This is a genomic window from Nonomuraea sp. NPDC049709 (assembly GCF_040674815.1).
Classification (GTDB): Bacteria; Actinomycetota; Actinomycetes; order Streptosporangiales; family Streptosporangiaceae; genus Nonomuraea.
In genome coordinates, this window is the sequence record NZ_JBFANM010000040.1 from 58640 (window position 1) to 113806 (window position 55167).

The 55167-nt window shown below is 70.4% G+C and carries 58 protein-coding genes and 1 pseudogene; 43 read left to right on the top strand and 16 right to left on the bottom strand.

Annotated features, from left to right (window positions below; translation table 11 throughout):
- Window positions 1-2604, bottom strand: a 2604-nt coding sequence (locus tag AB0J69_RS34750; RefSeq protein ID WP_364126200.1) for a PQQ-dependent sugar dehydrogenase, incomplete at its 3' end; no start/stop codon positions are given.
- A 116-nt stretch (window positions 2605-2720) separates the two neighbouring features.
- Entirely contained in the window at window positions 2721-3167 is a 447-nt protein-coding gene (locus AB0J69_RS34755) for a hypothetical protein (RefSeq protein WP_364126203.1), read from the bottom strand.
- 97 nt (window positions 3168-3264) lie between these two features.
- Here AB0J69_RS34755 and AB0J69_RS34760 point away from each other — a divergent pair, with 97 nt between their 5' ends.
- From AB0J69_RS34760 to AB0J69_RS34780, 5 genes are all read left to right on the top strand, one after another.
- Window positions 3265-4146, top strand: coding sequence for a proline dehydrogenase family protein (locus AB0J69_RS34760; RefSeq protein WP_364126206.1), 882 nt, complete (start codon window positions 3265-3267; stop codon window positions 4144-4146).
- Window positions 4147-4191: 45 nt separating this feature from the next.
- Complete coding sequence (gene proC / locus AB0J69_RS34765; RefSeq protein WP_364126209.1) at window positions 4192-4986, top strand: pyrroline-5-carboxylate reductase; 795 nt, start codon at window positions 4192-4194, stop codon at window positions 4984-4986.
- A gap of 157 nt (window positions 4987-5143) precedes the next feature.
- Window positions 5144-6493 carry an efflux RND transporter periplasmic adaptor subunit gene (locus AB0J69_RS34770; protein ID WP_364126212.1) on the top strand — a complete coding sequence of 450 codons (1350 nt, stop codon included), beginning with the start codon at window positions 5144-5146 and terminating at the stop codon, window positions 6491-6493.
- The gene (locus AB0J69_RS34775) at window positions 6490-7212 is read left to right on the top strand and encodes an ABC transporter ATP-binding protein (RefSeq protein WP_364126215.1); all 723 of its coding nucleotides are present in this window, start codon (window positions 6490-6492) and stop codon (window positions 7210-7212) included. The genes AB0J69_RS34770 and AB0J69_RS34775 overlap by 4 nt, the downstream gene beginning before the upstream one ends.
- The gene (locus AB0J69_RS34780; RefSeq protein WP_364126217.1) at window positions 7209-8393 is read left to right on the top strand and encodes an ABC transporter permease; all 1185 of its coding nucleotides are present in this window, start codon (window positions 7209-7211) and stop codon (window positions 8391-8393) included. The genes AB0J69_RS34775 and AB0J69_RS34780 overlap by 4 nt, the downstream gene beginning before the upstream one ends.
- Window positions 8394-8409: 16 nt before the next feature.
- On the opposite strand, the gene AB0J69_RS34785 is transcribed toward AB0J69_RS34780, so the two are convergent.
- The 4 genes from AB0J69_RS34785 to AB0J69_RS34800 all read right to left on the bottom strand — a co-directional run bounded on the left by AB0J69_RS34785 (window position 8410) and on the right by AB0J69_RS34800 (window position 11911).
- Window positions 8410-9150: a hypothetical protein gene (locus AB0J69_RS34785; RefSeq protein ID WP_364126220.1), complete on the bottom strand. Its 741-nt coding sequence runs from the start codon at window positions 9148-9150 to the stop codon at window positions 8410-8412.
- Complete coding sequence (locus AB0J69_RS34790) at window positions 9147-10037, bottom strand: ABC transporter ATP-binding protein (protein ID WP_364126223.1); 891 nt, start codon at window positions 10035-10037, stop codon at window positions 9147-9149. Before AB0J69_RS34790 ends, AB0J69_RS34785 begins: the two co-directional genes overlap by 4 nt.
- Window positions 10038-10118: 81 nt before the next feature.
- Window positions 10119-10787, bottom strand: a complete 669-nt coding sequence (locus tag AB0J69_RS34795) for a response regulator transcription factor (protein ID WP_364126226.1) — start codon at window positions 10785-10787, stop codon at window positions 10119-10121.
- A complete protein-coding gene (locus AB0J69_RS34800; RefSeq protein WP_364126229.1) occupies window positions 10784-11911 on the bottom strand; it encodes a histidine kinase in 1128 nt (375 codons plus the stop codon). The genes AB0J69_RS34795 and AB0J69_RS34800 overlap by 4 nt, the downstream gene beginning before the upstream one ends.
- Window positions 11912-12038: 127 nt before the next feature.
- Between AB0J69_RS34800 and AB0J69_RS34805 the strand changes: the two genes are divergently transcribed.
- The 9 genes from AB0J69_RS34805 (at window position 12039) to AB0J69_RS34845 (ending at window position 19207) form a co-directional block, all read left to right on the top strand.
- Complete coding sequence (locus AB0J69_RS34805) at window positions 12039-13202, top strand: acetoin utilization protein AcuC (RefSeq protein ID WP_364126232.1); 1164 nt, start codon at window positions 12039-12041, stop codon at window positions 13200-13202.
- 14 nt (window positions 13203-13216) lie between these two features.
- The gene (locus AB0J69_RS34810; protein WP_364126235.1) at window positions 13217-13999 is read left to right on the top strand and encodes a phosphatase; all 783 of its coding nucleotides are present in this window, start codon (window positions 13217-13219) and stop codon (window positions 13997-13999) included.
- A 312-nt stretch (window positions 14000-14311) separates the two neighbouring features.
- A complete protein-coding gene (locus tag AB0J69_RS34815; RefSeq protein ID WP_026214222.1) occupies window positions 14312-14515 on the top strand; it encodes a helix-turn-helix domain-containing protein in 204 nt (67 codons plus the stop codon).
- A 174-nt stretch (window positions 14516-14689) separates the two neighbouring features.
- Window positions 14690-14788, top strand: a complete 99-nt coding sequence (locus tag AB0J69_RS34820; RefSeq protein ID WP_018654693.1) for an AURKAIP1/COX24 domain-containing protein — start codon at window positions 14690-14692, stop codon at window positions 14786-14788.
- Window positions 14789-14810: 22 nt separating this feature from the next.
- Window positions 14811-15806: an NAD-dependent epimerase/dehydratase family protein gene (locus tag AB0J69_RS34825; protein ID WP_364126238.1), complete on the top strand. Its 996-nt coding sequence runs from the start codon at window positions 14811-14813 to the stop codon at window positions 15804-15806.
- Window positions 15803-16702: a lysophospholipid acyltransferase family protein gene (locus tag AB0J69_RS34830; RefSeq protein ID WP_364126241.1), complete on the top strand. Its 900-nt coding sequence runs from the start codon at window positions 15803-15805 to the stop codon at window positions 16700-16702. The genes AB0J69_RS34825 and AB0J69_RS34830 overlap by 4 nt, the downstream gene beginning before the upstream one ends.
- Before the next feature lie 69 nt (window positions 16703-16771).
- Window positions 16772-17563, top strand: a complete 792-nt coding sequence (locus AB0J69_RS34835) for an SDR family NAD(P)-dependent oxidoreductase (RefSeq protein ID WP_364126244.1) — start codon at window positions 16772-16774, stop codon at window positions 17561-17563.
- 58 nt (window positions 17564-17621) lie between these two features.
- Window positions 17622-18200 (top strand): RNA polymerase sigma factor, encoded by a 579-nt coding sequence (locus tag AB0J69_RS34840; RefSeq protein WP_364126247.1) that lies wholly within the window; start codon window positions 17622-17624, stop codon window positions 18198-18200.
- A gap of 2 nt (window positions 18201-18202) precedes the next feature.
- Complete coding sequence (locus AB0J69_RS34845) at window positions 18203-19207, top strand: LCP family protein (protein WP_364126250.1); 1005 nt, start codon at window positions 18203-18205, stop codon at window positions 19205-19207.
- A 1-nt stretch (window position 19208) separates the two neighbouring features.
- Here AB0J69_RS34845 and AB0J69_RS34850 read toward each other — a convergent pair whose 3' ends face one another.
- The 3 genes from AB0J69_RS34850 to AB0J69_RS34860 are packed head-to-tail and all read right to left on the bottom strand — an operon-like array spanning window position 19209 to window position 21493.
- Window positions 19209-20078: an HAD-IB family hydrolase gene (locus AB0J69_RS34850; protein ID WP_364126252.1), complete on the bottom strand. Its 870-nt coding sequence runs from the start codon at window positions 20076-20078 to the stop codon at window positions 19209-19211.
- A gap of 30 nt (window positions 20079-20108) precedes the next feature.
- On the bottom strand, window positions 20109-20747 hold the full coding sequence (locus tag AB0J69_RS34855) for a DUF5667 domain-containing protein (RefSeq protein ID WP_364126254.1): 639 nt from the start codon (window positions 20745-20747) through the stop codon (window positions 20109-20111).
- Window positions 20748-20806: 59 nt separating this feature from the next.
- Entirely contained in the window at window positions 20807-21493 is a 687-nt protein-coding gene (locus tag AB0J69_RS34860; protein WP_364126257.1) for a sigma-70 family RNA polymerase sigma factor, read from the bottom strand.
- A 179-nt stretch (window positions 21494-21672) separates the two neighbouring features.
- Between AB0J69_RS34860 and AB0J69_RS34865 the strand changes: the two genes are divergently transcribed.
- Window positions 21673-23136, top strand: coding sequence for an antibiotic biosynthesis monooxygenase (locus AB0J69_RS34865; RefSeq protein ID WP_364126260.1), 1464 nt, complete (start codon window positions 21673-21675; stop codon window positions 23134-23136).
- Between the two features lie 6 nt (window positions 23137-23142).
- On the opposite strand, the gene AB0J69_RS34870 is transcribed toward AB0J69_RS34865, so the two are convergent.
- Window positions 23143-23379, bottom strand: coding sequence for a glutaredoxin family protein (locus AB0J69_RS34870; protein WP_364126262.1), 237 nt, complete (start codon window positions 23377-23379; stop codon window positions 23143-23145).
- A gap of 115 nt (window positions 23380-23494) precedes the next feature.
- Here AB0J69_RS34870 and AB0J69_RS34875 point away from each other — a divergent pair, with 115 nt between their 5' ends.
- From AB0J69_RS34875 to hemL, 7 genes are all read left to right on the top strand, one after another.
- Window positions 23495-24172, top strand: coding sequence for a redox-sensing transcriptional repressor Rex (locus AB0J69_RS34875; protein WP_364126264.1), 678 nt, complete (start codon window positions 23495-23497; stop codon window positions 24170-24172).
- Complete coding sequence (locus AB0J69_RS34880) at window positions 24169-25425, top strand: glutamyl-tRNA reductase (RefSeq protein WP_364126267.1); 1257 nt, start codon at window positions 24169-24171, stop codon at window positions 25423-25425. Before AB0J69_RS34875 ends, AB0J69_RS34880 begins: the two co-directional genes overlap by 4 nt.
- Entirely contained in the window at window positions 25425-26342 is a 918-nt protein-coding gene (gene hemC / locus AB0J69_RS34885) for a hydroxymethylbilane synthase (protein WP_364126269.1), read from the top strand. The genes AB0J69_RS34880 and hemC overlap by 1 nt, the downstream gene beginning before the upstream one ends.
- Entirely contained in the window at window positions 26339-27883 is a 1545-nt protein-coding gene (locus tag AB0J69_RS34890; protein WP_364126272.1) for a bifunctional uroporphyrinogen-III C-methyltransferase/uroporphyrinogen-III synthase, read from the top strand. The genes hemC and AB0J69_RS34890 overlap by 4 nt, the downstream gene beginning before the upstream one ends.
- 28 nt (window positions 27884-27911) lie before the next feature.
- The gene (gene hemB, locus AB0J69_RS34895) at window positions 27912-28895 is read left to right on the top strand and encodes a porphobilinogen synthase (protein ID WP_364126275.1); all 984 of its coding nucleotides are present in this window, start codon (window positions 27912-27914) and stop codon (window positions 28893-28895) included.
- A gap of 129 nt (window positions 28896-29024) precedes the next feature.
- On the top strand, window positions 29025-29654 hold the full coding sequence (locus AB0J69_RS34900; RefSeq protein WP_364126278.1) for a bifunctional DNA primase/polymerase: 630 nt from the start codon (window positions 29025-29027) through the stop codon (window positions 29652-29654).
- Between the two features lie 703 nt (window positions 29655-30357).
- Window positions 30358-31647 carry a glutamate-1-semialdehyde 2,1-aminomutase gene (gene hemL / locus AB0J69_RS34905; RefSeq protein ID WP_364126281.1) on the top strand — a complete coding sequence of 430 codons (1290 nt, stop codon included), beginning with the start codon at window positions 30358-30360 and terminating at the stop codon, window positions 31645-31647.
- Here hemL and AB0J69_RS34910 read toward each other — a convergent pair.
- Together AB0J69_RS34910 and AB0J69_RS34915 are read right to left on the bottom strand one after the other, a co-directional pair.
- A complete protein-coding gene (locus AB0J69_RS34910) occupies window positions 31644-32942 on the bottom strand; it encodes an ATP-binding protein (RefSeq protein WP_364126283.1) in 1299 nt (432 codons plus the stop codon). The genes hemL and AB0J69_RS34910 overlap by 4 nt on opposite strands.
- Before the next feature lie 149 nt (window positions 32943-33091).
- On the bottom strand, window positions 33092-33949 hold the full coding sequence (locus AB0J69_RS34915; RefSeq protein WP_364126286.1) for an EamA family transporter: 858 nt from the start codon (window positions 33947-33949) through the stop codon (window positions 33092-33094).
- 184 nt (window positions 33950-34133) lie between these two features.
- On the opposite strand from AB0J69_RS34915, the gene AB0J69_RS34920 reads away from it, so the two are divergent.
- From AB0J69_RS34920 to ccsA, 6 genes are all read left to right on the top strand, one after another.
- Window positions 34134-35054: a LysR family transcriptional regulator gene (locus tag AB0J69_RS34920; protein ID WP_364126288.1), complete on the top strand. Its 921-nt coding sequence runs from the start codon at window positions 34134-34136 to the stop codon at window positions 35052-35054.
- Between the two features lie 57 nt (window positions 35055-35111).
- Window positions 35112-35750, top strand: a complete 639-nt coding sequence (locus AB0J69_RS34925; protein ID WP_364126290.1) for a histidine phosphatase family protein — start codon at window positions 35112-35114, stop codon at window positions 35748-35750.
- A 71-nt stretch (window positions 35751-35821) separates the two neighbouring features.
- On the top strand, window positions 35822-36388 hold the full coding sequence (locus AB0J69_RS34930; protein ID WP_364126292.1) for a TlpA disulfide reductase family protein: 567 nt from the start codon (window positions 35822-35824) through the stop codon (window positions 36386-36388).
- A complete protein-coding gene (locus AB0J69_RS34935) occupies window positions 36381-37103 on the top strand; it encodes a cytochrome c biogenesis protein CcdA (RefSeq protein WP_364126294.1) in 723 nt (240 codons plus the stop codon). The genes AB0J69_RS34930 and AB0J69_RS34935 overlap by 8 nt, the downstream gene beginning before the upstream one ends.
- Window positions 37103-38662: a cytochrome c biogenesis protein ResB gene (locus AB0J69_RS34940; RefSeq protein WP_364126298.1), complete on the top strand. Its 1560-nt coding sequence runs from the start codon at window positions 37103-37105 to the stop codon at window positions 38660-38662. The genes AB0J69_RS34935 and AB0J69_RS34940 overlap by 1 nt, the downstream gene beginning before the upstream one ends.
- Complete coding sequence (gene ccsA / locus AB0J69_RS34945) at window positions 38652-39644, top strand: cytochrome c biogenesis protein CcsA (RefSeq protein WP_364126300.1); 993 nt, start codon at window positions 38652-38654, stop codon at window positions 39642-39644. The genes AB0J69_RS34940 and ccsA overlap by 11 nt, the downstream gene beginning before the upstream one ends.
- Here the strand turns inward: ccsA and AB0J69_RS34950 are convergent.
- Complete coding sequence (locus tag AB0J69_RS34950) at window positions 39641-39943, bottom strand: PLD nuclease N-terminal domain-containing protein (protein WP_364126303.1); 303 nt, start codon at window positions 39941-39943, stop codon at window positions 39641-39643. The genes ccsA and AB0J69_RS34950 overlap by 4 nt on opposite strands.
- 138 nt (window positions 39944-40081) lie before the next feature.
- On the opposite strand from AB0J69_RS34950, the gene AB0J69_RS34955 reads away from it, so the two are divergent.
- Both AB0J69_RS34955 and AB0J69_RS34960 read left to right on the top strand, forming a co-directional pair.
- Window positions 40082-41257 (top strand): hypothetical protein, encoded by a 1176-nt coding sequence (locus AB0J69_RS34955; protein ID WP_364126306.1) that lies wholly within the window; start codon window positions 40082-40084, stop codon window positions 41255-41257.
- A gap of 10 nt (window positions 41258-41267) precedes the next feature.
- Window positions 41268-41510, top strand: coding sequence for a hypothetical protein (locus AB0J69_RS34960; RefSeq protein ID WP_364126308.1), 243 nt, complete (start codon window positions 41268-41270; stop codon window positions 41508-41510).
- A gap of 179 nt (window positions 41511-41689) precedes the next feature.
- Here the strand turns inward: AB0J69_RS34960 and AB0J69_RS34965 are convergent, their stop codons facing one another.
- A complete protein-coding gene (locus tag AB0J69_RS34965) occupies window positions 41690-41911 on the bottom strand; it encodes a BldC family transcriptional regulator (protein ID WP_026214226.1) in 222 nt (73 codons plus the stop codon).
- A gap of 257 nt (window positions 41912-42168) precedes the next feature.
- Between AB0J69_RS34965 and AB0J69_RS34970 the strand changes: the two genes are divergently transcribed.
- A complete protein-coding gene (locus AB0J69_RS34970; protein WP_364126311.1) occupies window positions 42169-42387 on the top strand; it encodes a DUF4229 domain-containing protein in 219 nt (72 codons plus the stop codon).
- Here AB0J69_RS34970 and AB0J69_RS34975 read toward each other — a convergent pair.
- Entirely contained in the window at window positions 42384-43589 is a 1206-nt protein-coding gene (locus AB0J69_RS34975; RefSeq protein ID WP_364126314.1) for a hypothetical protein, read from the bottom strand. The genes AB0J69_RS34970 and AB0J69_RS34975 overlap by 4 nt on opposite strands.
- Before the next feature lie 106 nt (window positions 43590-43695).
- On the opposite strand from AB0J69_RS34975, the gene AB0J69_RS34980 reads away from it, so the two are divergent.
- Window positions 43696-44412 carry a demethylmenaquinone methyltransferase gene (locus tag AB0J69_RS34980; protein WP_364126316.1) on the top strand — a complete coding sequence of 239 codons (717 nt, stop codon included), beginning with the start codon at window positions 43696-43698 and terminating at the stop codon, window positions 44410-44412.
- On the opposite strand, the gene AB0J69_RS34985 is transcribed toward AB0J69_RS34980, so the two are convergent.
- Entirely contained in the window at window positions 44399-44578 is a 180-nt protein-coding gene (locus tag AB0J69_RS34985) for a hypothetical protein (RefSeq protein WP_364126319.1), read from the bottom strand. The genes AB0J69_RS34980 and AB0J69_RS34985 overlap by 14 nt on opposite strands.
- Before the next feature lie 406 nt (window positions 44579-44984).
- Here AB0J69_RS34985 and AB0J69_RS34990 point away from each other — a divergent pair.
- From AB0J69_RS34990 to AB0J69_RS35040, 11 genes and pseudogenes are all read left to right on the top strand, one after another.
- Window positions 44985-45197: pseudogene (locus AB0J69_RS34990) on the top strand (helix-turn-helix transcriptional regulator); the annotation flags it as partial.
- Between the two features lie 83 nt (window positions 45198-45280).
- Window positions 45281-45868 carry a DUF5753 domain-containing protein gene (locus AB0J69_RS34995; protein ID WP_364126322.1) on the top strand — a complete coding sequence of 196 codons (588 nt, stop codon included), beginning with the start codon at window positions 45281-45283 and terminating at the stop codon, window positions 45866-45868.
- A gap of 209 nt (window positions 45869-46077) precedes the next feature.
- On the top strand, window positions 46078-47331 hold the full coding sequence (locus tag AB0J69_RS35000) for a geranylgeranyl reductase family protein (protein WP_364126324.1): 1254 nt from the start codon (window positions 46078-46080) through the stop codon (window positions 47329-47331).
- A 64-nt stretch (window positions 47332-47395) separates the two neighbouring features.
- Window positions 47396-47791: an NADH-quinone oxidoreductase subunit A gene (locus tag AB0J69_RS35005; protein ID WP_080043646.1), complete on the top strand. Its 396-nt coding sequence runs from the start codon at window positions 47396-47398 to the stop codon at window positions 47789-47791.
- 2 nt (window positions 47792-47793) lie between these two features.
- A complete protein-coding gene (locus AB0J69_RS35010; protein ID WP_364126328.1) occupies window positions 47794-48345 on the top strand; it encodes an NADH-quinone oxidoreductase subunit B family protein in 552 nt (183 codons plus the stop codon).
- A gap of 65 nt (window positions 48346-48410) precedes the next feature.
- Window positions 48411-49046 (top strand): NADH-quinone oxidoreductase subunit C, encoded by a 636-nt coding sequence (locus AB0J69_RS35015; RefSeq protein WP_364126350.1) that lies wholly within the window; start codon window positions 48411-48413, stop codon window positions 49044-49046.
- A 46-nt stretch (window positions 49047-49092) separates the two neighbouring features.
- Window positions 49093-50418, top strand: coding sequence for an NADH-quinone oxidoreductase subunit D (locus AB0J69_RS35020; RefSeq protein ID WP_364126331.1), 1326 nt, complete (start codon window positions 49093-49095; stop codon window positions 50416-50418).
- The gene (gene nuoE, locus AB0J69_RS35025) at window positions 50405-51139 is read left to right on the top strand and encodes an NADH-quinone oxidoreductase subunit NuoE (RefSeq protein WP_364126334.1); all 735 of its coding nucleotides are present in this window, start codon (window positions 50405-50407) and stop codon (window positions 51137-51139) included. Before AB0J69_RS35020 ends, nuoE begins: the two co-directional genes overlap by 14 nt.
- On the top strand, window positions 51136-52425 hold the full coding sequence (gene nuoF / locus AB0J69_RS35030) for an NADH-quinone oxidoreductase subunit NuoF (protein WP_364126336.1): 1290 nt from the start codon (window positions 51136-51138) through the stop codon (window positions 52423-52425). Before nuoE ends, nuoF begins: the two co-directional genes overlap by 4 nt.
- Window positions 52422-54797: an NADH-quinone oxidoreductase subunit G gene (locus tag AB0J69_RS35035; RefSeq protein ID WP_364126338.1), complete on the top strand. Its 2376-nt coding sequence runs from the start codon at window positions 52422-52424 to the stop codon at window positions 54795-54797. Before nuoF ends, AB0J69_RS35035 begins: the two co-directional genes overlap by 4 nt.
- The coding region (locus tag AB0J69_RS35040; protein WP_364126341.1) for an NADH-quinone oxidoreductase subunit H at window positions 54794-55167 on the top strand (374 nt) is incomplete at its 3' end. The genes AB0J69_RS35035 and AB0J69_RS35040, both read left to right, overlap by 4 nt.

Consider the following 55167-nt stretch of genomic DNA (forward strand, 5'->3'; position numbering starts at 1 on the left):
GGCGGTGCCGCCGGTGTCGACCTCGCCGGTGGTGTGGATGACGGTGTGGGGGCGGTCGGTGTCGCTGCCCGCGGAGAGCACGTAGGCCAGGCCGTTGGTGTGTTGTTTCATGATGACGGTGCGCCAGCTGTCGACGGTGGTGGGGCGGACCCAGGCTTCGAGGGTCATGCCGGTGGTCAGGCGCAGGGTGGGGGCGTCGTTGACGGTGACCCAGCTGGACGAGCCGTTGAACGACAGGGCCTTGCCGTACTTGCCGGTCGCCGCCCAGGTGGTGGCCGTGGCCGTGCCGGGGTTGCCCGATGGCGAGGCGTCGCCGACGGTGGTGCCGGCGCCCTCGTTCATGCCGTAGGCGGCCACCAGGCCGGCGGGGGACTGCACGACCTTGTACGCCGCCGTGTACGTGGTCGCGGTCGCCGGCGCGGCGAAGTTGTGCGTGGCGGCCCCGCCGTCGGACCAGGCGTCGAACCCGTGCTCTCCCTGGGGGGAGGGCGCCGTGATCGAGTTGCTGGAGCCCACGATCACCGTCCTGGTGAAGGGCGTGACCGTCTGCTCCTGGTTGAAGCCGAGCTGGAGGCCGGGCGGGTTCGTGTGGAACGTCAGGTTCACGGTCCTGGGTTGCAGCAGCACGCTCTTGGTGTCGGTCAGCCCGTGCTGGTCGGTGACGGTCAGCCGCAGCTCCAGATGCGACGGGTACTCGTGGTCGGGTGCCTGGAAGGACCCCGACGCGCCGGTGTACCGGGTGATCTCGTGCTCGTGGCAGGCGCCCGGGCAGTGGTGCATGATCAGGGTCCAGGTCATCCGGGATCCGGGGACGGCCCCTTCCTCCGGGTCCGTGCCGGTGCCGGAGAAGCCGATCGTGTCGCCGACCGCCCACGTCGTGGTGGACGAGGGGCTGGTGATCGCCGCTGTGGGGGCGGTGTTGCCCACGTTGACCGTGACGGTGGCGTCGGCCTGGCCGCCCTTGTCGTCGCTCACCCGCAGCCTGACCACGTACGAGCCGTTCTGCGTGTACGTGCGCGACGGCGCCACCGAGGTCGAGTCGTCGAGCTCCCCGTCGCCGTCGAGGTCCCAGGCGTACGTCATCGCGTCGCCGTCGGCGTCGCTGGATCCCGCGGCCGAGAAGGCGACGGCCAGCGGGGCGGCCCCGGCTGTCGGGACGGCGTTGATCGCCGCCGTGGGCGGCGCGTTGTCGAAGATGTAGCGGACGATCGTGCCGTTGTCGAAGTTCACCGCGAACAGGTCGCCGTTCGGGCCCGTCTCCAGCTCCACCGCGCCGATGCCCGTGTCGAACGTGGCGACCGTGGCGGGGTTGGGCAGGCCGTTCGAGCCCTTGGTCATCGCCCAGACGCATTTACGGCTGTAGTCGGAGAAGAACAGGGCCCCGTCGTAGGACGGCGGGTACGTGCCGTCCTGGTAGAAGGCGACGCCGCTGGAGGAGGACTGGCCGCCGGGCGTGCAGCTGTCGCCGGTGTGGAGGCGCTGGCCGTGGTGCCAGGCGAAGTACGGCTGGGTGTGCGCGGAGGCGCCGGCGCTGTAGAGGTTCTCGCAGAGCGTCAGGTTCAGGGCGTCGTAGCCGTCCTCCCGGTCCGCGCCCTCGTAGCAGGGCCAGCCGAAGTTGGCCACGCCGCCGGTCGGGTCGGCGACCCGGTTGATCTCCTCGTACGAGCCCCAGCCGACCTCCCCGGACCAGATCTCGTCGGTTCCGGGGCGCTGGGTGATGCGGAACGGGTTGCGCAGCCCGTGGGCGACGATCCGGCGTACGTTGGGGTCGGAGCTGGCGGCGTTCGGGTTGCCGGCGGCCGCCGCCCCCGTGTCCGGATTTATCCGGATGATGGTGCCGTCGAGCCCGGCCGGGTCGCCGTTCGTCCGCACGTCCTGGGAGCGCAGGGCGCCGCCCTCCGCGCTCGGCGGGGCCAGCGCGGTGCCGACCGCGTTCGGCGGGTCGCCGCACGGGTTGTCCGGCACGATGTCGGAGCTGGTCTGGTTGTCCTGGCCGTAGTCGGGGAACTCGAAGCTGGCGCCGTCGCCCGCCGAGGCGTAGAGCGCCCCGTCGCGGCCGAACTGCAGGTCGCCGATGGAGTGGCTGGGATACTGCTGGCACCAGTCGGTGATCAGCGGGGTCTCCGCCCCCGAGGGGGAGATGACGGACAGGCGGCCGGTGATGCGGCAGCCGTCCCCGGTGGGGCCGGGGGGCGAGGCGCACGCGTCGTAGTCCTCGTTGGGCTCGCCCCAGCGGGGTGCGGTACCGCCGGGCTCGGCGTCGTGCGAGTAGAGCACGTACACGCGGGGGTCGGTGGGGAAGTTCGGGTGCAGGGCCATGCCCAGCAGGCCGCGGTCCCAGAAGTCGTGCACCTTGGTGCGCAGGTCGGCGTACACGGTGGGGGTGGTGTCCGTCAGCGAGTCGAAGACCTTGATGTAGCCGCCCTTCTCGGCCACGAACACCCGCCCGTCGGAGGCGAACTCGATGTTGGTGGGGCTGATCAGCCCGCTGAAGACGGTTTGTTCGTGGAAGCGCTGGGGCAGTGCCGCCGCCGGGGGAGACAGAACGATCAGGCTGGTCAGGATCAGGGCAGCAGAAAACAGGCAGGATAAGAGCCGTCTCACGGGTCCCCCCATTTGGAGCGTTACATCACCACCGGCGCCCCCACGCCACGGTGTTCTGATCGATGTATCGCAACAAATCGATCATTTGTCACTGGGGTTGTCCGTAAGTGGACAGATCACGACTTGGCGCCGTCCACGACCTTGCGCTTGCCCAGGGCTTTCTTGAGTTTTACCGTCGTGGTCTTCTCGACCGCGATCATGATGCACGACATGTTCCTGGCCTTGGGAGCGGTGCCCTCGTACAGGGTGATCGTGACCTGCTTGCCGGTCTCCTTCACCTTGACGCGGTCCAGCACCGTGCACGGCGCCACGCCCGACCACCAGGTGAGCTGGATCTTCTTGCCCTTCGAGACCGGCTTGGCCTTGGTCCAGCGGATCTTGTGGACGTTGATGGCGTTGCCCGTCGGCTTGACCGGCTCGGGAGCCTTCGTGGGAGCGGTGGTGACCGGTTCCGACACGACCGGGGGCTTCTCCGGGGTGGTGGAGGCGGCCCGCTCGACCGGCGGGGCCGTGCCGCAACTCGTGGCGAGCACCAGACATCCGGCCAGGAAAGTCGCTGTCATTGTCCGCATACCCATAGGACGGATCACACCGGCCGCCGGTTCAAAGCCGGTCGTGGATCGTTCACGGGTGAGAAGCCGACTGATTAGTGTGGTTCGCGTGCTCCGTCAGGCCTTGCTCGCCATCTCGAAGAGCCGACGCGCCGAGCGGCTCGTCACCACCTCGCCGCTGACCGCCGACGTCGTCAGGCGCTATGTCGCGGACGACATCGGCGCCGTGGTCGCGGAGCTGACCCGCAGGGGGCTGCTGGTCACCGTCGACCACCTCGGTGAGGAGGTGACCGACCAGGCGCAGGCCGAGGCCGCCGTCGCGAACTACCTGTCGCTGCTCGACCTGCTGCCCGCGGGCGCCGACGTCTCGGTCAAGCTCACCGCCCTGGGGCTGCGGCTGTCACAGCGGCTCGCGATCGACAACACCGCCGCCATCTGCGCGGCCGCCGCGGGCAAGGGCATCACGGTGACGCTCGACGCCGAGGAGCACGACACGATCCCGGGGCTGCACGCCGTGCACGCCGCGCTGCGCAGGGAGCATCCCGACGTGGGGGTGGTGGTGCAGGCGTACCTGCCGGACTCGCTGGACCGCTGCGAGAAGCTCGGCGGCGCCCGCGTACGGCTGTGCAAGGGGGCCTACACCGCGCCCGGCGCCTACACCAGGACCGCCGACATCGACCGCTCGTTCGTACGGTGCCTGAAGGTCCTCATGGCCGGCACCGGCTACCCCATGGTCGCCACCCACGACCCCAGGCTGCTGCGCATCGCCTCCACGCTGGCCGTGCTGGACGGCCGCGACGTGACCGGCTTCGAATACCAGATGTTGTACGGCGTGCGCCCTGACGAGCAGGCCCGGCTGGCGGGGCTCGGCGCGCGGATGCGCGTCTACGTCCCGTACGGCTCCGACTGGTACGCCTACCTCATGCGCCGCCTGGCCGAGCGGCCCCGCAACCTGGCCTTCTTCCTGCGGTCGCTGGTGTCCCGGGGCTAGCGGATAGGCTTCCAGACCAGCGTCTATTTCCTTTGAGGGGCCGAAATGATCGCGATTCTGGGCACGGGCAAGATGGGCGAGGCCCTGCTGTCCGGGTTGTTGCGGGCCGGGTTCAAGCCGGGCGACATCATGGCGACCACCCGCAGAGCCGAACGGGCGCAGGCGCTGCGCGAGACCTATGGCGTACGCGTCGTGTCCAACCCGGAGGCGGCCAAGTCCGCCGACACCCTGATCCTGGCCGTCAAGCCGCAGGACATGGCCACGCTGCTGGCCGAGATCGCCCCCCACGTCCCCGCCGACCGCCTGGTGATCTCGGCCGCGGCGGGCATCACGACGTCCTTCGTCGAGCAGCGGCTCGGCGTCGACGTGCCGGTGGTGCGGGTGATGTCCAACACGCCGATCAAGTTCGACGAGGCGATGAGCGTGATCTCGGCGGGGGCGCACGCGGGCGAGGAGCACCTCAAGCTCACCGAGGGCCTGCTGGAGCCGGTCGGCAAGGTGCTGCGCATCCCCGAGTCGCAGCAGGACGCCGCCACCGCCCTCTCCGGCAGCGGGCCCGCCTACTTCTTCTACCTGGTCGAGGCCATGGTGGACGCCGGCATCCTGCTCGGCATGCCGCGGGCCGCCGCGCTCGACATGGTCACCCAGTCCATCGTGGGGGCCGCGGTGATGCTGCGCGACTCCGGCGAGCACCCGGTGATCCTGCGCGAGGCCGTCACCTCGCCGGGGGGCACCACGATCGCGGCCATCGCGGAGCTGGAACGGCACAGCGTGCGCGCGGCGTTCCTCGCGGCCATCGAGGCCGCCCGCGACCGCGGCCGCCAACTCGCCTCCGGCTGACCGCTCCCCGCGCCCGTCCGGTCCGCCCCGCTCCACGACCGCCGCCCGGCGTGCTCGCGGGGCGTCGGGTGGTTCTGAGCTGGATGGGTCGGCAGGGGGAAGAGAGCCCGAACGGGCGCTTGTGGGGGCGGGTGGGCGGGATCCTACGATGGGTCGGGTGACGATCCGTCGCGGGCTCGCCCCGCTGCTCGTCCTGTTAGCACTGACCGGCTGCACCTCCGAGGAACCGCCGAGCGTCCAGCTCGCCGACGTCCGGCGTGCCCCGGTCACCGAGGTCGTCGAGGCCCCCGCCACCATCGGCGCGCGGGCCTCCGCGACACTGCGCTCTCCCGCCCAGGGCACGATCGCCAAGCTGTACGTCCGCGAGGGCGACCGCGTCCGCAAGGGCGAGATCATCGCCAGGATCCGCTCGCCCCAGGCCGAGGACCAGCTGCGCCAGGCCCGCCAGGCGTCCAAGATGTCGGCCCCCGCGAGCTTCACCCCGAACGTACGCCTGCCGACCTTCGACACCAGGGCGTTCGACCGCAAGGTCGCCGCCCACTTCGCCAAGGCCCGCAAGGAGGCCAGGAAGGTCGACGACCCCCAGGCCCGCAAGCAGCTGATGAGCGCCATCGACCTGGCCCAGGCCCAGCACAAGGCGCAGGCGAAGGCCCTGTCGTCGATCACCGCCCAGCTCAACCGCTCGATCAGCGGCCTCCTGACCGGCGTGAGCAGCGGCCTGTCCAGCTCCATGGCCTCCCTCCAGGCCGCCTCGAAGTCGCAGGCCAGGGCCGCGGTCAAGGCGGCGGAGAGCACGGTGCGGTCGCTCACGGTCAAGGCGCCGTTCTCCGGCATCGTCACCCTGGGCCGGGTGTCCGGCGGCGGCGGCGCCCCGAGCGGGGTCGAGGGGCTGCTCAGCCAGCTCCCCGGCGGCGGGCAGCAGCTGCCGTCCATTCCCTCCGGCGGGTCCGCCTCGGGCACCCCGGTCGCGACGGGGGTGCCGATCTCGGCAGGTGACTCGATCGCCACCGTCACCGACGTCTCCGAGCTCACCCTGGCCGCCGACGTAGACGAGACGGACGTGCTGCTGGTGCGCAAGGGCGTCAAGGCCGACGTCGAGCTGGACGCGGTGCCCGGCGCCACGTACACGGCCGTGGTCACCGGCATCGGCGTCACGCCCATGGAGGGCACCACGGGCGGCGTCAGCTACCCCGTACGCCTCTCGCTCGGCGCCGGCGCCTTCGACGACGGCTCCAAGGCGCCCACGCCCAAGCCGGGCATGAGCGCCGTCACGCGGCTGACCGTACGGGAGTCGGCGTCGGCCGTCTCGGCCCCCGCTTCCGCCATCGTCTCCAGCGGGCGCGAGAGCGTGGTGTGGGCGGTCAGCAACGGCGTGGCGCAGCGGCGCGTGGTCAAGCTCGGGGCCCAGGGGGACGCCGTGGTGGAGGTGCTGAGCGGGCTGTCCGTGGGCGAGCGGATCGTGGTCAAGGGCGCCGACTCCGTACGGGAGGGGCAGACCCTGCCATGACGCTCCGTACGGGAGGGCCAGACCCTGTCACGACGGCCCCCGCCATCGAAGCGGTGGACCTCGCCCGCCGCTACCAGCTCGACGGCGTGGCCGTCGAGGCGTTGCGCGGCGTGTCGCTCCGGATCGACCAGGGCGAGTTCGCCGCCATCGTCGGCCCGTCCGGGTCCGGGAAGTCCACGCTCATGCACCTGCTCGGCTGCCTCGACCGGCCCTCGACGGGCGTGCTGAGGGTCAACGGGGTGGACATCTCCCGATTGTCCGACGCCGAGCTGGCCGAGCTGCGCAACAAGACGATCGGCTTCGTCTTCCAGTCCTTCCACCTGCTGGCCAGGACCTCGGCGCTGGACAACGTGGCGCTGCCGCTGGTCTACCGGGGTCTGGGGCGGGCGGAGCGGCGCGCCAGGGCCCGTGCGGCGCTGGAGTCGGTGGGGCTCGGGCACCGCATGGAGCACCGGCCCTCGCAGATGTCCGGCGGCGAGCAGCAGCGCGTGGCCATCGCCAGGGCACTGGTCGGCGAGCCGAAGGTGCTGCTGGCCGACGAGCCCACCGGCAACCTCGACACCAGCAACGGGGCCGAGGTCATGGCCATACTCGACCGGCTCAACGCCGACGGGGGCGTGGCCGTGGTGCTCGTCACGCACGAGGCGGAGATCGCGGCCCATGCCAGGAGGCAGATCCACGTGCGCGACGGACTGATCGAGCGGGACAGCGCGTCATGAGGGGCGGCGAGGCGCTGGTCATGGCGCTGGAGGCGCTGCGGGTCAACCGGCTGCGCAGCGTGCTGACCATGCTCGGGGTGATCATCGGCGTGCTGGCCGTGGTGATCCTGGTGGCCATCGGCACCGGCGCGAAGGACGAGATCGAGAAGCAGATCTCCGGGCTCGGCACGAACATCATCCTCGTCGTCCCCGGCCGCATCAGCCTGGGCGCGGCGCCCTCGCAGAGCAAGCTGGGGCTGGCCGACGTGGCGTACGTCCGGCGGGTGGTCGGCGACCCGTCGAAGGTGACGGTCTCCCTGCAGTCGGGCGAGACCGTACGCGTGGGCAGGACCGAGGTGTTCGTCACCGTGATGGGCACCGACCAGAACATGGTCAACATCTTCGAGCGGCCCGTCGGCAAGGGCCGGGCGCTCAGCGAGACCGACGTGGACACCCGGCGCAGGGTGGCCGTGCTGGGCTCGGAGGTGGCCGACCGGCTCTTCGGCGACCTGGACCCGATCGGGCGGCAGGTGACGGTGGCGGGGGCGAGGTTCCGGGTGGTCGGGGTGTACTCCGAGGTGGGGCAGACGTTCGGCCTCTCCCGGGACCAGGAGATCCACATCCCGGTGACCACGGCGCAGCGGCTGCTCGGGATCGAGCGGATCAACGGGCTGGCCGTCGGCGCGTCCGGGCCCGAGGAGATCGACCCGCTGTCGGACCGGGTGACGGCGGCGCTGCGGGACCGGTACCCGGGCGAGCAGTTCTCGGCGGTCACGCAGACGGCGCTGCTCGGCACGGTCGGCAGCGTGCTGGGCATGCTCACCGGCGTGCTGGCCGCCATCGCGGGCATCTCGCTGCTGGTCGGCGGCGTGGGGGTGTCGAACATCATGCTGGTCAGCGTGCGCGAGCGCACCCGCGAGATCGGGCTGCGCAAGGCGCTGGGGGCCAGGCAGCGCGACATCCTGGCCCAGTTCCTCATCGAGGCGGTGCTGCTGACCACGATCGGCGGGCTCATCGGGATCATGCTCGGGGTCGGCGGCTCGCTGACCATCGCGGCGCTCACCGAGGTGCCCGCGTCGATCACCTGGTGGTCGATCGTGCTGGCCTTCGGGGTGTCGGCGGCCGTCGGGGTGTTCTTCGGCGTGGCGCCGGCGCGGCGGGCGGGCCGGCTGGATCCCGTGATCGCCCTCCGCGCCGAATGAACCCGCGTGGGCCGGGTCAGGCGTCCCGGCGGAGCAGCAGTACGGCGCTCGCGACCACGGTGACGGCGATCCAGACCAGGTAGACGCCGAACCCGCTCCACGGTCCCAGCGAGGCGCTGCTCTGCCCGTTCGCGATCAGCATCCCGGCGTTGGTGGTGAAGTAGTCGGCCACGGTCCTGCCCCATTGCCCGGGCAGCTGGTTCATCAGCGGAGGGAGCACCAGCATCAGCGCGGTGGCCGCCATGATCGCGCCGGGCGTGTGCCGGACCAGCGTGCCCAGAGCCAGCCCGAACACGCCGCAGGCGGTCAGGAAGAGGGTGGCCCCGCCGACGGCCCGCGCCGCGTCGCCCAGCATGAGCGAGGGCGGCTGGGTGATCGCCAGGCCCACAGCCAGCGCGGCGGCCGACGCGACCGCGGAGGTGACCAGCGCCGTCGCGGTGAACACCACCATCTTGCCGGTGAGCAGGCTCAGCCGTTTCGGCACGGCCATGAGCGACGTGCGGATGCCGCCGGTGCGATATTCGCTGGAGATCACCAGCACGCCCAGCGTGGCCAGGGAGAGCGAGGCGAAAATGACGCCGACCAGGCTGCCCGCGATGGCCTCGTCGGCGGGGATGGGGCCGTCGGTGTTGCCCCTGTTCGCGGCGCTGATGAGCGCGCCGATGCCGACCATCAGCGCCACCGTGGCGGCCAGCGTCCACACGGTCGAGCGCACGGAACGGATCTTGGTCCATTCGGACCTGAGGATGTCGATCATGAGGAGAACTCCAGGCTGTCCTTGGTCAGCTCCATGTAGGCCGCTTCGAGCGAGGGCTGCACGAACGTCAGCTCCTCCAGGGGGAGGCCCGCCCGGGCGGTGAGGGTGCCGATCTCGAGGGTGCTCATCGCGGTGACCCGCAGGTGGTCGGGGTGCAGCTCGCCCACCTTGACCAGCTCGGCCACCTCGGCCAGCCGGGGCGAGCGGACGCGTACGTACCCCTGGGAGCTGCGCCCGATGAACTCCTGCACGCTCGTGTCGGCGATGAGCCGGCCCTTGCCGATCACGATCAGATGGTCGGCCGTCTGCGCCATCTCGCTCATCAGGTGGCTGGAGACGAACACCGTCCGCCCCTCGGCCGCCAGCTTGCGCATGAGCGTGCGGATCCACAGGATGCCGTCCGGGTCGAGGCCGTTGACCGGCTCGTCGAACAGCAGGATCTCCGGGTCCCCGAGCAGCGTCGCGGCGATGCCCAGCCGCTGCGCCATGCCCAGCGAGAACCCGCCGACCCGCCGCTTGGCGACCTCGCGCAGGCCGACGAGCTCCAGGACCTCGCTCACCCGGCCGGCCGGGATGCCGTTGCTCTGCGCGATGGCCAGCAGGTGGTTGCGGGCGCTGCGCCCGCCGTGCACGGCCTTGGCGTCCAGCAGGGCGCCCACCTTGCGCAGGGGGTGTCTCAGCTCGCCGTACGGCCTCCCGTCCACGAGCACGGAACCGCCGGAAGGCCGGTCGAGGCCGAGGATCATGCGCATGGTGGTCGACTTGCCGGCACCGTTGGGGCCGAGGAAGCCGGTCACCTGACCCGGCTCGACGTCGAACGACAGGTCCGCCACGGCGACGGTGCCGCCGTAGCGCTTGCTCAGGTTCGTAGCCCGAATCGCGGTCATGGCTCCAAGCGTGCCGATGCGCGCGCCCGGTTTCTTCCTGCCCGGGAACCGTTTCGGGGGCGGCCGTGTAGGACCCTGGTCCTACTCTCCAGGGTGGATCAGCGCCGCCTCGTATGCGACGATCACGGCCTGCGCGCGGTCCCTGACGCCGATCTTGGCGAACAGGCTCGTCACGTGGTTCTTGACGGTCGAGGGCGAGACGGACAGGCCGGCGGCGATCTCCGCGTTCGACCTGCCGCGGGCGATGAGCACGAGGATCTCCCGCTCACGTTCGGTGAGCCCGCCCAGCTCGGGAGGGGCCGGGCGCGGGGGAGACGTGCGGACGAACGTGCCGATGAGCCGGGTCAGCAGGCGCGGCGCGACGGCGGACTCGCCCCGGTGCACCACGCGTACCCCCTCGATCAGCTCCTCCGGCGAGACGTCCTTGGGCAGGAACCCGTCCGCGCCCGCCCGCAGTGCGGCGACCACGTTCTCGTCCAGGTCGAACGTGCTCAGTGCGAGCACCCGCACACCCGGCAGCTCAGCGGTGATCAGCTCGGTCGCGCGCACCCCGTCCATGCCCGGCATGTGCAGGTCCATCAGCACCACGTCCGGCCGCAGCCGCCGGCTCAGGTCGACCGCCTGCGCGCCGTCCGCCGCCTCGCCGACCACGCCCAGGTCGGGCTGCGCGTCGAGCATCAGCCTGAAGCCCTTGCGCACCAGCTCGTGGTCGTCGGCCAGCAACACCTTGATCTTTCCGTCAGGCGTCATCTCGTCTCCAGCGGGATGCGGGCGTGCACGCGGAATCCTCCGTCCGGGCGGGGGCCGGTGGAGAGCTGGCCGCCGCACAGGGCCACCCGCTCGGCCATGCCGCCGAGCCCGAAGCCCGGCGTCCCGCCGGCCTTCGCCAGGCCGTCGTCGAGCACCTCCACCTCGACCGCGGCGGGCCCGTACGCCAGCCGGACGCTGGCCCTGGCGCTGACCGCGTGCTTGCGGGTGTTGGTCAGCGCCTCCTGCACGATCCGGTAGACCGCGTGGTCCACGGCGGCGGGCAGGCCGACGGGCTCGCCCGTCACGGTCAGGCTGGCGGGCAGTCCGGCCGACGCGGCCTCCTTGATCAGCTCGGGCAGCCGCTCCGCGCCCACCCCGGTCGCGGCGTCCGGCCCCTCGTTGCCGTCGGCCCTGAGCACGTCGAGCAGGCGGCGCATCTCCGACATCGCCTGGCGGGCGGTCTGCTCGGCGCTCTCCAGGGCGCTCCTGGTGACCTCCTGCTCCGGCGGGAGCGTGGCCCGCGCGCCGCCGACCAGCGCGTTGATCACGGTGATGTGGTGCGCCACCACGTCGTGCAGCTCCCTGGCGATGCGCCGGCGCTCGGCCCGTACGGCGGCGTCGGCCACCTCGCGCCTGTTGCGGTCGTTGAGCTCCGCCCTGAGGAGTACGAGCTGCCCGACCCCCACGGACATCCCGACCGTGAACAGCGCCGCCACCCAGCCGCCCGAGCCGGGCCAGGACAGCTCCTGCGCCGTGGCGTAGACGGCGAACGCCGCCCCGGAGGCGATCGCGGTCGTGCGGCCGCTGGTGTAGCGGCCCACGCTGTAGAGGGCGATGACCGTGGGCAGGTTCGTCATCGCCACGGTCTGCGTGGCGAGGAAGACCACGTCGGTCGCGGCCACCAGCGCCGCCGTCAGGATCGGGCGGCGGCGGCGCATGAGCAGCAGCGCCAGGCCCAGCAGGTAGTGCGCGGAACCCGGGACGGTGCCCGTCTGGCCCCGGAGGACCAGGGCGATGGTCCCGATGAGCATCGGCGCGGCCAGGACGATCACCAGCGCCCGGTCGAACACCTGGGGACGCCGTAAGAACCGCACGATCTTCATGAAGGCCCGCGCCACGCGCACGCTAAAACCCTAATTCACGATTTTCCCCTATTGCCCGCAGGTTTCGCAGCCATGAACCTGGGCTACAACGAGGTGCCTGCGCTGCGGTAACGTCGGCGCAAGGCGAGGGCGCAGCAGAGGGGTTGGCATGAGCCGGTCGGCACGGGTGATCTGGGACGACGCTCTCACCTCCTACAACTTCGGCGCGAGCCATCCGCTCCATCCCGTGCGCGTGGAGCTGACCATGGCGCTGGCCCGCGAGCTGGGCGTGCTCGACAAGGTCGAGGTGGCCGGCTGCGCGCCCGCGACCGACGACGAGCTCTCCCTGGTCCACGAGCGCGGCTACATCGAGGCCGTCAAGCGCGTGTCCGCCTCCGGCCGGCCCGACCTCACCGCCGGGCTCGGCACGACCGACAACCCCGCGTTCGCGGGCGTCCACGAGGCCTCCGCGCTGATCGCCGGCGCCTCCCTGGCCGCCGCCCGCTCGGTCTGGGAGGGCTCGGCCGAGCACGCGGTCAACATCGCCGGCGGGCTGCACCACGCGATGCCCGCCGTGGCCAGCGGGTTCTGCGTCTACAACGACCCGGCGCTGGCCATCGCCTGGCTGCTGGAGCGGGGGGTGGGCCGCATCGCGTACGTGGACGTCGACGTCCACCACGGCGACGGCGTGCAGACGGTGTTCTACGACGACCCCAGGGTCCTGACGATCAGCCTGCACGAGAGCCCCCGCACGCTCTTCCCCGGCACCGGGTTCCCGGAGGAGACCGGCGTCGACGGAACGGCCGTCAACGTCGCGCTCCCGGCCGGCTGCGGCGACTCCGGCTGGCTGCGGGCCTTCCACGCGGTCGTGCCGCCGCTGCTGCACGAGTTCGGGCCGGAGATCCTGGTGACCCAGCACGGCTGCGACAGCCACGCGCTCGACCCGCTGGCCAACCTGATGCTCAGCGTGGACGGCCAGCGGGCCGCGTACGCCGCCCTGCACCGCCTGGCCCACGAGACGGCCGGCGGGCGGTGGATCGCGACCGGCGGTGGCGGCTACGAGCTGGTCCAGGTGGTGCCGCGGGCGTGGACGCACCTCATCGCCGAGATGGCGGGGCACCCGCTCGATCCGGCCACGCCGACGAGCCAGGAATGGCGCCAGTTCGTACGGGAGCGGACGGGCGAGACCCCGCCCCTTACCATGACGGACGGCCGAAACCCGGAATTTCGCGACTTCTCCGATGGTTATGATCCAGCGGACCCCATTGACCGTGCGGTCATGGCGACCCGGCACGCGGTCTTCCCCCTGCACGGCCTCGATCCGATGCCCTGACGAGGAAAGAAGCAGTGCTGAGCCGCGACGAACTCCGAGAACAACTTGTCTACAGCCGCATAGCCGGCGATGTCGCGACCTCTCGCGAGAACAACCTCGACCACTACAGCTCGCTGGCCAACGGTGATCCCTACTACGCGCTGGGCCTGACGTTCGACCAGCCGTGGTCCTACCGCGACATCCTGGCCCTGATGGCCAAGTCCGCGGGCGTGGTCTCCGACCCGGGACACCGCTGGGGCCAGGACACCATCGACCCCGAGCTGACGATCGACGCGATCGACGCCATGGCCGAGCGCATCGCCGCCGTGCTGACGCGGCCGAGCCCGCGCATCCTGTTCGCCACCGGGCACCCCACGGGCCTGCTGGCCGTGCACCTGCCGCTGGCCGCCCTCTGCGCCGCGCGCGGCGCGCGGTTGCTGTCGCCCGCCGAGGGCTGGACGTACGCGGGGTCGAGTTTCGGTCGTCCCAGAAGGATCCGTTACCTGCAGGACATCGCCATGCTCGACGACCGGGGCGCGCTGGTGCACACCCACGACTCCGCCCCGATGCGCCACATGCTCGGCGAGCTCGGCGACGACCTGCCGGATCTGGTGATCGCCGATCATGGCTGGGCGGGAGCGGCCGGAGAGGCCGGTGTGCCGACAGTGGCGTTCGCCGACAGCAACGACCCCGGGCTGTTCGTCGGGGAGGCGGAGGGCAAGATTGACGTGGTCGTGCCACTTGACGACAATGTGCTACCGCGTTATTACGCTCCGCTGACCGAGAGACTAGTCACAGAAGTCTCACGCGCCCTTTGAGTCCGATTCGGTCATCCCCATACCGTCTTTTCGCGCCTGCATTCCAAGGGGCTCGCTGTCCCTTTGCCAACTTTTGATGGGGCTCCGGCGACTCTTATGTGTGGCAGCTTGGACAGTTCCAACGTCCGAGTGAGGTGCTCGGCCCGGCTGCTGGCCAGCGATTTCGCTGGTTCGGCTGACAGGTGGCTCCGTCGGCTGAGAAAATAGGGGGTTTGCGCACTCGGAGTCCCGACTTACGCTGACGGCAGTACACGTGCGTGAGCAATGGCACCAGTGGGGATAACCCGGAAACACGTGCGGAAGAGGCGTCCGATGGGTGCAGGCGAAAGACCTCTCAGCGAGGTGAAGTTCCTGACCGTCGCAGAAGTGGCGACGGTCATGAGGGTGTCCAAGATGACGGTGTACCGGCTCGTCCACTCTGGCGAGCTGCCGGCCATCAGAGTCGGCCGATCGTTCAGGGTGCCTGAGCAGGCGGTACACGACTATCTGCGGGAGGCCTACATCGAGGCAGGTTGATGTAGCGACACGCCAGACCGTGTCGTGAATGCTGTCGCGGGAGGGGCCCGGCCGCCGCACATGCGACCGGGCTCTCACCCCCCGAGGGGCGATCTACCATGGATCGCCGGTAGTCTGTGAGCCGGTGTGCGCTCGCACTCCGTTTCAGACTTGCTATCAGTACCTGGGGGTCCCGTGGGCTCTGTCATCAAGAAGCGCCGCAAGCGGATGGCTAAGAAGAAGCACCGCAAGCTGCTCAAGAAGACGCGCATCCAGCGGCGTAACAAGAAGTAACCGACGCAGCTGCGAGGCGCTGATGACCCACACCGTGCTTGTCACCGGGGTCTCGCGCCACATAGGCGCCCGGGTGGCGAGCGTTCTGGCGGCGGACCCGGACATCAGCCGTGTCATCGGAGTGGACACCGTGCCGCCCTCCTCGCTGACGCGAGAAGGCGGCATCTCTCTCGGCCGGACGGAGTTCGTCCGGGTCGATCTGCGCAGCCCCGACATCGCTCAGGTGATCGCGGCCGCGGACATCGACACCGTTGTGCACATGAGCCTGGTCAGCGCTCCCTCGCGGAGCGGTGGCAGGGCCGCCATGAAGGAGCACAACGTCATCGGCACCATGCAACTGCTCGGTGCCTGCCAGCGGTCGGCGACCGTGCGGCGCGTGGTGGTGCGTTCCACCACCGCCGTCTACGGCTCGTCGCCCCGCGATCCGGCGGTGTTCACCGAGGACCTGGAGCCGCACGACGGCCCCGTCCACGGCTACGCCAAAGACGCGGTCGAGGTCGAGGGCTACGTGCGGGGCTTCGCCCGGCGCCGTCCCGACGTGACGGTGTCGCTGCTGCGCTTCGCCAACTTCATGGGCTCCGGCGTCGACTCGCCGCTGACGCGTTACTTCACCCAGCCGGTGCTGCCGACCGTGTTCGGCTTCGACCCGCGGCTGCAGTTCGTCCATGAGGACGACGCGGTCGAGGTGCTGCGCCGGATGGCGACCGAGGATCACCCCGGCACGTACAACGTGGCCGGGGCAGGCGTGCTGCTGCTGTCGCAGTGCGCCCGGAGGGCGGGGCGGCCGTCGCTGCCGCTGTTCTCGCCCGCCTTCAGGGCGCTGGGCAGCGCCGTACGCAAGATCGGGCTGGTCGAATACTCGCCGGAGCAGGTCAGGCTGATGAGCCACGGCCGCGCCGTCGACACCTCCAGGCTGGAGGCGGAGCTGGGCTGGAAGCCCAAGTTCACCACCGGGGCGGCCTTCGACGACTACCTGCGCTCCCGCGGCCTGCGGCCGTTCGGAGGTGTCCTCACTTGAGCGTTCCCCACGAGGAAGAGGCCCGCGTGATCCCGATCAGTGCGGCACCCTCCTTCGAGGAGCCCGACCCCATGGCCAGGATGCTGGCCTTCCTGCGCAGGCGGGTCACGGGCGACTACGAGGTCGACGAGTTCGGCTACGACGCCGAGCTGACCGACAAGGTGGTCCTCGAGCTGATCAGGCCGCTCTACAACCACTGGTTCCGGGTGGAGACGGTCGAGCTCAAGAACATCCCCGACGACAGCGGCGCCCTGATCGTCGCCAATCACTCGGGCACCCTGCCGATGGACGCGCTGATGTTGCAGGTGGCACTGCACGACGAGGCCGGCCGGCCGCTGCGGCTGCTCGGCGCCGACCTGGTCTACCAGCTCCCGCTGCTCAGCCACCTGGCGCGCAAGACCGGCCACACGCTGGCCTGCCGCGAGGACGCCGACCGGCTGCTGCGCAAGGGCGAGCTCGTCGGGGTGTTCCCCGAGGGGTTCAAGGGCGTCGGCAAGCCGTTCTCCGAGCGCTACAAGCTGCAGCGCTTCGGCCGCGGCGGCTTCGTGGCCTCGGCCATCCGGGCCGGGGTGCCGATCGTGCCCACCGCGATCGTGGGGGCCGAGGAGATCTATCCCAAGATCGGCGACCTCAAGTTCCTGGCCAGGATGCTGGGCCTGCCCTACTTGCCGATCACCCCGTTCTTCCCGCTGTTCGGCCCGCTCGGCCTGGTGCCGCTGCCGTCGAAGTGGATGATCGAGTTCGGCGAGCCGATCCGCACCGACGAGTACGACCCGTCGGCAGCCGACGACCCCATGACCGTCTTCAACATCACCGACCACGTGCGCGAGGTCATCCAGCAGCTGCTCAACGAGCTGCGCCTGCGCAGGGGCCACGCCTTCCCGCCGTTCCTCTGAGGGCTGCAACCTCCGCGGCCGCCCCGGTGTTCAGCAACCGATATCGCCGAACACCGGAGGAGAACTCCCATGGATCTGCAGCTTTCCGGCCGCGTCGCCGTCGTCACGGGCGCGTCCAAGGGCATCGGCCTGGCCGTCGCCCGCACTCTGGCCGAGGAGGGCGCCCACGTGGTCACCGCCTCGCGCACGCCCGCCCCCGTCGATGGCAAGGTGACGCACGTCGCGGTGGACCTGATGGACCCGGAGGCCCCGGCCCGGGTCGTCGCCCGTGCGGTCGAGGAGTTCGGCGGGGTGGACATCCTGGTCAACAACGCCGGCGGGCCGCCGCCGGGGGCGACCCTGCCGCGGGTGGGGTTCATGACGCCCGATGACGAGGACTGGCGGGCGATGTTCGAGTTCAACGTGTTCGCCGTCGTACGCATGATCCGGGCCGCGGTGCCCGTCATGCTGGAGCGGGGCGGCGGCTCGATCGTCAACGTGTCCTCGACGATGGGCAGGCAGCCCGGCGCCATGAACGTGGACTACAGCGCGGCCAAGGCGGCCGTGCTGGCGATCGGCAAGTCGCTGTCAGAGGAGTACGGCCCCCAGGGCATCAGGGCCAACACCGTCTCGCCCGGGCCGGTGCTGACCGACTGGTGGACCAGGCAGGGCGGCGCGGCCGAGGTCATCGCCGGGCTGGCCGGGTCGGACAAGGAGAGTGTGATCTCCGAGGTCGCCCCTGCGATGATGAAGCTGACCACCGGGCGGCTCGTGCACCCGCAGGAGATCGCCGACGCGATCGCCCTGCTCGTGTCCCCCCGATCCGGCAGCACGACCGGTGCCGAGTTCGTGATCGACGGGGGCCAGCTCAAGGAGCTGTGAACCCGAACGGCGGGTTGTGGCAAGACATCCGTGACCGATCCCCCACAGAAGGGCGGAGATGATCACGCAACCCGCCGTCAAGGGTGCGGACTCGGAGCTCGTGAGCGCCTCGTGGACCGAGCCCGAGGCGTTCGCCGAGCTCTTCGACCGCTACTCCGCCATGCTCTACAGGTACGTCTCCAAACGCCTCGGCCCCGAGCCCGCCGAGGACCTCGTCGGGGAGACCTTCCTGGTCGCCTTCTCCCGGAGGAGGAGCTACGACCTGGCGTACCCGGACGCCCGGCCCTGGCTGTTCGGCATCCTGACCAAGCTCGTCTCCCGGCACCACCGCACGGAGGCGGCCCGCTACCGGGCCCTCCTGCGCGCCCCTGTCGACTCCGAGGTGGAGTCGCCCGCCGACCGGGTGGCGGCCGGGGTGACCGCCCAGGCCGTCCGCGCGGAGCTGGCCGGCGCGCTGGCCGCGCTCCCCGCCAAGGACCGCGACGTCCTGCTGCTGATCGCCTGGGGCGATCTCACGTACGAGGAGGTCGCGCGAGCGCTCGGCATCCCCGTCGGAACCGTGCGCTCCCGCCTCAACAGGGGCAGGCGGAAGGTACGTGCCGCGCTCGGCGACGCCAACCCGATGGAGGAGGAGTGACGATGGACGACCTGAAGCTGCTCCGGGACCTCGGGGGAGAGCTGGAGCACGAACCGCCCGCGACCCTCGCCCGCCAGCGGCACCGCTTCCTGCGCGCCCGCCCCCGGCGCAGGTGGACGGGCTGGTGGACGGCCGGCCTCGTGGCCGCCGCCACGGCCACCGCCGTCGCGGTGCCCACGGTGCTCATCGGCACCCGGCACACGGCCGCGCCGCCGGCCGGGGCCGATCGGGCGGACGTGAGCGGCGCCAGGAACGTGCTGGTGATCGGCTCGGACTCGCGGCAGGGCGCGGGAAACGCCAAGTACGGCCCGCGGAGCCAGGACGCGGGCCAGCGCTCCGACACGATCATGATCGTGCACGTGCCGGCCGACCGGGGCAGGGCCACGGCGGTCAGCATCTCGCGCGACTCGATGGTGCGGATCGCGCCCTGCGGCTCGGAGCCGGCCCGGATCGACATGATCAACTCGGCGTACGCCAAGGGTGGCGCCGCGTGCCTCAGGACGACGCTGGAGAAGCTGACGGGCCTGCGCCTGGACTACACGATCGACGTGGACTTCGCCGGCTTCAAGGACATGGTGGACGCGCTCGGGGGCGTGACCGTCAAGGTGCCCGAGCCGGTGGACGACCGGGCCTCCAAGCTGCGGCTCTCCGCGGGCGAGCAGGTGCTCGACGGCGAGCGGGCCCTCGGCTACGTGCGCCTGCGCGGCTACGGGGACGGCTCCGACATCGCGCGGCTGAAGCGGCAGCAGACGGTCGTGCTGGCGATGCTGAAGAAGGCGCAGCGGGTGGTCGCCGAGCCCGGCAAGCTCAAGGACCTGCTCGCCGTGCTGCGCCAGAAGGTGAGGACCGATCTCAGCCTGGAGGAGATGTACGAGCTGGGCACGCAGCTGGCCGGCACCAAGATGACCTTCCTGGCGGTGCCCTGGAAGCCGCACGCGAAGGACAGGAACCGGATCGAGTGGGCGCAGCCGGAGGCGGACCAGCTGTTCGAGTCGCTGAAGGAGTAGCTCAGGACCGGCGGTAGTGGCGGCGCAGGGCCAGGCCCGCCGCCACGCCGCCGGCGACCGCCCCGACGCCTGCCGCGATGGGCAGGGCCGTGAGCGTGGCCTTGCGGCCCGTGCGGAAGTCCTTGATCGGCCAGTCGTGCTTCCTGGCGTGCTCGCGCAGCTCGCTGTCCGGGTTGATCGCCACCGCGTTGCCGACCAGCGACAGCATGGGCAGGTCGTTGGCCGAGTCGCTGTAGGCCGTGCACCGCGTCAGGTCCAGCCCCTCCCGGCGGGCCAGCGCGCGCACGGCCTCGGCCTTGGCGGGTCCGTGCAGCAGGTCGCCGACCAGCCGCCCGGTGTAGACGCCGTTGCTGGTCTCGGCGACCGTGCCGAGCGCGCCCGTCAGGCCGAGCCGCTGCGCGATGACCCTGGACAGCTCGATCGGCGTGGCGGTGACCAGCCAGACCCGCTGGCCGGCGTCGAGGTGGCTCTGGGCGAGGGCGCGGGTGCCGCCCCAGATGCGGTCGGCCATGACCTCGTCGTAGATCTCCTCGCCGAGGCGTACGACGTCGTCGACCTTGGCGCCGGCGACGAAGGCCAGCGCCGTCTCCCTGGCCACCGCGATGTGCTCGGGGTTCTCGTTGCCCCGCAGCCGGAACACCGCCTGCCCGATGGCGAACTTGAACAGGTCGGACGTCGTGAACAGGCCGCGGGTGGCCAGCCCGCGGGCGAAGTGGTAGATCGACGCGCCGCGCATCATCGTGTTGTCCACGTCGAAGAAGGCCGCGGCCTGCAGGTCGGGCTCGACCGGGGCGACCGGGGCGACGGTGACCGCCGCTCGCGCCGCGGCCTCACCGGCGACCTCCGGCCGGACTTCCTGTCGTCGTCGCATAAGCCGCCACATGGGCTTCAGCTTACTTTCCTACTCAGGGGCGACCAGACCCTCGATGTAGTCGAGGTACCCCTCCGCCTGGGCCAGCTGATCCTCGTTGAGCTGCTGGAGCATCGGCTTGACGGTCTCCTTCTGGTCCCGCGCGAAAGTCTTGATCTTCGGTGAGCGCGGTTCGGTCCGTTCGAGGCGGCTGATGCCCGCCCGCGTCGACTCCTCCATGTCCTCCAGCGTCTTGTCGATCAGCGGGCCGTCGGTGGACGAGCCGAGCAGGCTGGCGACCTCCTTGGCGCGGGTCTTGGCCGAGGCGAGCTCGCGCTCGCCGCGTTCGGCGTCGTCGGTGCTGAGGCGGACGAGCGTGCTCTCGGCGGCGCGCTTGAGCGGGTAGAGCGAATCACCCGGCACCGCCCGGTAGGTGGCGAAGGAGGAGACCATCATGGCCGCCGCCAGCCCCACGGCGGCGAGCTGGGACAGCAGCGGCCGGCGCCGGGCCGGGCGGCGGTGGCGCGCCGGCGCGGCCGGCGCCTCCCGCTCCTCGGCGAGCGCGCCGGACAGCAGCTCGGCGCGCAGCCGGTCCCTGAAGGCAGGCTCCGGCGCGCCGCCGAGCGGCAGCTCCCTCAGCTCCGTGAGGTGTTCGAGCACGCGCTCCCGCCGCCTGCGCGCACTACTCATGACAGCTCCCTGACCGACCAGGCCATGACACTTGCCTAACGAGGGGCCGATGGCGGAGGTTACGCCAGGTCGTGCTTGAGAGCCCTGGCCAGCGCCCGTACGGCCCGGAACTGCAGCGCTTTGATCGCTCCACTCTTCTTCCCCATGATCAGCGCGGTTTCCGCGAGCGAGAGGCCGTGCAGGAAGCGCAGGACCACGCATTCCTGTTGTTCGGGATTGAGATCGCGTACGGCACGCAGCACGCGGTCGTTGATGATGGCCGTGACCACGGCGTTCTCGGGGATGTGGGAGCCGTCGAGCGGAACGTCGATCACCTCTCCGGTCGGCACCTCCAGCCGGTAGCGCCCGGACTTGAAGTGGTCGGTCACCAGGTTCCTCGCGATGGTCACGAGCCAGGCCCCGAAGTCGCGGCCCTGCCAGGTGAAGTCGCCGATCCTGCGCAGCGCGCGCAGGAACGTCTCGCTGGTGAGGTCCTCGGCCAGCGGGTGGGAGCCCACGCGGAAGTAGATGTAGCGGTAGACGAGGTCGACGTAGCGGTCATAGAGCGTGCCAAAGGACTGCGTGCATCCGTTCTTGGCGTGCATCACCAGCGTACGCAGGTCGTCGGGCACGCCGTCCCGCGCGTCTTCGCGCACGTCTTCACGCCCGCTGTCACGGACGTCCTCGCGCACGGCGAGCTCGCCCGTCCGGGCAGGTCCAGCGACCGCTGGCGCCAGCAGCCCGGCGAACGGCGACGAGTCAGGCATCCGGTATCCCTAGGGGTAAGGGGTGCGGCGTGCTCGAACACTCTAGAAATCAACCGGAAAATTCACAATCCACATCGTCCTGGCATGACTAGGCGTAATCGGCGGATACCGTGTTGGACCGACCCGTTCCCTCTTCGGCTACCGGCTGGGAGGCATCGTCCGGCAGCATTGGAGTCACCATGGAGATCCTCGTTGCTGTCATAGCTCTTGCCGGTGCGCTCCTGGCCGCGATCGCGGCAGGTGCCCTGATCCAACGACTGCGCGACGAGCCCGAGGGGTGGTTGATCGCCTGGACCGTTGCAGTCGTGGCCCTTTGCCTCTCACTGGTCGTGATCGGCATCGGCTACCTCATGGGCTTCGGCGAGGTCACCTTCCGGATCTACCAGGTGACCGGATCGCTGCTGGCGCCGCTCTGGCTGGCCATCGGGCTCGTGCAGCTGCTGTCGGAGAAGGTGCCGCCCAGGTTCCTGGCGTGGCTGCTCGGCATCGCGCTGACCGTCGTCGCCGCCGTGATCATGGTCTTCGACCCGCTGAAGAACACGGACATGGGCAAGTCCCTGCCCTCCGCCGCGAACCACTGGAACATCCCGCCCGGCTACCTGCTGATCGGCGTGCACGCCGTCGCCGTGCTGGTCATGCTGGCGATGCTGGTCGTGGCGGGGCTCAAGTGGCGCAGCGGTGACGAATACGACACCGACAACCTGCACGCGACCGTCGTCATCGTCCCGTCGGGGCTGGCGCTCGTGGGCGCGATGAGGTTCCCGGTGCCGGCGCTGTTCACCACGGCGCTGCTGGCCGTGGCCGGGGCCGCGGTCTGGTACACCGTGCTGCGGCCGCTGGCGCCGTACGAGGACGACGACGAGGACGACTTCGGTCCTGACAGCGACGAGCGGCCCGCGCGCCGTGACGAGCGCTCTCAGCGCCGCGACGAGCGTGCCCAGCACCGCGAGGAGCGGCCCATGCCCCTGGACGAGCGCCAGATGCCGGTCGGCGACCGCCCGATGTTCCGTGACGAGAGGCCCAAGCCGATGGGCATGCCCGAGCCCGTGCCCGCCGCCGACCTGCCGCCCGCGCCGCCGCGCCGGGCGTCCGGGCTGGGGGACCTGGTGGCCGAATACCGCGCGGGCGACCAGGAGGTCGACTACGCCGCCCGCATGGCCCCGCCGCCCGACGCGGGCCCCTCGACCGGCTACATCATGAACGGCGCCCCGCCCCAGCGCCCCGACTACGCCGTGCCCGGGACGGGAGCTGTCTTCCCCGGCGCCGACGTGTTCTCGCCCGCGCCGCGGCAGCAGCCCGCCTCCGGCAAGCCCTCACCGACCATCTACGGCCTGCTCACGGTCTTCACGATCATGGACGGGGCCGGCGACGCGTTCGACCGCCTGGCCGAGGCGACCGTCGAGGCCGTGCGTCGCGGCGAGCCGGACACGCTGGTCTACGCCTGCCACGCGGTGAAGTCGGCGCCGCTGCAGCGAATCGTCTACGAGCTCTACCGCGACGAGGTCGCCTACCGCGACCACCAGCGGCAGCCGCACGTGGAGAGGTTCGTCAACGAACGGCAGGCCATGGTGCTGGCCACCAATGTGATCGAGCTCACCGTCAACGCCGCGAAGGTGGTGCCGCTGCCCACCGCGATGTACTGAGCCCGCTCAGGTGGTGAGCGCGGCGCGCAGGCGGCTCTCGTCGACGCGCCAGAAGTCGTGCTGCACGCCGTCGATCAGCGTGACCGGGATCATCTCCCAGTATTTCTCCTTGAGCTCGTCGGAGGAGTCGATGCTGACCTCCTCCCACGGCACGCCGAGCTCGCCCGCGACCCTCGCGATGATCTCTCGCGCGTCGTCACACAAGTGACAGCCGGGCTTGCCGAGCAACGTGATGCGATGCATAACGCAACCGTACCCCGCTGACTTTGTGCATCGGTTCACAAAGGGATTAACCTGAAAGACGGTTCGATTCCCGTCACGCGGTCCCCAAGCCGCCCGTCCCCTGGAGCACCGGCACGTGAAGAGCCCGTCCCAGCCCCGTGACCGCGGTATACCCGAGGCGACGGTCGCCAGGCTTCCGTTGTACCTCCGGGCGCTGCACGGGATGGCGGAGCGGGGCGTCGCGACCGTCAGCTCGGAGGACCTGGCCGTGGCGGCCGGCGTCAACTCCGCCAAATTGCGCAAGGACCTGTCGCACCTCGGCTCCTACGGCACCCGCGGCGTAGGCTATGACGTCGAATACCTCGTCTACCAGATCTCCCGCGAGCTCGGCCTGACGCAAGACTGGGCGGTCGCGATCGTCGGAGTCGGTAACCTCGGTCGCGCGCTGGCCAACTACGGCGGTTTCGTCTCCAGGGGCTTCCGGGTCGCGGCGCTCGTGGACGCCGACCCCGAAGTCGTGGGCGACACCATCGCGGGATTGAATGTGGAGCACATCGACGAACTGGAAGCCGTCATCAAGCGGCGTGGAGTCTCGATCGTGGTTCTGGCGACACCGGCGGCAGCGGCGCAGAAGGTCTGCGATCGCGTGGTCGCCGTGGGCGTAACCAGCATCCTGAACTTCGCGCCAGTCGTACTTTCCGTACCGGACAGCGTCGATGTCCGTAAAGTCGACCTATCAATCGAACTGCAGATTCTCGCGTTCCACGAGCAACGCAAGGCTGGGGGGCCACTCATGGCGGTGGACAGTCAATGAGTGTTCTGTCTATCGGACTAAGCCACCGAACCGCGCCGGTGGCTCTTCTCGAGCGCGTCTCGATGACGGGCGACGCGCTCATCAAGCTCCTGCACGACGTGCAGAGCGACCCCTGCGTCGCGGAGGCCATGGTGGTCTCGACCTGCAACCGGGTCGAGGTCTACGTCACGGTCGACCGCTTCCACGCCGCCGTGACCGCCATCAGCAACCTGCTGGGCGTGCACTCGGGCGTCCCGGTCGACGAGCTGACGCCGCACTTCTACGTGCACTACGAGGAGCGGGCGGTCGAGCACCTGTTCTCCGTCGTGTGCGGCCTCGACTCCATGGTCGTCGGCGAGGGCCAGATCCTCGGGCAGGTCCGCCAGGCGCTCAAGCTGGCCCAGCGGCAGGGCACGGTGGGCGCCACCCTCAACGACCTGGTCCAGCAGGCGCTGCGGGTCGGCAAGCGGGCGCACCACGACACCGGCATCGACAAGCACGGCGCCTCCCTCGTCTCCGCGGGCCTCGCCCTCGCGGGCGACCTGGCCGGGCGGCGCGCCCTGGTGGTCGGCGCGGGCTCCATGAGCTCCCTGGCCGCCGTCACGCTGGCGCGCGCCGGGGTCACCGACATCGTCGTGGCCAACCGTACGTACGAGCGGGGCGCCCGGCTGGCCGAGTCCGTCGGCGGGCGGGCGGTCGAGTTCGCCGCCGTGGCCGACGAGCTGGCCACGGCCGACCTGGTGATCACCTGCACCGGCGCCGGCCGCCATGTCATCACCCCCGGCATGCTGAGCCGGCCCGCGTTCCTGCTGGACCTGGCGCTGCCCCACGACATCGACCCGGCCGTGCGCGCCGTCCCCGGCGTCACGCTGGTGGACCTGGAGACGATCCAGGAGTCGGGCATCGGCTCGCGCGAGGGCGACGCCGTGCAGTCCGTACGCGCCCTCGTCGCCGAGGAGCTGCGCGCCTACCTCGACGCCGAGCGGGCGGCCAAGGTCACCCCGACCGTGGTGGCGCTGCGCAGCAAGGCGGCGAGCGTGGTCGAGTCGGAGCTGGGCCGCCTGCTGATGCGCGTGCCCGACCTCGACGAGCGGGTCAAGGACGAGGTCGCCATGACCGTTCAGCGGGTCGTCGACAAACTGCTCCACGAGCCGACTGTGCGTGTCAAGCAGCTCGCCACCTGCCCAGGAGGCGATCATTATGCGGAAGCGTTGCGTGAGTTGTTCAATTTGGATCCGAAGATGCCCGAGGCCGTGAGGGAGGTGGAGCTGTGATGTCGCGGTTGGGGACCCTGCGTCTCGGCACCCGCCGCAGCCTCATGGCGACCACGCAGTCCGGCATGGTGGCCGACGCCTACACCCAGCGCACCGGGCGCGCGGTGGAGCTGGTCGGCATCACGACCTTCGGCGACGTGACCAAGGCGCACCTCGCGCAGCTCGGCGGCACGGGCGTGTTCGTCAGCGCGCTGCGCGACAAGCTGATCGAGGACGAGGTCGACTTCGCCGTCCACTCGCTGAAGGACCTGCCGACCAAGCAGGACCCGCGCTTCACGCTGGCCGCCATCCCGGCCCGTCACGACCACCGCGACGCGCTGGTCGGCATGCACAAGTTCGCGGACCTGCCGCCCGGGGCCAGGGTCGGCACCGGCTCGCCCCGGCGCGTGGCCATGCTCAGCGCGCTGCGCCCCGACCTGGAATACGTCCCGATCCGCGGCAACGCCGACACGCGCATCGGCAAGGTCACCTCGGGCGAGCTCGACGCGGTCGTGCTGGCCTCGGCCGGCCTGACCAGGATCGGCCGCAGCGCTGACATCGCCCAGATCTTCGAGGTCGAGGAGCTGCTGCCCGCGCCCGGCCAGGGCGCGCTGGCCGTCGAGTGCCGCTCCGACCGCTCCGACCTGATCGAGTTCCTGCGCGTGCTCGACGACCCGGCCACGCGCTCCGCGGTCACCGCCGAACGCGCCGTGCTGTCCGCCCTGGAGGCCGGGTGCTCCGCACCGGTGGGTGCTTTCGCGGCCGATGACGGGCACACTCTGAACCTGACCGCAGTGGTCGTCTCCATAGACGGCCGCGAAGCGGTCCGCAAGTCCGCCGCCGGCTCTCCTTCGGAGGCAGCGAACCTGGGCCGCCTCCTCGCGGCCGAGATGATCGCCGAAGGGGCCGACAGATTGATGGGGGAGCATTCCCATTGAGCTCCGATAGTCCAACCTCCGGATTCGTCGCGTTCGTGGGCGCGGGCCCCGGCGATCCCAACCTGCTCACCCTCCGCGCCGCCGAGCTGCTCGGCAAGGCCGACGCGGTGGTGCTCGACGCGGAGACGCAGACCCCGCTGCTGCGCCACTGCCGCACGGGCGTCGAGGTCGCCGAGGGCGACTTCGTCAAGCGCGCCGCACGGGGGCAGCTCGTGGTGCGCCTGTGCGAGGGCGACCCCATGCTGTTCTCCTCGATCACCGAGGAGGTGGCGGCCTGTGCCGCGGCGGAGGTGGACTTCGAGATCGTGCCCGGTGTGCCGCCCGCGACCGCCGTGCTCACCTACGCGGGCATCCCGCCGGCGACCGCCGTGCCCGAGTTCCGGATCGTCGACGCGGCCCAGGAGCAGGACTGGGCGGCCCACGCCGCCTGCCGCGGCACGCTGGTGATCTACAACGGCATCGGCGACGCCGTGGCCATCGGCAAGGCCCTCGTCTCCGGCGGCAAGCCCGACACCACGCCCGTCGCGGTCAGCAGCGGCGGCACCACCACCGAGCAGTACACCGTCGTGTCCTCGCTCGGCCGGCTGCAGGCCGACCTCAAGCACGCCGGGTTCACCGAGCCCGCGCTGATCGTGGTCGGCGAGGCCGTGGGGCTGCGGGACAAGCTGTCGTGGTTCGAGACCAAGCCGCTGTTCGGGTGGCGGGTGCTGGTGCCCCGTACGAAGGAGCAGTCGCGCAGCCTGTCCGAGCAGCTCATCGCCTACGGCGCGGTGCCCGAGGAGGTGCCGACCATCTCGGTCGAGCCGCCCCGCACGCCGCAGCAGATGGACCGCGCGATCAAGGGCCTGGTCACCGGCCGCTACGAGTGGGTGGCCTTCACCAGCTCGAACGCGGTCAAGGCGGTGCGCGAGAAGTTCGAGGAATACGGTCTCGACGCCCGTGCCTTCGCCGGGCTCAAGGTGGCGGCCGTGGGCGACGCGACCGCGCGGGCCCTGGTCGAGTTCGGGGTCAAGCCCGACCTGCTGCCCTCGGGGGAGCAGTCGTCCGAGGGGCTGGTGGCCGAGTGGCCGCCGTACGACTCGATGCTCGACCCGATCAACCGGGTGCTGCTGCCGCGGGCCGACATCTCCACCGACACGCTCGTGGCCGGGCTCACCGAGCTGGGCTGGGAGTGCGACGACGTCACCGCGTACCGCACCGTGCGGGCCGCCCCGCCGCCCGCGCCCATCCGCGAGGCCATCAAGGGCGGCGGCTTCGACGCCGTGCTCTTCACGTCCTCGTCCACCGTGCGCAACCTCGTGGGCATCGCGGGAAAGCCGCACAACGTGACCGTGATCGCGGTCATCGGGCCGCAGACGGCCAAGACGGCCGAGGAGTTCGGGCTCCGGGTCGACGTCATGGCCGACAAGCCGTCCGCCTCCGCCCTGGCCGCCGCGGTCGCCGAGTACGGAGCCAAGCAGCGCCAGGCGGCCCTGGCCGTGGGTGACACCCCGCGCCGGCCCTCGCAGAACCGCCGGGGAGCCAGGAGGAGAGCCAAATGAGCGTGCGACACCCCGGAAGGAGCGCCGAATGAGCGCGCAATACCCCGTCGCCCGTCCGAGGCGACTGCGCCGCAGCCCGGCCCTGCGCCGGATGGTGGCGGGCACCCGGCTGCACGCCGCCGACCTGATCCTGCCCATGTTCGTCAAGGAAGGCATCTCCGAGGCGCACCCCGTGGCCTCGATGCCCGGCGTGGTGCAGCACACCCGCGACTCGCTGCGCAAGGCCGCCCACGAGGCCGCCGAGGCCGGGGTAGGCGGGCTGATGTTGTTCGGCATCCCGGCGGTGAAGGACGCCCGCGGCTCGGCCGCCGACGATCCCGACGGGATCCTGCAGAAGGCGCTGCGCGACGTGACCGCCGAGGTCGGCGACTCCATCGTGGTGATGGCCGACACCTGCCTCGACGAGTTCACCGACAACGGGCACTGCGGCATCCTCACCCCGTCCGGTGACGTGGACAACGACGCCACGCTGGAGCGGTACGCCTCGATCGCGGTGGCCCAGGCCGAGGCCGGGTCGCAGATGGTGGCGCCGAGCGGGATGATGGACGGCCAGGTGGGGGCGATCCGTGCGGCCCTGGACGGGGCAGGTTACGGAAATATCCCGATTTTGGCCTATTCCGCCAAGTATGCGTCCGCCTTCTTCGGCCCGTTCCGCGACGCCGCCGAGTGCGCGCCGCAGTTCGGCGACCGCAGCACCCACCAGCAGGACCCGGCCGGGCCGCTGGAGGAGGCGCTGCGCGAGGTGCGCCTCGACCTGGCGGAGGGCGCCGACGCCGTCATGGTCAAGCCGGCGCTGGCCTACCTCGACGTCATCGCCCGTTTCCGCGACGAGGTGGACGTGCCGGTGGCCGCCTACCAGGTGAGCGGCGAATACGCGATGATCGAGGCCGCGGCCGCCAACGGCTGGGTGGACCGGCAGCGGATGATCATGGAGTCGCTGGTCGCGATCAAGCGGGCGGGGGCCGACCTGATCCTCACGTACTGGGCCACGGAAGTGGCGCGAACGCTCTAACCAAGGGGTTTCCCGTCAACTCGTGGGGCCTGTGGGTTAGAGTGCATGACAAGTGCTGGTGTGTCCCGCGTGTGCGCAACGCCCGGAGCCGGGGCCTCCTCAGGCACGGGGAACTCGACGGGAGACACCATGGTGGGGGTACCACTGGCTCGGCGTACCAAAAAGCGGTCGCGGCCGACACGCATCGGGACGGTGCTCGAATACGCAGCCATGGGCTGGCCCGTCGTGCCGGGCGCCTATCCGCTGCGGCACGGGCCGCGCGCCTGCTCGTGCGACCGCGTCGGCTGTCCCGACCCCGGTGCCCACCCGCTGTCCCCCGCCTGGCACATGCAGGCCACCACGGACCCGGCCCTGCTCACGCGCTGGTGGCAGGCCGAGCCCGAGGCCAATGTGATCCTGCCCACGGGGCGCGTGTTCGACGTGTTCGACGTACCGCTCCCCGTCGGCCTGTCCGCCCTCACCCGGATCGACGCCGCGGGAGCCCATCCCGGCCCGGTCGCCGCCAATGGCGACCGGGTCTTGTTCTATGTGGCCACCCGGGGCAATCCCGAGGACGAGGACGAGTGGTGGTCGTGCCAGCTCGACTGCGACCCGGCGACGATCGACGACACGCCGGGGCTGCGGTGGCACTGCCGCGACAGCTACGTCCTCGCGCCGCCGTCCACCCTGCCCAGCGGCCAGCCCGTCACCTGGCTCCGCCCCCCTGACGGCCGCCCCTTGCCCGACCCGCTGCGCCTCCTGGAGTGGCTGGCCGACTGACCCCGGCCCACCACCCGGCGGCCCATCGCCCGCCCGCTCGCCGTTCACGCCCGCCCGCCGTTCACGCCCGCCCGGCCGTGAACCAGCGACTCCCTGACCCTTCCGCGGCTTCCCATGGGCCTGCGCCCTCGCCTTCTGCGCGCCCCTCAAGGTTCAGGTGGCACCCCCCAGCTTCGCTGGCACCCTCCGGCATCTGGCGCCCCTGGGCGTTGCTGGCAAGCGCGCCTTCCGTGCACCCCCGCCTTCCGTGCACCCCCGCCTTCCGTGGGCCGCCGGGCCTCCGCGGGCACTCGGGCCTCCGCGCACCCCGCCTTCGCGGGCCCCCGGGCTCCGCGCCACTCCCCTCCGTTGCGGCGGGATCGGGCTCCGTGGGATGCGGCGGCCGCTGACGGGCCCTGGCAGGCCGGCGCGTGCGCGTGGGGACCGCGCGGCACCCCTGAGGAGGGGTCGGACACGCCGGCCCGTCGCGGGAGCCGGGTGCTCGGAAGGCGCATAGGCGGAGCCGCGCGCAGGGCCCGGGCCCGTCGCCGCACGCTGCGGCGGTCCGCAGGAGGCGCGTCAGGGGGAGGCCAGGAGGCGCATCAGGGGGAAGGACGGTCGGAAGACGTCAGGGAGGGTGGGGCGGGGCCACGAAGGGCCCGGTCAGGGTGGCGGGTGTGGGGCGTTGCCGGGATCGGCGGCGGGCGCGGCTAACCTGGATCGGGTGAGCCGTACACAGAACTCCGAGGACCTGTTCGCCCGCGCCCGCCAGATCGTGCCGGGAGGCGTCAACTCCCCGGTGCGCGCGTTCGGCGCGGTGGGCGGCACGCCGCGTTTCATGGCCTCGGGCCAGGGCCCCTACATCACCGACGTCGACGGCAACCGCTACGTCGACCTCGTCTGCTCCTGGGGCCCGATGATCCTCGGTCACCGCCACCCCGCGGTCGTCGAGGCCGTCTCCGGTGCCGTGGCCAACGGGTTCTCCTACGGCACCGCCACGCAGGGCGAGGTCGAGCTGGCCGAGGAGATCGTCGCCAGGGTGGCGCCGGTCGAGAAGGTGCGCCTGGTCAGCTCGGGCACCGAGGCGACGATGAGCGCCGTGCGCCTGGCCAGGGGGTTCACCGGCCGGTCCAAGGTGATCAAGTTCGCCGGTTGCTACCACGGGCACGTGGACGCGCTGCTGGCCTCGGCCGGGTCCGGGGTGGTGACGTTCGGGCTGCCCGACACGCCCGGTGTGACCGGGGCGTCGGCGGCGGACACGATCGTGCTGCCGTACAACGACGTCGCGGCCGTCGAGGAGGCGTTCGCGGCGGCGGACGTCGCGTGCGTGATCACGGAGGCGTGCCCGGCGAACATGGGCGTCGTCCCGCCGCGCGCCGGCTTCAACGCGCGCCTGCGCGAGCTGTGCACGGCCAACGGCGCGCTGCTCATCGTGGACGAGGTGCTGACCGGCTTCCGCGTCTCGCCGGCGGGCTGGTACGGCCTGGACCCGGTGGAGGCCGACCTGATGACGTTCGGCAAGGTCATGGGCGGCGGCCTGCCCGCGGCGGCGTTCGGCGGCCGGGCGGACGTCATGGCCTACCTCGCGCCGGAGGGCCCCGTCTACCAGGCGGGCACGCTGTCGGGCAACCCGCTGGCCTGCGCCGCCGGCCTGGCCACGCTGCGCGCCCTGGACACGGAGGCGTACGCGCGGGTGGACACCGCGGCGCTCACCGTCGGCCAGGCCGCCTCCGAGGCGCTCGCCGCGGCGGGCGTGCCGCACCGGCTGCAGCGGGCGGGCAGCCTGTTCTCGATCTTCTTCACCGAGGCCGAGGTGACGAGCTTCGCCGAGGCCAAGACGCAGAACACGGCGGCGTTCACGGCCTTCTTCCACGCCATGCTCGACCAGGGCGTCTACCTGCCGCCGTCGGCGTATGAGGCGTGGTTCCTGTCGGCCTCCCACGACGACGAGGCGCTCAACCGCGTGGCCGAGGCCCTCCCGGCCGCCGCGAAGGCCGCCGCCGCGGTGCTCTAACGGGTGGGGAGAGCCGGCGCGAGCGCGTCAGGTGCCGTGTGATCCCACAGCGCCGACAAGGGTGAGAAGAAGATGCGGTCTCCAGAGGGAAGATTCGTCTGACCGAGGTGGAGGACGTAGCCGGCCTGGAACCGGTCGCCGAGCTTGTCTCTCAGCCAGCGCAGATGCTTGGCGTCCTCACTCTTGGGGGTGGCCGACGCCTTGACCTCGATGCCGACCACGCTGCCGTCGCGGCGTTCGAGGATGAAGTCGATCTCCCGCTTCTCCCTGTCCCGGTAGTGGCGTACGGTGACGTGCCGCCGGGCGAAGGTCGAGAGCTTGACGAGTTCGGCGAAGACGAAGGTCTCCAGAAGGCCGCCGAGAGCGGGATGGCCCGGCGTGAGAAGCGACTCGGCGTCCACGTCCATCAAGTGGGCGGCCAGCCCGCTGTCGGTCACGTAGGTCTTGGGCGCATGCGTCACCCGTGAGGTCAGGTTGTTGGACCAGGCTGGTGCGGAGGAGACGAGAAAGACGGTCTCCAGGTACGCGAGATATGTGCGCACGGTTGCGACATCGAGTCCGAGACCCTCCGCGATGTGCGCGAGAACGAGTTGCCCGCCGGCCCGCGCCGCGACGAGTGCGATCAGATCCGGTATCGCCTGAGCCTTGTTGACGTGGGCGAACTCGCGGATGTCGCGGGAGATCACGGTGTCCAGGTAGCCGCGGAACCACGCCTGGAGAGCCACTGGGGACGTCAGTCGCAGGGCTTCGGGATAACTGCCCCGGCTGACGAGCTGAATGTAGTCCTCGCGGGTCCACGGTGACTCCTGACCGGTGAAGGACTCCGGAGCGGTGAACGCGCGGTCACAGAATCCGCCGGCACCGCCCGCCCGCTCGCTGACGGCGAACGGCCAGAGGTCCACGAAGGCCACGCGACCTGCTAGCGACTCCGAGACGGTAGGGATGCTGAGAAATCGGGTCGATCCGGATAGGACGAACTGGCCAGGAGACCAGTCCTCGTCGACGACCTGCTTTATGGCCAAGATCAACGGGTCTCCTGCCCGCTGGATCTCATCGATGATCACCGGTCGCGGTCGCCGCCGGGCGAAGGTCCGAGGGTCGTCCTTGGCGATGGCGAGTTCAGCAGGATCGTCGAGGGTGACGAACGTGGTCTCCCCGAACCTTCGGCATGATTGCAAGAGCGTCGTCTTGCCGGCCTGGCGCGGCCCGTTGATGATGACCACCCTTAGCTCTGCAAGGAGTTCTTTGAGGGACTCCGCCGCGAGCCGAGGTAGAAGATCCATGCTGCCCCTCATCTGGGAATTGACAGTGCAGCGGGTTCGGTTTCCCAGTTTCGCGGGGGGGTTTTTCCCTGTTTCGCGGGGCTGGTTTTCCCTGTTCCGCGGACACGATTCTCCCTGATTCGCGGGTCCACCGCTCCTTGAACCGCCGATGCTCTGCCGACTTACCTGAGGGCGAGTGCGCGGCGGGGCTTGGTGCCGGCGTAGAGGACGCCGGAGACGATGAGTGCCGCCGCCAGCAGTTTGAGCCAGGACAGCGGCTCACCCGTCACGAGCGCGGCCGACGACATGCCGAACACCGGCACCAGCAGCGTGTACGGCGCCACGGTCGAGGCGTCGTAGCGACGCAGCAGCCAGCCCCAGACGCCGAAGCCGCCCAGCGTCGAGACGAAGGCCACGTACAGGAGCGACAGCCAGCCCTCCGCCGGCGAGTTCAGCACGGGCGCGCCCTCCACCAGCAGGGACAGGAGCAGGAGCGGGGGCGCGGAGAAGGCGCTCACCCAGACCATGAAGCGCAGGGAGTCGGGTGGCGCGGCGCGGCGCTGGACGACGTTGCCCAGGCCCCAGGCGGCCGCGGCGGCCACGCACAGCGCGAAGGCGCCGATCGGGCCCGACACGCCGAAGTCGATGGCGACCAGGGCCAGGCCGCCGAACGCGACGGCCAGCCCGAGTACGCGGCGGGCGGTGAGCCGCTCCCCGAGCAGCGTCACCGCGAACACCACGGTGAACAACGCCTGCATCTGCAGGACGAGAGAGGTCAGGCCGGCCGGCATGCCCGCTCGCATCCCCACGAGCAGCAGGCCGAACTGGCCCACCCCGATGGTGGCCGCCACCCCGGCGACCCAGCGCCAGGCAACTCCGGGCCGCCCCACCAGCAGCAGGGCCGGGAACGCGGCCATGGCGAACCGGACGCCCGCGTACAGCAGGGGCGGGAAGTGTCGCAGGCCGACCTGCATGACCACGAAGTTGAAGCCCCACACGGCCGCGAGGCCGACGGCGAGGGCGAGGTGGCGGGGGCTCACTCAGCGAGTGGGCTTCTGGTAGCGGATCCGCTGCTCGCGAGCCTGCTCGGCGAGCGCCTTGAGGTACGACACGGAGCCGGTCTGCTGCTTCTTCGTCTTCAGGATTCTCATGCAACTATTTTCATCCGCTACACATTCAACGACAAGCGAGACTTTCTACGCTAAACCGTTTAGGCTGGCTTACATGTTGGACTTGAACCGGCTCAAGGCTCTTCACGCAGTTCACGTCTACGGGTCGGTCGGGGCGGCGGCCGACGCGCTGATGGTCACCCCCTCGGCGGTCTCCCAGCAGATCGCCAAGCTGGAGCGGGAGACCGGCGCCCGGCTCATGGAGCGCAACGGCCGCGGCGTGCGGCTGACGGACGCCGCCGGGCTGCTGGCCGAGCACGCCGAGCGCATCCTCGCCCTGGTCGAGACCGCCGAGGCCGACTTCGAGGCGCTGCGCGGCGAGGTCGTGGGCCGCCTGAACATCGCGGCCTTCCCCACCGCCGTGCGCGGCCTCATGCCCGGCGCGCTGGTCTCGCTCAAGCAGCGCCACCCCGATCTGTGGGTGCAGCTCAACGAGCGCGAGCCCGAGCGGGTCGTACGCGAGGTGGCCAGGGGCGAGCTCGACCTGGGCATCATCCAGGACTGGCTCAACCGGCCCATGGCCATCCCCGAGGGCCTGTCCAAGGCCACGCTGCTCGACGATGTGGCGGACGTCGCCGTCCCGGCCGGTCACCCGATGGCCGGCGAGCGGGAGGTCGAGCTGTCCGCGTTGCGGAGCGAGCAGTGGATCAGCTCCTCGCCCGGCACGGTCTGCCACGACTGGCTGGTGTTCACGCTGCGCAGCGCCTCGCTGGAGCCGGTGATCGCCTGCATGGCCGACGAGTACCCGACCCAACTCGCGCTGGTGGCGGCGGGCCTGGGCTGCGCGATCGTGCCGCGCCTGGGCCGCGACTGCGTGCCCGACGGGGTGCGGCTGATCCCGCTGCGGCCGCGCCAGTCGCGGCGCATCTACGCGGTGTGGCGTACGGACGCCGCCCGCCGCCCCGCGATCAGGGCCATGGTCGAGGCGCTGGTCGAGGTGAGCAGGAAGCAGGAAAACGCCTGGGCCGTGAACTGACATCTTCGGCGCGGGCCTGGCCGTAAGGCTCGGGCGAGCGGATAGGCTGTGCGCACCATGGCTGAAACCACCGTCGTTCACCTATTGCGCCACGGTGAGGTGCATAACCCCGGAGGCATCCTGTACGGCAGGCTGCCCGGCTACCACCTGTCGGAGACAGGTCAGCTCATGGCCGAGACGGTCGCCAAGGCCGTCGGGGGCCGTGACATCGTCGCGCTCTACAGCTCGCCGCTCGAACGCGCGCTGGAGACGGCGGCCCCGCTCGCGGAGAAGCTCGGCCTCGAGATCACCCAGGACGCTCGCCTGATCGAGGCCGGCAACCTCCTGGAGGGACGCGAGGTGGGCCGGGGCCTGGCCCTGCTGCGCAACCCGCGCAACTACCGCTATTTCTGGAATCCGCTGCGCCCGTCCTGGGGCGAGGCGTACCCGGTCATCGTCAAGCGGATGAAGTCGATCATCGACGAGGCCAGGGCGGCGGCGCGCGGGCACGAGACGGTGCTCGTCAGCCACCAGCTCCCGATCTGGGCGATCAGGTCGGCCGCGGAGGGCCGCCGGCTCTGGCACGACCCGCGGCGCCGGCAGTGCGCGCTGGCCAGCCTGACCACGCTCACGTTCGACGGCGACCGCCTGATCAGCATCGGCTACAGCGAGCCCGCCGGATCCCTGGAGGCGGGACCTTCCGTCCCCGGGGCCTGATGTCCGGGGCGCGGAGGCACACCGGTAGAGTTGCAAGCTCTACCGGTTGTAGTACAAGGAGATCTTCCTCCGTGCGCGCCAAGTCCCTTCCCCTCGTTCTCCTGGCTGTCCTCGTCGCCGGTTGTGCGGGCAACCAGAGCGGTCAACCGCAGGCTGGTGACACCCGGTTCGTCGCGGGCGACGGGAAGATGCAGGTGTTCGAGGCGAGCGAGCGCAAGCCCGCGCCCGCGATCGAGGGGCCGACGCTCGACGGCGCCACCGCCTCGCTGGCCGCGCACAAGGGCAAGGTCGTGGTGCTCAACTTCTGGGCGTCGTGGTGCGGCCCGTGCCGGGCGGAGGCGCCGGTGCTCAAGGAGGTCGCGGCCAAGACCAAGGGCAGCGGCGTGGAGTTCCTCGGCGTCGACTTCAAGGACCGGCAGGCCGACGCGCAGGCGTTCGAGCGCACCGAGCAGACCGGCTATCCGCACATCTTCGACCAGCCCGGCAAGGTCGCGCTGGCCTTCCAGGGCACGGTGCCGCCCGCGGCCATCCCGTCCACGCTGATCATCGACGAGCAGGGCAGGATCGCGGCCAGGGCCCTGGGCGCCGTCAAATACACCGACCTGATGAACGCGGTGACCAAGGTGCGCGATGAATGACGTCGTCGCCTCGGGTTCGCTGCTGCTGGCCGTCCCCATCGCGGTGCTGGCCGGCGTGGTGTCCTTCCTGTCGCCGTGCGTGCTGCCGCTGGTGCCGGGCTACCTGTCGTACGTCACCGGCATGAGCGCCGACCCCAAGCGGGGGCGGCTGGTGCTGGGGGCGGCGCTGTTCGTGGCCGGCTTCGGGCTGGTGTTCGTGCTCAGCGGGGCGCTGTTCGGCGGGCTCGGGTCGATCATGCTGGGCAACGCGGAGATCATCACGCGGGTGCTCGGCGTGCTGACCATCGTGCTCGGGCTGGCCTTCCTGGGCGTGCTGCCCGGGCTCATGCGTGACGTGCGCATCCACCGCCTGCCCGCCGCGGGCCTGGCGGGTGCGCCGCTGCTCGGGGTGGTGTTCGGGCTCGGCTGGACGCCGTGCATCGGGCCCACGCTGGCGGTCGTGCTGACGCTCGGGCTCAACGAGGGCAGCGCGGGCCGGGGCGCCCTCCTGGCCGTCGCGTACGCCCTGGGTCTCGGCCTGCCCTTCGTGGGCGCGGCGCTGGCCTACAGCCGGGCACTGCGTACGTTCCGGGCCATCCGCAAGCACTCGCGCCTGATCACCAGGATCGGCGGCGGCATGATGGTGGCCGTCGGCGTCCTGCTCGTGACCGGGCTATGGGGAGAGATGATCGCGGCCATGCAGGGACTGATCGGCGCGTTCGAGCCGGTGATCTGATGAGCGTCAAGGAGCTGGAGAGGGAGCAGGAGCCCGGGCAGGCGTCGTTCGGGCTGGTGGCCTGGCTGCGCTGGGCCTGGCGCACGCTCACCTCGATGAAGACGGCGCTGATCCTGCTGTTCCTGCTCGCGCTGGGCTCGGTGCCGGGCTCGCTGGTGCCGCAGCGGGGCGTCGAGCCCGACAAGGTCGCCCGGATCTACGAGCAGAACCCGGCGCTGGCCGAGTGGTACGACCGGTTCCAGCTCTTCGAGGTGTTCACCTCGACCTGGTTCGCGGCGGTCTACCTGCTGCTGTTCGCCTCGCTGATCGGCTGCATCATCCCGCGCACCTCGACCTACCTGCGCGAGCTGCGCCGCAAGCCGCCCGCCGCCCCGAAGAACCTGTCCCGCCTGCCGCACTCCGCCTCCTTCGAGGGCGACCTCGGGGTCAAGGAGGCCGCGCGGCGGCTGCGCAAGCTGCGCTTCCGCGTCGTGGCCGGCGACGGCTGGGTGTCGGCGGAGAAGGGCTACCTGCGCGAGACCGGCAACCTGCTCTTCCACGTGTCCCTGCTCGGCATCCTGCTCGCGATCGGCGCCGGCTCGCTCTTCGGCTACCGCGGCAACGTGCTGGTCGTCGAGGGCGACGGGTTCGCCAACACCGTGGCCGCCTACGACCGGTTCATCCCGGGCAGCCAGGTCTCGGCCGAGTCGCTGGAGCCGTTCTCCTTCCAGCTCGCCGAGTTCAAGGTGGCCTACCAGGTCACGGGGGACAAGCGGGGGCAGGCCCTCGACTACTCGGCGCACCTCAAGGTCAACGACTCGCCGACCGCGCCCACCCGCGACTACGAGCTCAAGGTCAACGAGCCGCTGGAGATCGACGGCACGCAGACCTACCTGATCGGCAACGGCTACGCGCCCGTGTTCAAGGTCACCGACGGCAAGGGGCAGGTCGCCTTCGAGGGGCCGGTGGCCTGCCTGATCGAGGAGAAGGCCACCTTGACCTCGGGCTGCGTGGTCAAGGTGCCCGACGCGCAGCCGTCGCAGCTGGGGTTCCTGCTGCAGTTCATGCCCACCAGCGTGCCGCTGACCAACGGCGGCTACGCCTCGGCCTTCCCCGGCGAGCTCAATCCCGAGGTGCAGATCCTCGGGGCCTTCTCCGGCGACCTGGGCGTGCGCTCGGGCAAACCGCAGTCGGTCTACACGCTGGCCGAGCCCGAGGTGCTGAAAAAGCTCGACCGCCTGTTCATGGGCGCCGACACGCCCAAGCCGCTGGCCGTGGGGCAGTCGGTGGACCTGCCCAAGGGGCTGGGCAAGCTGGAGTTCACCGGCGTCAAGGAGTGGATCACGCTCCAGACCGCCTACGACCCGGGGCGGATGCCCGCCCTGGTGGCCGCCGGCACGGCCGTCGTCGCCATCGCGCTCTCGCTCATGATCCGCCGCCGGAGGGTGTTCGTGCGGATCTCCGAGGGCCGGGTCGACGTGGGCGGCCTGACCCGTACCGAGGGCTCCGCGGCGGGCTTCGCAGAGGAGTTCGCCGACATCGTGAAGGTTCTATCAGCAGGAGAAAAGGATGTCCGCTGAGCAACTCGCCGAGCTGAGCGACCTTTTCGTCGTCGCAGCCGTCCTGCTCTACGTCGTGGCCATGGTCGGCTTCGCGATCGAGCTGGCCTTCGGGCGGTCCCGGCCCGGCAAGGCGGAGACCGCCGCCACGCCGCCGGTCGAGGCCAAGCGGCCGGTCGCGGTCGGCGCGGTGACGGGGAAGGCCGCTGACGGGGCGACGACGTCAGTGGTCGCCTCCGGCGAATCCGCCGTCCCGGCGCCGCCCGCCGAACCGCCCGCCGGGGCCGCCAGGGCCGGAACGGTGGCCCTCGTGCTCACCTGGCTCGGCTGGGCCGCCAACCTGGGCGCCATCGTCACCCGCGGCCTGGCCGTGGACCGGTGGCCGTGGGGCAACATGTACGAGTTCGTGGTCGCGATCTGCTTCGCCGCCGTGACCGCGTTCCTCGGCACCCAGCTCCGTCACAACGTGCGCTTCCTCGGCGCCTTCGTCACGGTCACCGCCGCGCTCGGCCTCGGGCTGGCGTCCAAGGTGTTCTACACCGCCGCGGGGCCGGTCATGCCCGCGCTGGACTCGTACTGGATCGCCATCCACGTCACCGCCGCCATCATCTCCAGCGGCCTGCTGACGCTGGCGGGCGTGGCCGGCATCCTCTACCTGGTGCGCGGCGACGGGATGTCACGCCTGCCGTCGCGCGCCGACCTGGAGAGGGTGGCGCACCGGGCGATCGTGTTCGCCTTCCCGCTGTGGACGTTCGCCGTCATCGCGGGCGCCCTCTGGGCGGACCGGGCGTGGGGCCGCTACTGGGGCTGGGACCCCAAGGAGGTCTGGTCGTTCATCACGTGGGTCGCCTACGCCGCCTACCTGCACGCCAAGGCGACGGCGGGATGGCGGGGCAGGGCCGCGACCATCGTGCAGCTCCTAGCGTTCGGTTGCCTTCTGTTCAACCTGATCGGGGTCAACATCTTCATCGAGGGGCTGCACAGCTACGCCGACGTGCCCTAGCTCAGGTCGTCGCCACGCATGCGGCGGTCGAGGTCACGGAGGAAGTCGGGGTCGTCGTCCGGGCCCTTCGGCATGCCCGGACCCGGGGCGCCCGGGGGCACGGGCCACGCCGCGCGCGGGGCCCGCGGACGGCCGCGCGCCATCCACACCAGGCCGCCGAGCAGCGGGATGAGCACGACAACGAGGATCCAGAGCCCTTTTGGTACGTTCCTAACCTCGTCTTCCGGCGTGGTCACCACGTCGAACAGCGAGAAGAGCCAGAAGGCCAGCAGCGCCAGGCCGATCAGAACACCTGCCATGTCCCGAACTGTAAGCCATCATGCGGCGTGATCGTGCTGCCCGATGTCCCATTTCGGGTGACTAGCGGAAGATCGGCGTCGTACGGTGGAACCCGATGCGGCGGTGTCCTAGGGGCTCCACAGGCGCTGAGGGGTGAGATGGCCTTTTCTCACGACAAGGGTCACGGTGACAAGGGGCGGCATCGGCGCGGTCGTTGGTGGCGGCGCGGCTCGTACCTCTTCTCACGGCGTGACGAGGCGCCTCCCGACGCTCACCGCTCCTTCTGGTCCAACGCCCGCGAGAAACGCCGTGAGGCGCGCGCGGCGGCCAGGGGACACGACGGCGCCGAACGCCGCCGGCGGCCCGGCGACCGCGAGCTCGGCGGCCACCCCGGCCGCACTGCCTGGCCCGGTGGCGCGCAGTCCGAGCGGGTGACGTGGCCGGGCGGCGACGAGACAGCGCGGATGGGGTGGCCCAGCGAGCGCCAAGGAACGGCGTGGCCCGGCGAGCGGGAGAGAACGGCCTGGCCTGGCGAGCGGGAGCGGGCGGCGTGGCCGGGTGAGGGAGGGCGGCGTCCGCCGGAGGCGAGCTGGGACGGGTTCGCGGTGCGCGAGCGCGGCGAGCGGCTGCCCGCCGCCGTCATGGTCGACCGCGCCCGCTACACCTGGTACGACTTCGAGCTCGCCGACCAGCCCCCCAGAGCCCAGCCCAACCGGCCGGACGTGCCCTCGCTCGGCGACGGCCTGCGACACTGCGGCAAGCTGGAGTCCATCCTGCACCGCCAGTGGGACGCCCGGCTGGGCCCGCCGCCGGCCGACGTCGTTCGGGCCGTGGAGAGCCTGGCCAGGCTGCCCGATCGGCTGAAGGAGCTGCTCGCGGCCGGGCTGGAAGGAATCTACGTCGGCCCCGGGGGCGTGCCCGACCTCGACGACATGGCCTACTTACGCGGCGCCCCGCTGCCGTCCGGGCGGGCGACCTGGGACATTTGCGCGGGCGCGTACGGCGACCGCAAGATCGTCGTCGGCGACCGCCCCTCGCCCACCCCTGACGTGATGATGCACGAGGTCGGCCACGCCATCGACGACGTCGACTCGATGTACGGCGACTGGGTGTCGGACTCGCCCGAGTTCGTACGCCTCTACGAAGCGGCCGTCCCGCTGCTGGCCTCGACGTTCCACCGTCAGGGAGGAGGGCTGGGCCGCAAGGAGTTCTTCGCCGACGCCTTCGCCGCCATCGCCTCCCGCCAGCGTCCGGCCCTCGTGGACATGCTCGGGGGCGACACGCGCATGGCGCTCGACATCATGCTGTTCTTCAACCGGCGCTACGGAATCTAGGTGATCGGCCATGTACGTCATCCGGCTCGCGGACGGGACCCTGCGCGTGCCGCAGAGCCTGACCAGCGAAGACGGGCGTCTCATCGGCAACGCGTACGTGGAACTGCAGCCTGGTGACCCCGACTACGAGCAGTGGCTGCCGGAGTCGCTGACCGAGGAGGAGGCCGAGTTGCGCCGCCGGCGCTGGGAAGAGGAGAACGACGATCTGGAGCGCGAGTTCCTGGCCTTCAAAGCGCGACAGGAGGACGCCTGATCGGCGGAGAAAAAGGACAGGCGCCAGCCACGGTCGGCGGTTGGCGCCGCCCCGTGCTCACCGTACGGAAGTGTGGCCGGGAAGCACGCGAACAGTGGGTGTTCCGCCAGCGGTGATCCTGGCGGCTCGGACCGCTGTTCATGCGGCCCACCGTGCAGGATCACCGACTAGACGGAACGTCAGACGCGCGGGGACTCACCTGCTGGCCTGTCGGCCGTAAGAACGTCCTCGCCTCGGAGAAGGGCGTGGACTTCCGACTCGCGGAAGCGCCGGTGCCCTCCGGGGGTGCGGATACTGCTGATGCGGCCTGCCGCAGCCCAGCGCGTAACCGTCTTTGGGTCTACCCGGAAGAGGGCGGCAACCTCTCCTGGGGTCAGCAGACGCTCGCTGCTACTCTCCACCAATCTCTCCCCCTCGCATCCCGCTTCCTGCCAGCGGGCGGACAGGTAACCAGTGTGTCGAGCGAAGCCTGATTTATCCGTGGTTTTCTGCAAAGATCACGGGTTGTTATCAGCTGACTGCCCGATTGTTATATGATAGAGCCTCTTTGGGGCTCTCGTGGGTGTTTCTTTACGAAACTCCCTAACTGGGAACAGTAGCAGTGCTCGCGTCCGATGCGAAGAGCGACCGCTACGCAGGTCCGAGTAACCTCGAACCTGTGCGTCCCGTTCTCGTTTACACCGCGTCGCGGATCGGCCTGTTTGTCGTGACCCTCGGTGTGCTGTGGCTGCTCGGCCTGACAAACCCGCTGATCCTGATCGCGGCTTCTTTCTTGATCAGCGGCATTGCGAGCTACGTGTTGCTGTCCAAGCAGCGCGACGCCATGAGCGCGCGTCTCAGCGACAGGATCGACCGGCCGAAGCCGCACGACGACTAGGGCAGGGGGAACATGCCAATCCGGGCATGGTACTCCCGTCCGAGTCTCGTTGTGTCACTACCGACAAGTAGTCCGCTGCCGTGCGGGAAAAACGCCTTCACGCCGATGCCGCGCTCCCGTCCGGGATTCCAACTCAGGGCCTTTCCGGTCCGCGGATGAATGGCGCCGATGCCCGGCCGTGACACCGCGCCCGGGCCGGCCGAGTCCCGGCCCTGCGGATTGTTCAACCAGCGCTGATGCCCGCCGACGTACACCGCCGCCCCGGTCACCGCGACCGCGTAGAGCGAGTCGCCGCCCGTGCTGTTGACCCAGGTCGGCCTGATGGCCGAGCCCTTGGCGTAGGTCTCGAACCGTGCCGCGGTGTCGCACATCCCGCCCCGGGCGCCTCCCGTGGTGACGACCGCGAAATAGCGCCCGTCGGGGGAGAAGTCGAGGCCGCGTACGTACGAGGGGAAGGCGCTGCTGCACTTGCGCGCGTACGCGTCGGTCCGCCACGGGGCTACCCTCGCCGTGGCGCCGCTGACGTCGATCAGGCCGAGCTGCGGCCTGGAATGCCCGTCGAGCGTGGTGAACGAGCCGTCCACGACCAGCCGGTCGCGCGAGACGGCCAGCGCGTAGACCTTCGCGTTCGCGGTCAGCGGCGTGCCCGGCGTGATGTCGAACGCCGGGTCGGGCGCCCCGGTGGTGGCGTCGAGCCTGGCCAGCGCCGTGCGCGGGCTGATGAAGTCGCCGCCGACGTAGAGCCTGGAACCCTGCCGCGCCAGCGAGGTCACCATGCCGCCGCCGATGCGCGGCGCGAAGCCGGGCACCAGCGAGCCGTCGGCGAGCGCGAGCCTGGCCAGCCCGCGGGACCGCTGGTGGTTGATCCCGTGGAACTCGCCGCCGACGTAGACGGTGCCCCGGTCGCCGGCGGCCAGGCCGTAGACCGGGCCCGCGACGCTCGGCGCGAAGCCGGGCAGGACGCGGCCGGTGGCCAGGTCGTAGGCGAACAAGTTGTCGCGCGGATAAGTCGTCCTGCGGGCGGCGTCGCTCACTTCGCTGAACGAGCCGCCGACGACGACGGTGCTCCCGACGACGGTGATGGCGTTGACGATGCCGTCGAGCACATGAGGGGTGCTGTCGATCGGGTCGGCCGACACGACACGCGTGTGCGCGACGGGGGCCGAGGCGATGATCGCCGCAAGGGCGACACGGGCAAGCATTCGCCAATATCTAGCAGACGTTCGGTAGTCATGAGACTACTTTCCGTTGATTGTCCCGGATGGGCATGACCGCAAGGTCTGCGGCCCCTCCCAATAGGCTGTGAGCATGACGCGCGCTCAGTTGGACAAACAGCCGGACGAGGTCGCCGCGATGTTCGATCGCACCGCCCGGCGCTACGACCTGGTCAATGACGTGATCTCCCTCGGGCAGGTCAGGCTATGGCGCAAGGCGGTGGCCGCCGCCGTGGACGCCGGTCCCGGTGAGATCGTGCTCGACCTCGGGGCGGGCACCGGCACGTCCACCGACGCGTTCACCACGCTGGGCGCGCGGGCGATCGCCTCCGACTTCTCGCTCGGCATGTTGCGCACGGGAGTGCGCCGCCACGGCGGCAACGCGTTGGCCGGGCCGGGGGTGCCGTTCGTCGCGGGCGACGCGATGCGGCTGCCGTTCGCCGACGACGCGTTCGACGCGGTGACGATCTCTGTGGCGCTGCGTAACGTGCACGACACCGCGCAGGCGCTGCGGGAGATGCTGCGGGTGACGAGGCCGGGCGGGCGGCTGGTGATCCTGGAGTTCTCGCACGTGACGGTCGGCGCGTTCGACCTGGTCTACCGCGAATACCTGATGCGGATGCTGCCGAAGGTGGCCAAGGTCTTCGGGTCCAACGACGACTCCTACGAATACCTGGCCGAGTCGATCAGGGACTGGCCCGACCAGCCGACGCTGGCCCGGACGATCCAGGACGCCGGCTGGGAACGGGTGGCCTGGCGCAATCTCACGATGGGGATCGTCGCCATGCACAGAGGCTTCAAGCCCGCCTGAGCTCCATCGTCAGCAGATGGGGCCGGTGGGGATGGCGGTGGAAGGCGGCCCTGCGCACTCCTGGGATCGCGCCGCCGGCGAACACCGCCCCCGCGAGCAGCAGTGCCGCCACCGGCCCCAGCCACTGGCTCAGCGGGACGGCGGCCATCGGTACGGCGCGGCACACGGTGATCTCGGTCCTCCATCGCCAGACCAGGCCCGTGGTGGCGATGAGATCGTGTGCCCTGGCTGTCTTCGGATGCTTCCTGGGAAATCGTCCCCCGGGCTGAACCTGCGCGGAGGCGGTTCGCTGACCGGCTCGTCATGTCCGCGGCTCCCATTTCCACTCTTCGGTCAGAGTCGGGGTGCTGCGCGGTGGCGGGCGGATGGGGTCCCACCATCCGCCTGGCCGCGTCTGGCGAAAACCTCATTTCCGGCTGGCCCGCTTTCCTGCCTGCGGGCTACCCCAAGGGTGTTCTGCAGGGCCGCCCGGTGCAATTCCCGCGGGGATGAGTCCAGGGACTCCTGGCGAAACGCGAAAGGTGCTTCCCGGCGACGATTGCGCGTGGGCCGGGCGGGACATATATCGCGGAATGCCGAAAGGAGACCGAGTGATCGGGGAAGTCAATCCGACACTCCGCCGCCGGAAAATCGCCACTGAGCTGCGGTGGCTCCGCGAGGAAGCGGGTCTCATCGGCGTTCAGGTGTCACGGTCGCTGCACTGGACGACGTCGAAACTCTCCCGCCTCGAGACGGGACAGGTCGCGCCCTCGGCCGAGGACGTGGCGAAGCTGCTCGACCACTACCGCATCGGGCGGAGCCGGCCGCGCCGCTGCTCTCGCTCGCCGGGAACCACGCGGCCAAGGGCTGGTGGGAGTCCTACTCCGACGTGCTCACCGAGATCGGCCGCGAGTTCGTCGGGCTGGAGGACGGCGCCTCCTCGCTCAGGACGTGGGGCTCGAACGCGGTGCCCGGGCTGCTGCAGACCGATGCCTATTGCGCGGAGATGACGCGGCTCACCCGCGCCGTGGAGATAGTCCCGCCGGGAAAGGTCGAGCGCCGGACGCGGACCCGGCAGCGGCGGTTGTTCGCCGATCCGCCGCTGGCCTACTCGGCGGTGATCGACGAGGCCGTCCTGCGCCGCCGGTTCGGCGCCGCCGACGAAGGGCTGATGCGCGAGCAGTTACGTCACCTGCTGAAACTCGGTGACCGGCCGAACATCACCATTCACGTTCTCCTGCTGGAGCAGTCGCACCCCATCAACTTCTGGCATTTCGTGCTCCTCGGATTTCCCTCCATGCCGGTGCTCGGTCCGGTCTCGGGCGACATCGTCTATTCGGAGGACTATCCGATGGCCGAAGTGGTGGAGGACGAGGAGCGGGTCTATCGCTACTCCGTGATATTCGATCTGCTCAAGGAGGCGGCTCTCGACGAAGAAGCATCTCGAGACTGCATCGCCTCACTCGCCGGACTCTGAGTGCCGGGGGACCTGCTGCTAGCGTGACGATCATGACTGCGCTGCCCCAGGCGACACGCCGTCCTCTTGGATCACAGAACAGCACCCCGACTGCCACTATGTACAGGAAAAGCAGTAGACTGCGGGCCGGTAAGTTTGTGAAGGGGTTCACAAAGGAACGAAGGCGCCACACCCCGAGGCCTTCGAGCGTGTAGGGACAGGACAGTCCAGTGACCGTGCCAACAGCCACACAGGCTGACGCAGACGTCATCGTCGTCGGCGCCGGTCCCGCCGGTTCCGCAACCGCGTTTTACCTCGCTCAGGCCGGGCTCGACGTGCTGCTCCTGGAGAAGACCAGGTTCCCCCGGGAGAAGGTCTGCGGCGACGGCCTGACCCCGCGGGCGGTCAAGCAGCTGCAGAACATGGGCGTCGACATCGACGCACCCGGCTGGATCAGGAACAAGGGCCTGCGCGTCGTCGGTGGCGGCCTCCGGTTCGAGCTCGACTGGCCACGGCTCGAGCGCTTCCCCGACTTCGGGCTCGTACGCACCCGCCAGGACTTCGACCAGATCGTCGCCGCCAACGCGGTCAAGAACGGCGTGCGCCTCATGGAGGGCGTCACCGTCACCGGCCCCGTGCTCGACGACCGCAGCGGCCACGTCGTGGGCGTGACGACCAAGGACGGCCGCGAGTTCCGCAGCCGCGTGGTGGTGGCCGCCGACGGCAACAGCACCCGCCTGGCCCTGGGCATGGGCCTGCACAAGCGGGAGGACCGCCCGATGGGCGTGGCGGTGCGGACGTACTTCGAGAGCCCGCGCCACGACGACGACTACCTCGAGACCTGGCTGGAGCTGTGGGACGGCGACACGTTGCTGCCCGGCTACGGCTGGGTGTTCGGTGTCGGCGACGGCACCTCCAACGTGGGCCTGGGGCTGCTCAACACCAGCTCCCAGTTCGGCAACATCGACTACCGCGACCTGCTGCGGCGCTGGTGCCGGTCGATGCCGGAGGAGTGGGGCTTCACCGAGGAGAACATGACGGGCCCGATCCGCGGCGCCGCGCTCCCGATGGCCTTCAACAGGCAGCCCCACTACACACGCGGCCTGATGCTCGTGGGAGACTCCGGCGGGTCGATCAACCCGTTCAACGGCGAGGGCATCGCCTACGCCATGGAGACCGGCGAGATCGCCGCCGAGGTCATCGCGAAGGCCCTCAAGGGCACCACCCCCGCGCAACGGGAGCGGGCCCTGCGGTCCTATCCTCGAGTACTGAAGGACGCCTACGGCGGATATTTCACGCTCGGGAGGTTGTTCGTCGAGGCGATTGGGAAGCCGGGTGTGATGAGCTTCGGCACCAGGCACGGGCTGCCCCACCCGAGGCTGATGCGCTTCGCGCTCAAACTCCTTGGTAATCTCACCGACCGGCGAGGCGATGCGTCGGACATGATCATTAACGCACTCTCGAAGGTCGCGCCACCAGCATGAATCTCAGAATCAACAGATCCGGCTGCGCGCCCGCGCGCGCGGCGACTCCAGAGGAGGCGTAGCGATGGACCTTTACGTGCCCATCCTGGTGCTCGCCGTTCTCGCGGGGGGCTTCGCGATCTTCTCGGTCGCCATCGCTCCCTTCACCGGTCCCAAGCGCTGGAACCGCGCGAAGCTTGACGCCTACGAATGCGGCATCGAGCCGACGCCCCAGCCGGTCGGTGGCGGACGGTTCCCGCTCAAATACATGATCACGGCGATGCTCTTCATCGTCTTCGACATCGAGATCATCTTCCTCTACCCGTGGGCCGTCTCGTTCGCTCCGCAGACGGACGACCTCGGCCGCGTGCTCTCCTCGGGCCTGGGGCTGTTCGCGCTCGTCGAGATGCTGCTGTTCATCGTCACCGTGCTCGTCGCCTACGCGTACGTGTGGCGCCGCAAGGGTCTGGACTGGGACTGAAAATGGGACTTGAAGAGAAACTCCCCAGCGGGTTCATCCTCAGCACGGTCGAAGCGGCCGCCGGATGGGCGCGTAAGAACTCCGTATGGCCGGCCACCTTCGGCCTCGCGTGTTGCGCGATCGAGCTGATGGCCACCGGTGGCCCCCACTACGACCTGGCGCGCTTCGGCATGGAGCGCGCTTCGGCGTCTCCTCGCCAGGCCGACCTCATGATCGTGGCCGGGCGCGTGTCGCAGAAGATGGCGCCGGTGCTGCGCCAGATCTACGACCAGATGGCCGAGCCGAAGTGGGTCATCTCCATGGGCGTGTGCGCCTCCAGCGGCGGCATGTTCAACAACTACGCCATCGTGCAGGGCGTCGACCACATCGTGCCGGTGGACATCTACCTGCCCGGCTGCCCGCCGCGGCCGGAGATGCTCATCGACGCGATCGTGAAGCTGCACGACAAGATCCAGAACATGAAGTTCGGCGCGCACCGGGCCAAGCAGATCGAGGAGCTCGAGCTGCAGGCGCTGCGCACGCTGCCGCTGATCGATCAGGGGGCCGCGAAGTGACCTCGCCCGACAACCTCCCCGGAAGCCCGGAAGGCGGCGAGACCCCGCAGGCGCCGGTCCCGGCGGTGCCCGAGTCCCCCGTCGCCCGGCGCGGCATGTTCGGGGCCCAGGACACCGGCGACACCTCCGGCTACGGCGGCCTCGTCGTACGCCGGGCGCCGCAGATGTCCACGCCCCGCCCGTACGGGAGCTACTTCGACGAGCTCGTGGACACCCTCGGGCTCGACGACGCCATCGAGCGCGTGGTCGTGGACCGCGGCGAGCTGACCCTGCACGTCAAGCGCGAGCGCCTGGTGGAGGTCTGCCAGAAGCTGCGCGACGACCCGGAGCTGCGCTTCGAGCTCTCGCTCGGCGTGTCCGGCGTCCACTACCCGCACCTGACGGGCGAGGAGCTGCACGCGGTCATCCACCTGTGCTCGATCACCCACAACCGGCGGGTGCGCGTCGAGGCGAGCGCTCCGGACTCCGATCCGCACATTCCATCCACGGTGAGCGTTTACCCTGGTCACGACTGGCACGAGCGCGAGACGTACGACTTCTTCGGGATCATCTTCGACGGTCATCCCGGGCTCACCCGGATCATGATGCCCGACGACTGGGACGGTCACCCGCAGCGCAAGGACTATCCGCTCGGGGGCATCCCGGTCGAATACCGCGGCGCCACCATCCCCTCGCCGGATGAGAGGAGGTCTTACGCGTGAGCGACCTTGTGGAGCTGAGCGTTGACGACCGTAGGAAGGATCACTCGTGAGCACCGCTTATGACGAGGCGACCGAGGGCAAGGTCTACTCGGTCACCGGAGCCGACTGGGACCAGGTCGTCACCGGCGTGCGCGACTCCGAGGAAGAGCGCCTGGTCGTCAACATGGGCCCGCAGCACCCGTCCACGCACGGCGTGCTCCGCCTGGTCCTGACGCTCGACGGCGAGACGGTCACCGAGGCGCGCGGCGTCATCGGCTACCTGCACACCGGCATCGAGAAGAACATGGAATACCGGACGTGGACCCAGGGGACCACGTTCGTGACCCGCATGGACTACCTCTCGCCGATCTTCAACGAGACCGCCTACTGCCTCGGCGTGGAGAAGCTGCTCGGCATCGAGGACCGCGTGCCCGACCGGGCGCAGGCCATCCGCGTGATGATGATGGAGCTCAACCGCATCGCCTCGCACCTGGTCGCGATGGGCACGTTCGGCATGGAGCTGGGCGCGACCACGCCGTTCCTCTTCGGGTACCGCGATCGTGAAATGATCATGGACCTGTTCGAGTACATCACCGGCCTGCGCATGAACCACGCCTACATCAGGCCGGGCGGCGTCAGCGTCGACCTGCCTGCGGGCGCGGTGGACAAGATCGGCGAGTTCCTCAAGGAGATGCCCAAGCGGATCAAGGACATCCGCAAGCTCCTCGACGAGAACCCCGTCTACGTGCGCCGCACCAAGGACGTGGCCTACCTCGACCTGACCGGCTGCATGGCGCTCGGTGTCACCGGGCCGATCCTGCGCGCCGCCGGGCTCCCGTGGGACCTGCGCAAGTCGCAGCCCTACTGCGGCTACGAGACCTACGAGTTCGACGTCGCCACCGAGCGCGGCTGCGACGTCTACTCGCGCTACCTCGTCCGCATGAGGGAGATGGAGGAGTCCCTCAAGATCGTCGAGCAGGCCCTGGACCGCATCGCCGGCCCGCTCAAGGGCGACCCGGTGATGATCGAGGACAAGAAGATCGGCTGGCCCGCGCAGCTCGCGCTCGGCCCCGACGGGTTCGGCAACTCGCCCGACCACATCGCCCACATCATGGGCACCTCCATGGAGGCCCTCATCCACCACTTCAAGCTGGTGACCGAGGGCTTCAGGGTGCCGGCCGGGCAGGCGTACGCCAGCATCGAGTCGCCCAAGGGCGAGCTCGGCGCCCACGTGGTCAGCGACGGGGGGACCCGCCCCTACCGCGTGCACTTCCGCGAGCCGTCCTTCTGCAACCTGCAGAGCTTCCCCGCGATGGCGGAAGGCGGCCAGGTCGCCGACGTGATCGCCGCGGTGGCTTCTATCGACCCCGTCATGGGAGGTGTGGACAGGTGAGCGAGCTTGTCGCGCGCACAATAGGACACAGCACGCAGGTCATGAGCGCGCCGGAGGCGCGGTCATGACCTATTCACCGGAGGTCCGGGAGCGTCTGGAGCGGGACGCCAAGGAGATCATCGGGCGTTACCCCAAGACCCGCTCGGCCCTGCTGCCGCTGCTCCACCTCGTGCAGTCCGAGGACGGCTACGTCTCGGACGACGGGCAGGAGTTCTGTGCGGAGATGCTCGGCCTCAGCAAGGCCGAGGTCACGGGCGTCGCGACCTTCTACACCATGTACAAGCGCAAGCCCGCCGGCGACTTCCACGTCGGCGTGTGCATCAACGCGCTGTGCGCGGTCATGGGCGGCGATGAGATCTGGGAGGAGCTGACGGAGCACGTCGGCGTCGGTCACGACGAGGCGACCCCGGACGGCAAGGTCTCGCTGGAGCGCCTGGAGTGCAACGCGGCCTGCGACTTCGCCCCGGTCATGATGGTCAACTGGGAGTTCTTCGACAACCAGACGCCCGAGTCGGCCAAGCAGCTCGTCGACGACCTGCGTGACGGCAAGGACGTGCGGCCCACGCGCGGCCCGAAGAAGCTGTGCACCTTCAAGGAAGCCTCGCGCGTGCTCGCCGGCCTGCCCGACGACCTCGCGGGCGACGGCCCGTCGGCCGCCGGCCCCTCGCTGGAGGGCCTCAAGGTCGCCAAGGCCAAGGGATGGAAGGCCCCCGAAGCATGAGCACGACTCTGACACCGGTCCTGACGGCCAACTGGGACCAGCCCAACTCCTTCACGCTCGACGTCTACGGTGCGTATGAGGCGGCCAAGAAGGCGCTGGGCATGGACCCCGACGCCGTCATCCAGGCCGTCAAGGACTCGGGCCTGCGCGGCCGTGGCGGCGCCGGCTTCCCGACCGGCATGAAGTGGGGCTTCATCCCGCAGGGCGACGGCAAGCCGCACTATCTCGTCGTCAACGCCGACGAGTCGGAGCCGGGCACCTGCAAGGACATCCCGCTGATGATGGCCAACCCGCACTCGCTGGTCGAGGGCATCATCATCACGTCGTACGCGATCCGGGCCAACCAGGCCTTCATCTACGTGCGCGGCGAGGTGCTGCACGTGATCCGGCGGCTGCACGCGGCCGTGCGGGAGGCGTACGAGAAGGGTTATCTCGGCGCCGACATCTTCGGCTCCGGATACGACCTCGAACTCGTCGTGCACAGCGGCGCGGGCGCCTACATCTGCGGCGAGGAGACGGCGCTGCTCGACTCGCTCGAAGGCTTCAGAGGTCAACCGCGGCTCAAGCCCCCGTTCCCGGCCGTGGCGGGCCTGTACGCCTCGCCTACTGTCGTGAACAACGTCGAGTCGATCGCCAGTGTTCCCTCGATCATCGCCAACGGCGCCGACTGGTTCGCCGGGATGGGCACCGAGAAGTCCAAGGGCTTCGGCATCTTCTCCCTCAGCGGCCACGTCACCAGGCCCGGCCAGTACGAGGCCCCGCTCGGCATCACGCTGCGCGAGCTGCTCGACATGGCCGGCGGCATCCGCGAGGGGCACCAGGTCAAGTTCTGGACCCCGGGCGGCTCCTCCACGCCGATCTTCACCGACGAGCACCTCGACGTGCCGCTCGACTTCGAGGCGGTCGGCGCCAAGGGCTCGATGCTGGGCACCCGCGCGCTGCAGATCTTCGACGAGACCACCTGCGTGGTCCGCACGGTGCTGCGCTGGACCGAGTTCTACGCCCACGAGTCCTGCGGCAAGTGCACGCCCTGCCGCGAGGGCACGTACTGGCTCAAGCAGGTGCTCAAGCGCCTGGAGAAGGGCCAGGGCACGGAGGAGGACCTGTCCACGATCACCGACATCGCGGACAACATCCTGGGTCGCTCGTTCTGCGCTCTGGGCGACGGCGCGACCAGCCCGATCCACTCCTCGGTGAAGTACTTCCGCGAGGAGTACCTCAAGCACTTCGAGATCGGCGGCTGCCCGTTCGACCCGAAGAAGTCCACTCTCTGGGGTGAGCAGTGACCGTCGTAGAGACCGAAACGAACCTGGTGACCCTGACCATCGACGGGTTCCAGGTCAGTGTCCCCAAGGGCACTCTGATCATCAGGGCCGCCGAGCTGCTGGGCATCCAGATCCCCAGGTTCTGCGACCACCCGCTGCTCGACCCGGCGGCCAACTGCCGCCAGTGTCTCGTCGACATCCCCGACGCGGGCAACGGCCGCGGCTTCCCCAAGCCCCAGCCGTCGTGCGCGATCGAGGTCGCCGAGAACATGGTCGTGCAGACCCAGCTCACCTCGCCGGTCGCCGAGAAGGCGCAGCGCGGGGCGATGGAGCTGCTGCTCATGAACCACCCGCTGGACTGCCCGGTCTGCGACAAGGGCGGCGAGTGCCCCCTGCAGAACCAGGCCATGTCCAACGGTCAGGGCGAGACCAGGTTCCAGGAGCAGAAGCGGACCTTCCCCAAGCCGCTGCCGCTGTCCACGCAGGTGCTGCTCGACCGCGAGCGCTGCGTCCAGTGCGCGCGCTGCATCCGGTTCTCGGACCAGATCGCGGGTGACCCGCTCATCGAGTTCTTCGAGCGCGGGGCCAAGGAGCAGGTGCGTACGGCCGAGGGCAAGCCGTTCAACTCCTACTTCTCCGGCAACACGGTGCAGATCTGCCCGGTCGGCGCGCTCACCGGCGCCGCCTACCGGTTCCGAGCCCGCCCGTTCGACCTGGTGTCCACGCCCAGCGCCTGCGAGCACTGCGCCTCCGGCTGCGCCCAGCGCACCGACCACCGGCGCGGCCGGGTCACCCGCCGCCTGGCGGGCAACGACCCGCAGGTGAACGAGGAGTGGAACTGCGACAAGGGCCGCTGGGCGTTCTCGTACGCCACGCAGCCCGACCGCCTCAAGCAGCCGCTGGTCCGCAACGAGGAGGGCGTGCTCGTGCCCGCCTCGTGGCCTGAGGCGCTGGCGGTGGCCGCCGAGGGGCTGGCCAAGGCCCGCGGCAAGGCCGGCGTGCTGGTCGGCGGCCGGGTCACGGTCGAGGACGCCTACGCGTACGCCAAGTTCGCCAGGACCGCGCTCGCCACCAACGACGTCGACTTCCGCGCCCGGCCGCACTCCGGCGAGGAGGCGCAGTTCCTGGCGCACGCGGTGGCCGGCCGGGGCATCGAGATCAGCTACGCCGACCTCGAGAACGCCCCGCACGTGCTGCTCGTCGGGTTCGAGCCCGAGGAGGAGTCGCCGATCGTCTTCCTGCGCCTGCGCAAGGCGTGGATGAAGAAGGGCCTCAAGGTCTCGGCGATCGCGCCGTTCGCCTCCGCCGGGCTGGCGAAGATGGGCGGCACGCTCATCCGCACCGTCCCGGGCGCCGAGGCCGACGCGATCGGCGACCTGGTCGGCACGCTGGCCGAGGGCACGATCGTGCTGGCCGGCGAGCGCCTGGCCACCGTGCCGGGCGCCCTGTCCGCTCTCATTCGCCTCGCCGCCGCCTCCGACGCCAGGCTCGCCTGGATCCCGCGCCGGGCCGGCGAGCGCGGCGCGGTCGAGGCCGGTGCGCTGCCCAACCTGCTGCCGATCGGCCGTCCGGTGGACGACGAGAGCGCCAGGGCCGAGGTCGCCAGGGCGTGGAACGTGGCCTCGCTGCCCGCCACCCCGGGCCGCGACACGGCCGGCATCCTCGCCGCCGCCCGCGACGGCGAGCTGGACGCGCTGGTCGTGGCCGGCGTGGACCCCTACGACCTGGCCGACCCGGCGGCGGCGCTCGAAGCGCTCGAGCACACGCCGTTCATCGTCAGCCTGGAGATCCGCGCCAGCGCCGTCACCGACCGCGCCGACGTGGTCCTGCCCGTCGCCTCCGTCCAGGAGAAGGGCGGCACGTTCGTCAACTGGGAGGGCAGGGGCCGCTCGTTCGAGGCGCCGCTCAAGGTGCCGGGCCTGCAGTCCGACCTCGCCGTGATCGGCAACCTGGCCGACCGGATGGACGTCCACCTCGGCCTGCCGGACGCCAAGGCCGCCCGGCGCGAGCTGTCCGGCCTGGGCTCCTGGCGGGGCAGCCGGGTCAACGCGCCGAACGCCCTGACCCGCACCCAGGAGGTGCCGGAGCCGGGCCAGGCGCTGCTGGCGACCTGGCACCTGCTGCTCGACGAGGGCAGGCTGCAGGACGGCGAGCCCTACCTCGCGGGCACCGCCCGCACCGCCGAAGCACTGGTCTCCGAGAGCACGGCAGCCGAGCTCGGCGTCGCCGACGGCGACAAGCTCGTCGTCGGCGAGGTCGTCACCCTGCCGGTGCGCATCGCCGACCTGCCGGACCGCGTGGTCTGGGTGCCGGCGAACTCCGGCGGCTGCTCGGTCACGCGTGACCTGCGCGCGGTGGCCGGCGACATCGTCACCATCGGGAGCGCGTCATGAGTCCCACCCTGGAGAACTTCGGCCACGATCCGCTGTGGATCACCATCATCAAGGCCGTGATGCTGTTCGTCTTCCTGATGCTGGGCGTCCTGTTCGGTGTCTGGTTCGAGCGCAAGCTGATCTCGCGGATGCAGAACCGCTACGGGCCCAACCGGGCCGGTAAGTTCGGCCTGCTGCAGTCGGTCGCCGACGGCCTGAAGATGGGCCTGAAGGAGGACCTCTTCCCGCGGACCGTGGACAAGGTGCTCTACCTGCTGGCTCCGATCATCATGGTGGTGCCGGCGTTCCTGGCCTTCTCGATCGTGCCGTTCGGGCCGGTCGTGAACCTGTTCGGCGTGCAGACGCCGCTGCAGCTGGTCGACCTGCCGGT

Excerpts from the sequence above, each read along its gene's own strand:
- AB0J69_RS34865 (WP_364126260.1), top strand. The coding sequence starts at position 21,673 with ATGGAGATCCTCGTTGCTGTCATAGCTCTTGCCGGTGCGCTCCTGGCC.
- nuoF (WP_364126336.1), top strand. The coding sequence starts at position 51,136 with ATGAGCACGACTCTGACACCGGTCCTGACGGCCAACTGGGACCAGCCC.
- AB0J69_RS34975 (WP_364126314.1), bottom strand. The coding sequence starts at position 43,589 with ATGCTTGCCCGTGTCGCCCTTGCGGCGATCATCGCCTCGGCCCCCGTC.
- AB0J69_RS34780 (WP_364126217.1), top strand. The coding sequence starts at position 7,209 with ATGAGGGGCGGCGAGGCGCTGGTCATGGCGCTGGAGGCGCTGCGGGTC.
- AB0J69_RS34860 (WP_364126257.1), bottom strand. The coding sequence starts at position 21,493 with ATGCCTGACTCGTCGCCGTTCGCCGGGCTGCTGGCGCCAGCGGTCGCT.
- ccsA (WP_364126300.1), top strand. The coding sequence starts at position 38,652 with ATGTCCGCTGAGCAACTCGCCGAGCTGAGCGACCTTTTCGTCGTCGCA.
- AB0J69_RS34825 (WP_364126238.1), top strand. The coding sequence starts at position 14,811 with ATGACCCACACCGTGCTTGTCACCGGGGTCTCGCGCCACATAGGCGCC.
- AB0J69_RS34900 (WP_364126278.1), top strand. The coding sequence starts at position 29,025 with ATGGTGGGGGTACCACTGGCTCGGCGTACCAAAAAGCGGTCGCGGCCG.
- AB0J69_RS34955 (WP_364126306.1), top strand. The coding sequence starts at position 40,082 with ATGGCCTTTTCTCACGACAAGGGTCACGGTGACAAGGGGCGGCATCGG.
- AB0J69_RS34815 (WP_026214222.1), top strand. The coding sequence starts at position 14,312 with ATGGGTGCAGGCGAAAGACCTCTCAGCGAGGTGAAGTTCCTGACCGTC.
- AB0J69_RS34880 (WP_364126267.1), top strand. The coding sequence starts at position 24,169 with ATGAGTGTTCTGTCTATCGGACTAAGCCACCGAACCGCGCCGGTGGCT.
- AB0J69_RS34910 (WP_364126283.1), bottom strand. The coding sequence starts at position 32,942 with ATGAGGGGCAGCATGGATCTTCTACCTCGGCTCGCGGCGGAGTCCCTC.
- AB0J69_RS34960 (WP_364126308.1), top strand. The coding sequence starts at position 41,268 with ATGTACGTCATCCGGCTCGCGGACGGGACCCTGCGCGTGCCGCAGAGC.
- AB0J69_RS35010 (WP_364126328.1), top strand. The coding sequence starts at position 47,794 with ATGGGACTTGAAGAGAAACTCCCCAGCGGGTTCATCCTCAGCACGGTC.
- hemC (WP_364126269.1), top strand. The coding sequence starts at position 25,425 with ATGTCGCGGTTGGGGACCCTGCGTCTCGGCACCCGCCGCAGCCTCATG.
- AB0J69_RS34755 (WP_364126203.1), bottom strand. The coding sequence starts at position 3,167 with ATGACAGCGACTTTCCTGGCCGGATGTCTGGTGCTCGCCACGAGTTGC.
- AB0J69_RS34920 (WP_364126288.1), top strand. The coding sequence starts at position 34,134 with ATGTTGGACTTGAACCGGCTCAAGGCTCTTCACGCAGTTCACGTCTAC.
- AB0J69_RS34940 (WP_364126298.1), top strand. The coding sequence starts at position 37,103 with ATGAGCGTCAAGGAGCTGGAGAGGGAGCAGGAGCCCGGGCAGGCGTCG.
- AB0J69_RS34855 (WP_364126254.1), bottom strand. The coding sequence starts at position 20,747 with ATGAGTAGTGCGCGCAGGCGGCGGGAGCGCGTGCTCGAACACCTCACG.
- AB0J69_RS34835 (WP_364126244.1), top strand. The coding sequence starts at position 16,772 with ATGGATCTGCAGCTTTCCGGCCGCGTCGCCGTCGTCACGGGCGCGTCC.
- proC (WP_364126209.1), top strand. The coding sequence starts at position 4,192 with ATGATCGCGATTCTGGGCACGGGCAAGATGGGCGAGGCCCTGCTGTCC.
- AB0J69_RS34805 (WP_364126232.1), top strand. The coding sequence starts at position 12,039 with ATGAGCCGGTCGGCACGGGTGATCTGGGACGACGCTCTCACCTCCTAC.
- hemB (WP_364126275.1), top strand. The coding sequence starts at position 27,912 with ATGAGCGCGCAATACCCCGTCGCCCGTCCGAGGCGACTGCGCCGCAGC.
- AB0J69_RS34935 (WP_364126294.1), top strand. The coding sequence starts at position 36,381 with ATGAATGACGTCGTCGCCTCGGGTTCGCTGCTGCTGGCCGTCCCCATC.
- AB0J69_RS34785 (WP_364126220.1), bottom strand. The coding sequence starts at position 9,150 with ATGATCGACATCCTCAGGTCCGAATGGACCAAGATCCGTTCCGTGCGC.
- AB0J69_RS34850 (WP_364126252.1), bottom strand. The coding sequence starts at position 20,078 with ATGCGACGACGACAGGAAGTCCGGCCGGAGGTCGCCGGTGAGGCCGCG.
- AB0J69_RS34840 (WP_364126247.1), top strand. The coding sequence starts at position 17,622 with ATGATCACGCAACCCGCCGTCAAGGGTGCGGACTCGGAGCTCGTGAGC.
- AB0J69_RS34870 (WP_364126262.1), bottom strand. The coding sequence starts at position 23,379 with ATGCATCGCATCACGTTGCTCGGCAAGCCCGGCTGTCACTTGTGTGAC.
- AB0J69_RS34775 (WP_364126215.1), top strand. The coding sequence starts at position 6,490 with ATGACGCTCCGTACGGGAGGGCCAGACCCTGTCACGACGGCCCCCGCC.
- AB0J69_RS34795 (WP_364126226.1), bottom strand. The coding sequence starts at position 10,787 with ATGACGCCTGACGGAAAGATCAAGGTGTTGCTGGCCGACGACCACGAG.
- AB0J69_RS34950 (WP_364126303.1), bottom strand. The coding sequence starts at position 39,943 with ATGGCAGGTGTTCTGATCGGCCTGGCGCTGCTGGCCTTCTGGCTCTTC.
- AB0J69_RS34980 (WP_364126316.1), top strand. The coding sequence starts at position 43,696 with ATGACGCGCGCTCAGTTGGACAAACAGCCGGACGAGGTCGCCGCGATG.
- AB0J69_RS34790 (WP_364126223.1), bottom strand. The coding sequence starts at position 10,037 with ATGACCGCGATTCGGGCTACGAACCTGAGCAAGCGCTACGGCGGCACC.
- AB0J69_RS35005 (WP_080043646.1), top strand. The coding sequence starts at position 47,396 with ATGGACCTTTACGTGCCCATCCTGGTGCTCGCCGTTCTCGCGGGGGGC.
- AB0J69_RS34845 (WP_364126250.1), top strand. The coding sequence starts at position 18,203 with ATGGACGACCTGAAGCTGCTCCGGGACCTCGGGGGAGAGCTGGAGCAC.
- AB0J69_RS34925 (WP_364126290.1), top strand. The coding sequence starts at position 35,112 with ATGGCTGAAACCACCGTCGTTCACCTATTGCGCCACGGTGAGGTGCAT.